General features: G+C 72.1%; 51 protein-coding genes, 1 tRNA gene and 15 pseudogenes (2 of these 67 cut by a window edge). 26 read left to right on the plus strand and 41 right to left on the minus strand.

The window, feature by feature from the left end:
* Positions 1 to 1,012, minus strand: a pseudogene (gene otsA / locus ACZ8AI_RS04020) (alpha,alpha-trehalose-phosphate synthase (UDP-forming)) (it extends 582 nt beyond the left edge of the window).
* Between the two features lie 193 nt (positions 1,013 to 1,205).
* Here otsA and ACZ8AI_RS04025 point away from each other — a divergent pair.
* Complete coding sequence (locus ACZ8AI_RS04025) at positions 1,206 to 2,171, plus strand: magnesium transporter CorA family protein (protein ID WP_464856691.1); 966 nt, start codon at positions 1,206 to 1,208, stop codon at positions 2,169 to 2,171.
* Between the two features lie 19 nt (positions 2,172 to 2,190).
* On the opposite strand, the gene ACZ8AI_RS04030 is transcribed toward ACZ8AI_RS04025, so the two are convergent.
* A complete protein-coding gene (locus ACZ8AI_RS04030) occupies positions 2,191 to 3,099 on the minus strand; it encodes an SLC13 family permease (RefSeq protein ID WP_464856693.1) in 909 nt (302 codons plus the stop codon).
* Between ACZ8AI_RS04030 and ACZ8AI_RS04035 the strand changes: the two genes are divergently transcribed.
* Entirely contained in the window at positions 3,080 to 3,628 is a 549-nt protein-coding gene (locus ACZ8AI_RS04035; protein WP_464856695.1) for a hypothetical protein, read from the plus strand. The two genes, ACZ8AI_RS04030 and ACZ8AI_RS04035, sit on opposite strands and share 20 nt — an antisense overlap.
* A 102-nt stretch (positions 3,629 to 3,730) precedes the next feature.
* Here ACZ8AI_RS04035 and ACZ8AI_RS04040 read toward each other — a convergent pair whose 3' ends face one another.
* The 5 genes from ACZ8AI_RS04040 to ACZ8AI_RS04060 form a co-directional block, all read right to left on the minus strand.
* A complete protein-coding gene (locus tag ACZ8AI_RS04040) occupies positions 3,731 to 4,723 on the minus strand; it encodes a mechanosensitive ion channel family protein (RefSeq protein WP_464856697.1) in 993 nt (330 codons plus the stop codon).
* Complete coding sequence (locus ACZ8AI_RS04045; RefSeq protein ID WP_464856699.1) at positions 4,639 to 4,899, minus strand: hypothetical protein; 261 nt, start codon at positions 4,897 to 4,899, stop codon at positions 4,639 to 4,641. Before ACZ8AI_RS04045 ends, ACZ8AI_RS04040 begins: the two co-directional genes overlap by 85 nt.
* 128 nt (positions 4,900 to 5,027) lie before the next feature.
* The gene (locus ACZ8AI_RS04050) at positions 5,028 to 5,804 is read right to left on the minus strand and encodes a glycine betaine ABC transporter substrate-binding protein (RefSeq protein WP_464856701.1); all 777 of its coding nucleotides are present in this window, start codon (positions 5,802 to 5,804) and stop codon (positions 5,028 to 5,030) included.
* Positions 5,805 to 5,995: 191 nt separating this feature from the next.
* Positions 5,996 to 6,988 carry an ABC transporter permease gene (locus ACZ8AI_RS04055; RefSeq protein ID WP_464856703.1) on the minus strand — a complete coding sequence of 331 codons (993 nt, stop codon included), beginning with the start codon at positions 6,986 to 6,988 and terminating at the stop codon, positions 5,996 to 5,998.
* A complete protein-coding gene (locus ACZ8AI_RS04060) occupies positions 6,985 to 8,376 on the minus strand; it encodes a quaternary amine ABC transporter ATP-binding protein (protein WP_464856866.1) in 1,392 nt (463 codons plus the stop codon). The genes ACZ8AI_RS04055 and ACZ8AI_RS04060 overlap by 4 nt, the downstream gene beginning before the upstream one ends.
* Positions 8,377 to 8,840: 464 nt before the next feature.
* Between ACZ8AI_RS04060 and ACZ8AI_RS04065 the strand changes: the two are divergent.
* Both ACZ8AI_RS04065 and ACZ8AI_RS04070 read left to right on the plus strand, forming a co-directional pair.
* Positions 8,841 to 10,389, plus strand: a pseudogene (locus ACZ8AI_RS04065) (amino acid permease).
* A 118-nt stretch (positions 10,390 to 10,507) separates the two neighbouring features.
* A complete protein-coding gene (locus ACZ8AI_RS04070) occupies positions 10,508 to 10,813 on the plus strand; it encodes a hypothetical protein (RefSeq protein WP_464856705.1) in 306 nt (101 codons plus the stop codon).
* A 19-nt stretch (positions 10,814 to 10,832) separates the two neighbouring features.
* On the opposite strand, the gene ACZ8AI_RS04075 is transcribed toward ACZ8AI_RS04070, so the two are convergent.
* The 8 genes and pseudogenes from ACZ8AI_RS04075 to ACZ8AI_RS04110 form a co-directional block, all read right to left on the minus strand.
* A complete protein-coding gene (locus tag ACZ8AI_RS04075) occupies positions 10,833 to 11,570 on the minus strand; it encodes a VOC family protein (RefSeq protein WP_464856707.1) in 738 nt (245 codons plus the stop codon).
* A gap of 198 nt (positions 11,571 to 11,768) precedes the next feature.
* Positions 11,769 to 12,413 (minus strand): PepSY domain-containing protein, encoded by a 645-nt coding sequence (locus ACZ8AI_RS04080; RefSeq protein ID WP_464856709.1) that lies wholly within the window; start codon positions 12,411 to 12,413, stop codon positions 11,769 to 11,771.
* 49 nt (positions 12,414 to 12,462) lie between these two features.
* The gene (locus ACZ8AI_RS04085) at positions 12,463 to 13,809 is read right to left on the minus strand and encodes a sensor histidine kinase (RefSeq protein ID WP_464856868.1); all 1,347 of its coding nucleotides are present in this window, start codon (positions 13,807 to 13,809) and stop codon (positions 12,463 to 12,465) included.
* Between the two features lie 4 nt (positions 13,810 to 13,813).
* Positions 13,814 to 14,490, minus strand: a pseudogene (locus ACZ8AI_RS04090) (response regulator transcription factor).
* 168 nt (positions 14,491 to 14,658) lie between these two features.
* Positions 14,659 to 14,871: an SCO4848 family membrane protein gene (locus ACZ8AI_RS04095; RefSeq protein ID WP_464856711.1), complete on the minus strand. Its 213-nt coding sequence runs from the start codon at positions 14,869 to 14,871 to the stop codon at positions 14,659 to 14,661.
* Between the two features lie 157 nt (positions 14,872 to 15,028).
* On the minus strand, positions 15,029 to 16,189 hold the full coding sequence (locus ACZ8AI_RS04100) for a hypothetical protein (protein ID WP_464856713.1): 1,161 nt from the start codon (positions 16,187 to 16,189) through the stop codon (positions 15,029 to 15,031).
* Positions 16,186 to 16,443 carry a hypothetical protein gene (locus ACZ8AI_RS04105; RefSeq protein WP_464856715.1) on the minus strand — a complete coding sequence of 86 codons (258 nt, stop codon included), beginning with the start codon at positions 16,441 to 16,443 and terminating at the stop codon, positions 16,186 to 16,188. The genes ACZ8AI_RS04100 and ACZ8AI_RS04105 overlap by 4 nt, the downstream gene beginning before the upstream one ends.
* Positions 16,440 to 16,880 (minus strand): hypothetical protein, encoded by a 441-nt coding sequence (locus ACZ8AI_RS04110; protein WP_071292001.1) that lies wholly within the window; start codon positions 16,878 to 16,880, stop codon positions 16,440 to 16,442. The genes ACZ8AI_RS04105 and ACZ8AI_RS04110 overlap by 4 nt, the downstream gene beginning before the upstream one ends.
* A gap of 82 nt (positions 16,881 to 16,962) precedes the next feature.
* On the opposite strand from ACZ8AI_RS04110, the gene ACZ8AI_RS04115 reads away from it, so the two are divergent.
* On the plus strand, positions 16,963 to 17,466 hold the full coding sequence (locus tag ACZ8AI_RS04115; RefSeq protein ID WP_464856717.1) for an IMPACT family protein: 504 nt from the start codon (positions 16,963 to 16,965) through the stop codon (positions 17,464 to 17,466).
* Positions 17,384 to 17,761, plus strand: a complete 378-nt coding sequence (locus ACZ8AI_RS04120; protein WP_464856870.1) for a DUF1949 domain-containing protein — start codon at positions 17,384 to 17,386, stop codon at positions 17,759 to 17,761. The genes ACZ8AI_RS04115 and ACZ8AI_RS04120 overlap by 83 nt, the downstream gene beginning before the upstream one ends.
* On the opposite strand, the gene ACZ8AI_RS04125 is transcribed toward ACZ8AI_RS04120, so the two are convergent.
* Positions 17,719 to 17,795, minus strand: a tRNA-Lys gene (locus ACZ8AI_RS04125). The two genes, ACZ8AI_RS04120 and ACZ8AI_RS04125, sit on opposite strands and share 43 nt — an antisense overlap.
* A gap of 92 nt (positions 17,796 to 17,887) precedes the next feature.
* Between ACZ8AI_RS04125 and ACZ8AI_RS04130 the strand changes: the two genes are divergently transcribed.
* Positions 17,888 to 18,439, plus strand: a complete 552-nt coding sequence (locus ACZ8AI_RS04130; protein WP_464856719.1) for a peroxiredoxin — start codon at positions 17,888 to 17,890, stop codon at positions 18,437 to 18,439.
* 50 nt (positions 18,440 to 18,489) lie between these two features.
* On the opposite strand, the gene ACZ8AI_RS04135 is transcribed toward ACZ8AI_RS04130, so the two are convergent.
* Positions 18,490 to 18,912 (minus strand): hypothetical protein, encoded by a 423-nt coding sequence (locus tag ACZ8AI_RS04135; RefSeq protein WP_464856721.1) that lies wholly within the window; start codon positions 18,910 to 18,912, stop codon positions 18,490 to 18,492.
* A 259-nt stretch (positions 18,913 to 19,171) separates the two neighbouring features.
* Here ACZ8AI_RS04135 and ACZ8AI_RS04140 point away from each other — a divergent pair, with 259 nt between their 5' ends.
* Positions 19,172 to 19,420, plus strand: coding sequence for a WhiB family transcriptional regulator (locus tag ACZ8AI_RS04140; protein ID WP_022904217.1), 249 nt, complete (start codon positions 19,172 to 19,174; stop codon positions 19,418 to 19,420).
* A gap of 258 nt (positions 19,421 to 19,678) precedes the next feature.
* Here ACZ8AI_RS04140 and ACZ8AI_RS04145 read toward each other — a convergent pair.
* Positions 19,679 to 21,181: pseudogene (locus ACZ8AI_RS04145) on the minus strand (sensor histidine kinase).
* 72 nt (positions 21,182 to 21,253) lie between these two features.
* Between ACZ8AI_RS04145 and ACZ8AI_RS04150 the strand changes: the two are divergent.
* Together ACZ8AI_RS04150 and ACZ8AI_RS04155 are read left to right on the plus strand one after the other, a co-directional pair.
* A pseudogene (locus tag ACZ8AI_RS04150) lies at positions 21,254 to 21,439 on the plus strand (hypothetical protein); the annotation flags it as partial.
* 49 nt (positions 21,440 to 21,488) lie between these two features.
* On the plus strand, positions 21,489 to 21,710 hold the full coding sequence (locus ACZ8AI_RS04155; RefSeq protein WP_464856725.1) for an Rv3235 family protein: 222 nt from the start codon (positions 21,489 to 21,491) through the stop codon (positions 21,708 to 21,710).
* A gap of 90 nt (positions 21,711 to 21,800) precedes the next feature.
* Here ACZ8AI_RS04155 and secA read toward each other — a convergent pair.
* The 7 genes and pseudogenes from secA to mtrA all read right to left on the minus strand — a co-directional run.
* Positions 21,801 to 24,575, minus strand: a pseudogene (gene secA, locus ACZ8AI_RS04160) (preprotein translocase subunit SecA).
* Positions 24,576 to 24,733: 158 nt separating this feature from the next.
* Entirely contained in the window at positions 24,734 to 24,940 is a 207-nt protein-coding gene (locus ACZ8AI_RS04165; RefSeq protein ID WP_464856727.1) for a sigma 54 modulation/S30EA ribosomal C-terminal domain-containing protein, read from the minus strand.
* A gap of 10 nt (positions 24,941 to 24,950) precedes the next feature.
* On the minus strand, positions 24,951 to 25,244 hold the full coding sequence (locus ACZ8AI_RS04170; protein ID WP_464856729.1) for a hypothetical protein: 294 nt from the start codon (positions 25,242 to 25,244) through the stop codon (positions 24,951 to 24,953).
* A 289-nt stretch (positions 25,245 to 25,533) separates the two neighbouring features.
* Positions 25,534 to 26,070, minus strand: a complete 537-nt coding sequence (locus ACZ8AI_RS04175; protein ID WP_464856731.1) for a phosphoribosyltransferase family protein — start codon at positions 26,068 to 26,070, stop codon at positions 25,534 to 25,536.
* A 275-nt stretch (positions 26,071 to 26,345) separates the two neighbouring features.
* Positions 26,346 to 26,900, minus strand: a complete 555-nt coding sequence (locus ACZ8AI_RS04180) for an LpqB family beta-propeller domain-containing protein (protein WP_464856733.1) — start codon at positions 26,898 to 26,900, stop codon at positions 26,346 to 26,348.
* Entirely contained in the window at positions 26,809 to 29,742 is a 2,934-nt protein-coding gene (locus tag ACZ8AI_RS04185; RefSeq protein ID WP_464856736.1) for an ATP-binding protein, read from the minus strand. The genes ACZ8AI_RS04180 and ACZ8AI_RS04185 overlap by 92 nt, the downstream gene beginning before the upstream one ends.
* 130 nt (positions 29,743 to 29,872) lie before the next feature.
* Positions 29,873 to 30,532: pseudogene (mtrA, locus tag ACZ8AI_RS04190) on the minus strand (MtrAB system response regulator MtrA); the annotation flags it as partial.
* An 800-nt stretch (positions 30,533 to 31,332) separates the two neighbouring features.
* Here mtrA and ACZ8AI_RS04195 point away from each other — a divergent pair.
* The 7 genes and pseudogenes from ACZ8AI_RS04195 (at position 31,333) to ACZ8AI_RS04225 (ending at position 36,645) form a co-directional block, all read left to right on the plus strand.
* A complete protein-coding gene (locus tag ACZ8AI_RS04195; protein WP_464856738.1) occupies positions 31,333 to 31,572 on the plus strand; it encodes a glycerophosphoryl diester phosphodiesterase membrane domain-containing protein in 240 nt (79 codons plus the stop codon).
* 548 nt (positions 31,573 to 32,120) lie between these two features.
* Positions 32,121 to 32,579, plus strand: coding sequence for a hypothetical protein (locus ACZ8AI_RS04200; RefSeq protein ID WP_464856740.1), 459 nt, complete (start codon positions 32,121 to 32,123; stop codon positions 32,577 to 32,579).
* Between the two features lie 110 nt (positions 32,580 to 32,689).
* On the plus strand, positions 32,690 to 33,343 hold the full coding sequence (locus ACZ8AI_RS04205; protein ID WP_464856742.1) for a DUF4350 domain-containing protein: 654 nt from the start codon (positions 32,690 to 32,692) through the stop codon (positions 33,341 to 33,343).
* Positions 33,344 to 33,553: 210 nt separating this feature from the next.
* Entirely contained in the window at positions 33,554 to 33,952 is a 399-nt protein-coding gene (locus tag ACZ8AI_RS04210; protein WP_464856744.1) for a hypothetical protein, read from the plus strand.
* 123 nt (positions 33,953 to 34,075) lie between these two features.
* Positions 34,076 to 34,883, plus strand: a pseudogene (locus tag ACZ8AI_RS04215) (AAA family ATPase).
* Between the two features lie 60 nt (positions 34,884 to 34,943).
* Positions 34,944 to 35,612, plus strand: coding sequence for a hypothetical protein (locus tag ACZ8AI_RS04220; protein ID WP_464856746.1), 669 nt, complete (start codon positions 34,944 to 34,946; stop codon positions 35,610 to 35,612).
* Positions 35,515 to 36,645, plus strand: a complete 1,131-nt coding sequence (locus ACZ8AI_RS04225) for a DUF58 domain-containing protein (RefSeq protein ID WP_464856872.1) — start codon at positions 35,515 to 35,517, stop codon at positions 36,643 to 36,645. The genes ACZ8AI_RS04220 and ACZ8AI_RS04225 overlap by 98 nt, the downstream gene beginning before the upstream one ends.
* Here ACZ8AI_RS04225 and ACZ8AI_RS04230 read toward each other — a convergent pair.
* Positions 36,531 to 36,788: pseudogene (locus ACZ8AI_RS04230) on the minus strand (stage II sporulation protein M); the annotation flags it as partial. The gene ACZ8AI_RS04225 and the pseudogene ACZ8AI_RS04230 sit on opposite strands and share 115 nt — an antisense overlap.
* A 196-nt stretch (positions 36,789 to 36,984) precedes the next feature.
* Positions 36,985 to 37,299, minus strand: coding sequence for a hypothetical protein (locus ACZ8AI_RS04235; RefSeq protein ID WP_464856748.1), 315 nt, complete (start codon positions 37,297 to 37,299; stop codon positions 36,985 to 36,987).
* Positions 37,300 to 37,626: 327 nt separating this feature from the next.
* On the opposite strand from ACZ8AI_RS04235, the gene ACZ8AI_RS04240 reads away from it, so the two are divergent.
* The gene (locus ACZ8AI_RS04240; RefSeq protein WP_464856750.1) at positions 37,627 to 38,271 is read left to right on the plus strand and encodes an RDD family protein; all 645 of its coding nucleotides are present in this window, start codon (positions 37,627 to 37,629) and stop codon (positions 38,269 to 38,271) included.
* A 516-nt stretch (positions 38,272 to 38,787) separates the two neighbouring features.
* Here ACZ8AI_RS04240 and ahcY read toward each other — a convergent pair.
* A pseudogene (ahcY, locus tag ACZ8AI_RS04245) lies at positions 38,788 to 40,247 on the minus strand (adenosylhomocysteinase); the annotation flags it as partial.
* A 134-nt stretch (positions 40,248 to 40,381) separates the two neighbouring features.
* Positions 40,382 to 40,450: pseudogene (locus tag ACZ8AI_RS04250) on the minus strand (hypothetical protein); the annotation flags it as partial.
* Between the two features lie 441 nt (positions 40,451 to 40,891).
* On the opposite strand from ACZ8AI_RS04250, the gene ACZ8AI_RS04255 reads away from it, so the two are divergent.
* Complete coding sequence (locus tag ACZ8AI_RS04255) at positions 40,892 to 41,122, plus strand: hypothetical protein (RefSeq protein ID WP_464856752.1); 231 nt, start codon at positions 40,892 to 40,894, stop codon at positions 41,120 to 41,122.
* On the opposite strand, the pseudogene ACZ8AI_RS04260 reads toward ACZ8AI_RS04255, so the two are convergent.
* The 3 pseudogenes from ACZ8AI_RS04260 to ACZ8AI_RS04270 form a co-directional block, all read right to left on the minus strand.
* Positions 41,107 to 41,916 (minus strand): annotated as a pseudogene (locus ACZ8AI_RS04260) (hypothetical protein); the annotation flags it as partial. The gene ACZ8AI_RS04255 and the pseudogene ACZ8AI_RS04260 overlap by 16 nt on opposite strands.
* 73 nt (positions 41,917 to 41,989) lie before the next feature.
* Positions 41,990 to 42,043, minus strand: a pseudogene (locus ACZ8AI_RS04265) (hypothetical protein); the annotation flags it as partial.
* Positions 42,044 to 42,090: 47 nt separating this feature from the next.
* Positions 42,091 to 42,348, minus strand: a pseudogene (locus tag ACZ8AI_RS04270) (DUF5719 family protein); the annotation flags it as partial.
* Positions 42,349 to 42,656: 308 nt separating this feature from the next.
* On the opposite strand from ACZ8AI_RS04270, the gene ACZ8AI_RS04275 reads away from it, so the two are divergent.
* The gene (locus ACZ8AI_RS04275) at positions 42,657 to 42,806 is read left to right on the plus strand and encodes a hypothetical protein (protein WP_464856754.1); all 150 of its coding nucleotides are present in this window, start codon (positions 42,657 to 42,659) and stop codon (positions 42,804 to 42,806) included.
* 338 nt (positions 42,807 to 43,144) lie between these two features.
* On the opposite strand, the gene ACZ8AI_RS04280 is transcribed toward ACZ8AI_RS04275, so the two are convergent.
* From ACZ8AI_RS04280 to manA, 7 genes and pseudogenes are all read right to left on the minus strand, one after another.
* Positions 43,145 to 43,615 carry a hypothetical protein gene (locus ACZ8AI_RS04280; protein WP_464856756.1) on the minus strand — a complete coding sequence of 157 codons (471 nt, stop codon included), beginning with the start codon at positions 43,613 to 43,615 and terminating at the stop codon, positions 43,145 to 43,147.
* Positions 43,616 to 43,679: 64 nt separating this feature from the next.
* A complete protein-coding gene (locus ACZ8AI_RS04285) occupies positions 43,680 to 43,985 on the minus strand; it encodes a hypothetical protein (RefSeq protein ID WP_464856758.1) in 306 nt (101 codons plus the stop codon).
* Positions 43,986 to 44,066: 81 nt separating this feature from the next.
* Positions 44,067 to 44,777 carry a hypothetical protein gene (locus ACZ8AI_RS04290; protein ID WP_464856760.1) on the minus strand — a complete coding sequence of 237 codons (711 nt, stop codon included), beginning with the start codon at positions 44,775 to 44,777 and terminating at the stop codon, positions 44,067 to 44,069.
* Positions 44,756 to 45,559, minus strand: a complete 804-nt coding sequence (locus ACZ8AI_RS04295) for a glycosyltransferase family 2 protein (protein WP_464856762.1) — start codon at positions 45,557 to 45,559, stop codon at positions 44,756 to 44,758. Before ACZ8AI_RS04295 ends, ACZ8AI_RS04290 begins: the two co-directional genes overlap by 22 nt.
* A 118-nt stretch (positions 45,560 to 45,677) precedes the next feature.
* Positions 45,678 to 46,011 (minus strand): annotated as a pseudogene (locus ACZ8AI_RS04300) (WhiB family transcriptional regulator).
* 200 nt (positions 46,012 to 46,211) lie between these two features.
* Positions 46,212 to 47,174, minus strand: a complete 963-nt coding sequence (gene galE, locus ACZ8AI_RS04305) for a UDP-glucose 4-epimerase GalE (RefSeq protein WP_464856764.1) — start codon at positions 47,172 to 47,174, stop codon at positions 46,212 to 46,214.
* Between the two features lie 53 nt (positions 47,175 to 47,227).
* Entirely contained in the window at positions 47,228 to 48,436 is a 1,209-nt protein-coding gene (gene manA, locus ACZ8AI_RS04310) for a mannose-6-phosphate isomerase, class I (RefSeq protein ID WP_464856766.1), read from the minus strand.
* A gap of 89 nt (positions 48,437 to 48,525) precedes the next feature.
* On the opposite strand from manA, the gene ACZ8AI_RS04315 reads away from it, so the two are divergent.
* From ACZ8AI_RS04315 to ACZ8AI_RS04330, 4 genes are read left to right on the plus strand one after another with little or no spacing between them, the layout of a single operon-like run.
* Complete coding sequence (locus ACZ8AI_RS04315; RefSeq protein ID WP_464856768.1) at positions 48,526 to 49,257, plus strand: acyltransferase family protein; 732 nt, start codon at positions 48,526 to 48,528, stop codon at positions 49,255 to 49,257.
* Positions 49,161 to 50,657 (plus strand): acyltransferase family protein, encoded by a 1,497-nt coding sequence (locus ACZ8AI_RS04320; protein WP_464856874.1) that lies wholly within the window; start codon positions 49,161 to 49,163, stop codon positions 50,655 to 50,657. Before ACZ8AI_RS04315 ends, ACZ8AI_RS04320 begins: the two co-directional genes overlap by 97 nt.
* Positions 50,658 to 50,687: 30 nt before the next feature.
* Complete coding sequence (locus ACZ8AI_RS04325; RefSeq protein WP_464856770.1) at positions 50,688 to 51,692, plus strand: hypothetical protein; 1,005 nt, start codon at positions 50,688 to 50,690, stop codon at positions 51,690 to 51,692.
* A complete protein-coding gene (locus ACZ8AI_RS04330) occupies positions 51,587 to 52,066 on the plus strand; it encodes an O-antigen ligase family protein (RefSeq protein ID WP_464856772.1) in 480 nt (159 codons plus the stop codon). The genes ACZ8AI_RS04325 and ACZ8AI_RS04330 overlap by 106 nt, the downstream gene beginning before the upstream one ends.
* 182 nt (positions 52,067 to 52,248) lie before the next feature.
* On the opposite strand, the gene ACZ8AI_RS04335 is transcribed toward ACZ8AI_RS04330, so the two are convergent.
* Positions 52,249 to 52,749, minus strand: coding sequence for a hypothetical protein (locus tag ACZ8AI_RS04335; RefSeq protein WP_464856774.1), 501 nt, complete (start codon positions 52,747 to 52,749; stop codon positions 52,249 to 52,251).
* A complete protein-coding gene (locus tag ACZ8AI_RS04340) occupies positions 52,721 to 53,638 on the minus strand; it encodes a hypothetical protein (RefSeq protein WP_464856776.1) in 918 nt (305 codons plus the stop codon). The genes ACZ8AI_RS04335 and ACZ8AI_RS04340 overlap by 29 nt, the downstream gene beginning before the upstream one ends.
* Positions 53,639 to 53,760: 122 nt before the next feature.
* Between ACZ8AI_RS04340 and ACZ8AI_RS04345 the strand changes: the two genes are divergently transcribed.
* Both ACZ8AI_RS04345 and ACZ8AI_RS04350 read left to right on the plus strand, forming a co-directional pair.
* Positions 53,761 to 55,062 carry an O-antigen ligase family protein gene (locus ACZ8AI_RS04345; RefSeq protein WP_464856778.1) on the plus strand — a complete coding sequence of 434 codons (1,302 nt, stop codon included), beginning with the start codon at positions 53,761 to 53,763 and terminating at the stop codon, positions 55,060 to 55,062.
* Positions 55,063 to 55,232: 170 nt separating this feature from the next.
* On the plus strand, positions 55,233 to 55,812 hold the 5' portion of the coding sequence (locus ACZ8AI_RS04350; protein ID WP_464856780.1) for a hypothetical protein. The gene runs 32 nt beyond the window's last position; only the first 580 of its 612 coding nucleotides appear in the window; the start codon lies at positions 55,233 to 55,235; its stop codon lies off the right edge, out of view.

The following is a 55,812-nucleotide window of genomic DNA, read 5'->3' on the forward strand; positions in this document are numbered from 1 at the left end:
CGCGTAGGTGTCGACGCGTTCACGGCTCGGGCTGGCCACCTGGACGAGCGTGGCGTCCTCCACCGCGATGCGGCCGTCCTCGACGAGTTCGCCGAACGCCTTGATGCGGTGCCGGATGCCCTTCGTGTAGTCGAGCCGGTCAACGCCGAGCAGCACGGTCTTCGGGTTGCCGAGGCTCGCCCGGATCTCGCGGGCGCGTTCCTGCACCTCGGGCCGGTGGGCGATCTCCTCGAAGCCGGCGGCGTCGATCGAGATCGGGAAGTGCCGGGCCTCGACGTGGCGGACCGTGATGCCCTTGCGGCTGCGCGGTGCAGCCGGGTCGTCGACCGGGACGTCGATCGTCGAGCCCTTGGTCGTGTAGCCCTTGATGTGCCGGACGGCGCGGAGGAAGTCGCTCGCGTCGTCGTGGCGCTGGAAGCCGATGACGTCGGCCCCGAGCAGCCCGTCGAGGATCTGCGCGCGCCACGGCAGCTGCGCGTAGATGCCGACCGGCGGGAACGGGATGTGGTTGAAGAACCCGATGGTGAGGTCGGGGCGGCGCTCCCGCAGCAGCGCCGGCACGAGCTGCAGCTGGTAGTCCTGCACCCAGACGATGCCGTCCTGCTCGACGATCTCGGCGATCTGGTCGGCGAAGCGCTCGTTCACCTGCTGGTACGCGTTCCACCAGTCGCGGTGGTAGCTCGGGTGCTCGATGACGTCGTGGTAGAGCGGCCAGAGCGTGTCGTTGCTGAAGCCCTCGTAGTAGTCCTCGACGTCGGACGCGCTGAGCGGGACCGGGACGATGTGGATGCCCTCGTTGTCGAACGGCGCGACCTCGACGTCGGGCTGCCCGACCCAGCCGACCCAGGCCCCGTCGTTCGCGCGCATCACCGGCTCGAGCGCGGTCACCAGGCCACCGGGCGAGGTGCCGCCAGCCCTCGTTGCCGTCCTCGTCGACGATCCGGTCCACCGGCAGGCGGTTGGAGGCGACGACGAAGGAGTACCGGGTCTGTTCGGTGCGCGGTGATGCCATGGGGTAGTGGGGTCTCCGTTCCGCCCGGCTCGTGCACCGGGTCCAGCCGTAAGTTACCAGCGCACCGACAGCGGATTCACGGTGGTTCGGCGGGTTGCCGCCGCTCGCTGACGATCCGGACAGCCTCGGTGCCCCGGGGCGACCGGGTGCCGTGGGCCCTGCCGCCCGCTCACCAGGGCTCGTCGGCATGGTCGTGACACGTGCGTGGCGGAACGGGACGGCGGCGGAACGGGACTTCCCGGTCGAGCGGGTCTCCGACCTCATCGGTGCCGACGACACCTTCGTCTGGGTCGACTACACCGACCCCCGCGCCGCCGATCTCGAGCAGGTCGAGGAAGAGCTCGGCATCCACGCGCTCGCCGTCGAGGACGCCGTCGAACGCGGGCAGCGGCCGAAGCTCGACCGGTACCGCGACAGCCTCTTCCTGGTCGTCTACGACGTGGACGGGCTCGACGCCGACGGTGAGCTCGTCACCCACGAGGTGAAGGCGTTCGTCACACGGCAGGCGCTCGTCACGATCCACGGCGCCGACGTCGACACCGCCGCGATCGGACGACGGCTCGACGCGAACGCCGACATCGCCGACCACGGGGTGCCGTGGCTCGTGTGGGGGCTGCTCGACGCGGTCACCGACCACGCCACGAGCACGGTCGAGGACATCGAGCGCCGGATCGACGAGCTCGAGGACGACCTGTTCGAGCACGGCGACCCCCGCGAACAGCAGATCCAGCGCCGGTCGTTCCGGCTCCGGAAGGCGCTCGGGGTCCTCCGCCGCCAGGTCGTCCCCACCCGCGACAGCGTCGCGTCACTGCTGCACGGGGACGCCGAGACGATCTCGGACGGGATCCGACCGTACTTCCGTGACGTCGAGGACCACCTGCAGTCGATCGCCGACTCGGTCGACCAGCTGCGGGACGCGGTGTCGAGCGTGCTGGACACGAACCTCAACCTCGCGTCGAACCGCCAGAACACGGTGATGAAGAAGGTGACGAGCTGGGCGGCGATCATCGCGATCCCGACCGCCATCACGGGGTTCTTCGGTCAGAACGTGACGTTCCCGGGCGAAGGACAGTGGGGCGGGCTGTTCGCGTCGCTGGCACTCATCGTGGCGTCGTCGCTCGTGCTCTACCGGGTGTTCAAGGCGAAGGACTGGCTCTAGCGAGCGCCCCGGCGGACCGCTACAGGCGGAGCGCCAGCACGCCCGCGACGACGGTCAGCGGTGCGACCACGCAGCCGAGCGCCATGTACTTCCCCCACGACAGGTGCACGCCCTCGGCCGAGAGCCGAGCGTGCCAGAGCAGCGTCGCCAGCGAGGCCCACGGCGTGATGAGGCACCCCGCGTTCACCCCGACCAGGAGCGCCGCGTAGCGCAGCGCCTCGTGTCCGGCGGCCGGCTCGAGCACCAGGTAGGCGGGCAGGTTGTCGATCGCGTTCGCCGCGAGCGCGCCAGCCCCGCCGAGGGCGAGCAGCGAGCCGGTCCCCGTGCCGCCGGACAGCGCCTGCACGATCGGGTCGGTGAGCCCGGTGGTGTGCAGGGTCTCGACCACGACGAACAACCCGGCCGCGAACACCAGCGTCGACCACGGCACCCGTGACGGCTTGAGCTCCGACGGGGCTCGGAACGCCGCGACCGCGACGAGCAGCACGGCCGCGGCGATCGCGGCGATCCACACGGTGACGCCGGCGGTGAGGGCGACGACGAGGGCGACGAGCACCCCGGACGCCGACCAGAAGAACACGGGGTCGGTCGCCTGGCGCACGGAGACCGGCGTGTAGCGACCGAAGAGCTTGCCGCGGAACACCACGAGGAGGACCGCGCAGGGAACGACCACCCCGGCGAGCGCCGCCCAGACCATGAGCCCGGCGAACGGGATCGGACCGTCGAGCCCGATCCGGTCGACGGCGAGCAGGTTCGTCAGGTTCGACACCGGCAGCAGCAGGGACGCCGTGTTCGCGAGCCACACCGTCGTCAGCGCGAACGGCATCGGCGGCAGTCCGACGCGGCGGGCGAGCGTGATGACGATCGGCGTGAGGAGCACCGCGGTCGTGTCGATCGACAGGAAGACGGTGCACACGACGGCGAGCACGACGACCGCGCCCCCAGAGTCCGAGCGTGCGGCCGCCGCCGACCCGGGCGGCGAGATCCGCGAGCCGGTCGAACACCCCGGCGTCCGCCGCCAGCTCGGCGACGATCGTGAGTCCGAGCACGAACGCCAGCACCGGGACGACCCGGTCGGCGAGGGTGGCGAGGTCGGACAGGGGCAACAGGCCGAGGGCGACGCAGACCGCGCCGACCACGAGCAGGGCTGCCCCGATGACGGCCTGACGCAACGGCGGCTCCTCGGGACGTGCACCGGCAGGGCGACCGGCGGCGCTCCAATGTACTGGCCGGTAGCGTGGACGGGACGACGACAGGAGGAACCCGTGCGGAAGTTCATGTTCAACGGTGCCGTGTGGAGCTCGATCATCAGTGGCTACAGCGTGGTGCAGACGACGCGGCAGGGCCCCCGCGACTGGCGCCTGGCGCTGACGTGGGTGGCGTGGCTCGCGACGACCATCGTCGCGATCGGCACGGTCGTCGAGGACGACCGCGCCGTGAAGGCGCGGCAGCCCTAGGGAGCAGCGCAGCGGTCGTGGACGCGACCGGGTGACGCACTGGAGGCACGTGGCGGTTTCGCCATGTGCCTCCCGTGCGTCACGGGGCCGGGCTCCGTGCGCTCAGCGTTCCGACCGCGGGATGTCGGAGGTCTGGATCGGCCCGGTGAAGAGCGCGCCGTCCTGCTGGTCCGGGCTGAACAGCGCCGAGGCGGACGCCGTCGACGCGGTGCGCCGCGACGACCGCGGCTCGGCCACGGCGTCGACCATGAGCACGCGCTGCACCGGCTGCGCGTCCGGGTGGGTGCGCTGGATCCAGGCGACGAGTTCCTCGCGGACGTAGCAGCGCAGGTCGAAGAGCGACGGGGCGTCGTGGGCGGTGACGAGCACCCGGACGTGCACGAACCCCTGCACGGCGTCCGTCACCTGCAGGACCTGCACGCGACGGTCCCACAGCTCGGTGCGCTCGAGGATGTGCTCGAGCTCGGCGCGCATCTCCCCCGGCCGGACCCGCCAGTCGAGATCGAACTCGACGGCGCCGAGCAGTTCGCTGTTGGTCCGCGTCCAGTTCTCGAACGGCGTGCTCGTGAAGTACGTCGACGGGAGCACGAAGCGCCGGTCGTCCCAGAGGTGCACGACGACGTAGGTGAGGGTGATCTCCTCGATGCGCCCCCACTGCTGCTCGACCACCACGACGTCGTCCACGCGGATCGACCCCGAGAAGGCGAGCTGCATGCCCGCGAAGACGTTGCCGAGCGTGGACTGCGCCGCGAGACCGGCGATGACCGAGATGAGCCCCGCCGACGCGAGGACGCTCGCGCCCGCCGCCTCGACCCCGGGGAAGGTCAGCAGGATCGCGCCGACGCCGATGATCACGAGCACGGCGACGGTCAACCGGCGGAGCACGAGGACCTGCGTCCGGATCCGTCGGGCGACCCGGTTGTCCGGCACGTCGACGCGGTAGCGGTGCAGGCCGAGGCTCTCCAGGAAGATCGCGATCTCGCACGCCAACCACGTGCCGACGCCGATCGTCACGATGAGGAAGGTGTGCGAGACCTCGTCGCGCCACGGGTACGCCGCGGCGTCGCGCGGATGCTCGTCGAGAACGCCGCCCACACGAGGGCGACCAGGAGGATGGTCCGGGCAGGGTGCTTCGTGCGCCGGGAGAGCACGGCGGCCCAGCGCTTCCGCCGGGCGACCGCGCGGAACACCAGGTGCAGGACGACGGCGGCGACGGCGGTGACGAGGAGCGCGAAACCGATCGCCACGAGGAGTCGGAGGAGGATGTCCATCCCTCCATCGAAGCAACCGACGACGGACGTCGTCCAGGGAGGCGACCGGTCGGACGTCGGACGCGACCAGGCAGACGACAGGAGGCGCGGTGCCGGACCGGCACCGCGCCTCCTGGCAGGGAGAGTCGTTACTTCGACGTGAGGGAGTCCACGTAGTCCTCGTGCTCGCCGACCCACTTCTTCACGATCGACTGGTACTCGGACTGGTCGGCCCCGCTGTTCACCAGCGCGTCCTCCAACGAGTACAGCGTGTCGGAGTCCATCTCGAACGACTGCAGCCACTTCTGCGCCTGCGGGAAGTCGTCACCGAAGTCCTCGTTCACGATGGTGTGGATGCTCTCGTTCTTGCCGAGCGCGCCCTTCGGGTCCTCGAGGTCCTTCACGTCGAAGGCGTTGTACGCCCAGTGCGGACGCCAGAGGGTGACGACGATGTCGCTGCCGTCCTTCTCGGACTTCTTCAGCTCGGAGAGCATGGCCGGCGTCGAACTCGTCACCAGGTCCCAGTCCTCCAGGCCGTAGGCCTTCATGACCTTGTCCTTCACCAGGGCGGTCTCGCCGGCACCCGGCTCGATGCCGACGATCCGGCCACCGAAGTCGTCCTTGTGCGCGGCGAGGTCGGCGAGGGAGTCGATCGGTGCGTCGGCGTTCACCGTGAGCTCGAGCGACGCCTGGTCGTTCCACGCGCCGAGGTCCTCGAGCGTCTCGCCGTACTTGTCCATGTACTGCTTGTGGGTGTTCGGCAGCCAGGTGTCGAGCACGGCGTCGTAGTCGCCCTGCGCGAGTCCCTGGTACGCCGGCGCGGGGTCGGCGTAGTCGAGCTCGACGTCGTAGCCCTTCTGCTCGAGCACGTACTTCCACAGCTCGCTGGCCGCGGTGTCCTCGTCCCAGCCGTTGAAGACGACCATCTTCATCGACTTCTGGTCGCCGTTCTCGACGGTGCCGGAGGCGCTGCCCGACCCGGGGGGGCGAGCAGGCGCTGAGGGCGAGGGCGGCGACGGCTCCGAGGCCGAGCGCGGACAGGATCTTCGTGCGGTTCTTCATGGGTTCCTTCCTGGTTCGACGCGCGGACCGGGCGTGCCGGTGCCGCTCGTCGTCGTCACGACGTGCTGCCGTCGTGCGGTCGGGGGTCGTGCTGGGGGGCGTCGGTCAGACGGTCGCCGGGACCGGCTTGCTCGTCGCGGACCGCCTCGGGCTCCGTGGCGTCGCGTTCGCTCGCCGACGGGGCGGGGCGCTTCGCCGGCCGACGCCGCTCGGGGCGCTCGGCGCCGAAGGCGGCGGTGACCCGGTCGAGGACGATCGCGAGCATGACGACCGAGATGCCGGCTTCGGCACCGAGGCCGACGTCGATGCGGTTCAGGGCGTTCACGATCTGTCCGCCGAGCCCGCCGGCGCCGACCATGCCGGCGATGACCACCATCGACAGGGAGAGCATGATGACCTGGTTGATCCCGGCCATGATGCTCGGACGGGCGAGCGGGAGCTGGATCTGGCGCAGGATCCGCCAGGGGCTGGAACCGAACGCGGCACCGGCCTCGACGACCTCGCTGCTGACCCCGCGGATGCCGAGCTCGGTCAGTCGGACGCCGGGGGCGATGGCGAACACGATCGTGGCGATGATGCCGGGGACGGGGCCGATCCCGAAGAGGATGAGCGCGGGGATCAGGTAGACGAAGGCGGGCGTCGTCTGCATGAAGTCGAGCACGGGCTTGATGACCCGGCTCGCTGCGTCCGAGCGCGCTGCCCAGATGCCGAGCGGGACGCTCAGCACGACGGCGATGCCGGCGGCGACGAGCACGAGCGCGAGCGACTGCATCGCGTACGTCCACATGCCGATCGAGACGACGAGCGCGAGCCCGACGAGGGTCCCGACGGCGAGCTTCCAGCCCTTGGCCCAGAACGCGATCGCACCGAGGACGACCATCACCGCCCAGAACGGTGGAGCGGTGGTGAAGTACTCGATCCACTCGTAGAAGAACGTGAAGATCGCCGCGATGACGTCGAAGAGGCCGCCGAGGGCGGTGGTGATCCAGTCGACGATCGCGTCGACGGCGTCGCCCAGCGGGAGTCGGAATCCGAAGAGGCCGCTCATGCGTCTGCTCCGTTCTGGTCGGTCGTCGCGAGCGTCTGGTCGGTCGTCGCGAGCGTCTGGTCGGTCGTCGCGAGCGTCTGGTCGGTCGTCGCGAGCGTCGCGTCGAGGTCGGAGTCGGAGATGCGGGTGACCGGCTCGAGCACCGGGATCGGCATCGTCGAGGTCGGTACGTTGCCGAGCGCGGCGAGGAGCGTCACACGCGGGACGACCCCGAGCAGGCGATCCTCGTCGTCCACGACGGCGATCGGCAGCGGTGACTCGACGGCGAGCTCGAACAGGTCGGTGAGCGCCGTGTCCGGGGCGACACGGGCGTACTCGGTGTTCACGATGGCGTCGAGGTTCGTGTCCCCGGCCTTCACCTGCCGCATCACGTGCCGGTCGCGCACCCAGCCCTCGAGCTTCCGGCCGCGACCCGTGACGAACACGGCGGCGGTCTGCAGGTCGCGCATCGTGCGGAGCGCACCGCGCGGGCCGACCGTCAGCGGCACCACGGCCCGAGCGGGCTCCATGACGCTCGCGGCGGTGAGCACGCGGGCCCGGTCGACGTCCTGCACGAACTGGGCGACGTAGTCGTTCGCCGGGTCGGTGAGGATGTCCTCCGGCGACCCGATCTGGACGATCCGGCCGTCGCGCATCACGGCGATCCGGTCCCCCAGGAACATCGCCTCGTTGAGGTCGTGGGTGATGAAGACGATCGTCTTGCCGAGCCGCTGCTGCAGGTCGACGAGCTGCTCCTGCATCTCGCGGCGGATGAGCGGGTCGAGCGCGCTGAACGCCTCGTCCATGAGCAGGACGTCGGTCTCGGCGGCGAGCGCACGGGCGATGCCGACGCGCTGCTGCATGCCGCCGGAGAGCTCGTCCGGCTTGGCGTCCGCCCAGACGTCGAGGCCGACGAGGTCGATGACCTCGCGGGCCTTGGCGAGGCGGGTGGTCTTGTCGATGCCCTTCACCTCGAGGCCGAAGGCGACGTTCTCGAGCACGGTGCGGTGCGGCATGAGCGCGAAGTGCTGGAACACCATTGAGACGCTCGTGCGCCGGATCTCGCGGACCTCCTTCGGCGGCGCCTTCGTGACGGTCCGGCCGCCGATCTCGACGGTGCCGGCGGTCGGCTCGAGCAGCCCGTTCAGCATCCGGATGAGCGTCGACTTACCGGAGCCGGAGAGGCCCATGACGACGAAGATCTCGCCGGGGCGCACGTCGAAGGACGCGTCGATGACGGCGGCGGAACCGAGGTCGCGGACCTCGTCACGGGACGCGCCGGCAGCCAGACGGCGGACCGCCTCGCCGGGGCGTCGGCCGAACACCTTGTAGGCGCCGTGGACGCGCACGGCCGGCGCGCCGTTCGGGTCGTCCGGCGTGGTGGCACGCCGGTCCTGGGGTGGTGCGATGGTCAACGGTGCTCCTCGCGCGACCGTGGCGCGGGGAGGCGCACGGCGATCGCGGTGTGGTTGCGGACGGGTCGTCCGGCACCGTGTTCGGCGGCACCGCATCGAGCCCGCGCACCGGTTCTGCTTCACCGGTCAGGCGCAGGGCGAGCGATCACGCACGCGGGGGTCGTACTCGGGACGACCCCGGTCCGGCCGACCGTACGGTCACCTCGAGCGCTGCATGGTCGGCAGTGCTCAGAATGGACGCGTCCTGATCGTCGGTGTCCCTGAAGGGACGTTCAAGGCTATCCACGGGTGTCCCCCGTCGCGAATCGAGGTCCGCCGGAATCCCGGCAACGGTGTACCCCGAACACGGCGTGTCGCCCGCGCTGCTGCTGATCGAGATCGTGATCGGGTCGTTACAGTTCAGCCGACTCACATCGCCGTGTGCCGCCCCGCTCCACTCCACCTGTAGCGTGACGCGCATGACAGCGCAGAACGACACCGGCGTGAACCGTGCGCCCGCGAACGACTTCTCGCACGAGCAGGAGGGCTACCAGCACGGGCTGAAGCCCCGGCAACTGCAGATGATCGCCATCGGCGGCGCCATCGGCACCGGCCTCTTCCTCGGAGCCGGCGGTCGCCTGCACACCGCGGGCCCCGCGCTCGCGCTGACCTACCTGATCGCCGGGATCTTCGCGTTCTTCATCCTCCGGGCGCTCGGCGAGCTCGTGCTGCACCGCCCGTCGTCAGGGTCGTTCATCTCGTACGCCCGCGAGTTCTACGGCGAGAAGTTCGCCTACGCCGCCGGCTGGATGTACTTCCTGAACTGGGCGATGACGTCGATCGTGGACACCACCGCGGTCGCCATCTACCTGCAGTACTGGTCGGCGTTCACCGCGGCACCGCAGTGGCTGCTCGCGCTCATCGCCCTGGTCGTCGTGCTCGCCGCCAACATGGTCGCGGTCAAGGTCTTCGGCGAACTCGAGTTCTGGTTCGCCCTCATCAAGGTCGCGGCGCTCGTGACCTTCCTGGTCGTCGCGATCATCTGGCTCGTCTTCGCGTTCCCGGTCGAGGCCGGCAGCGAAGCGGTCCGCACCGGGTTCTCGATCTGGGGCGACAACGGCGGGCTCTTCCCGAACGGCGTGCTCCCGGCCGTCATCGTGATCCAGGGCGTCGTGTTCGCGTACGCGGCCATCGAGCTCGTCGGGACGGCATCGGGTGAGACCCAGGACACCGAGAAGGTCATCCCCCGCGCCATCAACTCCGTCGTCTTCCGCATCGCGGTCTTCTACGTCGGGTCGATCGTGCTGCTCTCGCTGCTCCTGCCGTACACCGCGTACAAGGAGGGTGAGAGCCCCTTCGTGACGTTCTTCTCGTCGCTCGGCAACCCGCAGGTCGGCTCGATCGTCGGCGGCATCATGAACTTCGTCGTGCTCACCGCCGCGCTGTCGTCGCTCAACGCGGGGCTCTACTCGACCGGTCGCGCCCTGCACTCGATGGGCATGAACGGATCGGCTCCGGAAGTGGACCACCAAGATGTCGAAGGGCGGCGTGCCGTACGCCGGCATCCTGCTCACCGCGGCCTTCACCGTCGCCGGCGTCGTGCTCAACTACTTCGTGCCGAGCCAGGCCTTCGAGATCGCGCTGAACATCGCGAGCCTCGGGATCATCACGGCGTGGGGCACGATCATCCTCTGCCAGATGCGCCTGCGGCAGTGGGCGAAGCAGGGGCTCGCGAAGGAGCCGACGTTCCGCCTGCCCGGTGCCCCGGTGACCGCCTGGCTGACGCTGGCGTTCCTGGCGTCGGTCATCGTGCTGATGGCGATCGACTACCCGGTCGGCACCTACACGATCGCCTCGCTGGTGATCGTGATCCCGCTGCTCATCGTCGGCTGGTTCCTGCAGCGCGACCGGATCCTCCGCATCGCCGCCCTCCGCGAGGGCGTCACCGGGCCGTACCCGATCACCGGACGCGACCCCGCCAACCAGGTGCGCCGCGGTCCCGACGGGGACGGCGACGGCACCGACTGAGGTCGCTCGGCGGACCGTGCGCGGCGGACGGCGGTCCGCAGACACGTCGCTGTCCGCATAGCGACACGAGCCGTCCTCGGATGGCGGAGGGTCCGGCACCCGTCGGTACGATCGGCGGGTGCCGGACACTTCTGCCTCCCCCACGCTCGATCTCCAGCTGACCTGGCGAGGCACGTTCGGCCGTGTCCGGGTCTTCGACGACCGGGTGACCGCGGAGACGAGCTACGACCGCGACGGCCTGACGGCGGTGCCGATGGACGAGGTCCGGGGATGGCGACTCGGGCCGTGCGACTTCGACGCGGTGTGCGTCGAGTTCGTCGCACCGGACGAGACGTACCGCGTGCTGCTCGACACCTCCGACGAGCGGCTGGCCGAGCTGGCGCTCCGCCGGGTGCTCGGCACGCCCCTGCCGCAGGAGTCCTGAGCCCGGTCGGTCGGCCCGCTCAGTGGTCGTCCGGCGCGAACTGCGAGACGCGGAAGGTCGCTCCCTGTGGGTCCTGGAGCTCGACCGCACGCGTCCAGTACCCGTCCCAGGTGTCGAGCACGCGTCCGCCGAGCCGTTCGGCCCGCGCCGCGGCGTCGTCGCGGTCGGCCACGCGGAACGACACGTGCCAGTCGTCCGGTCCGCCGTCGGTGCCCTCGATCGCGGCGACGACGTCCGCGAAGCCCCCTGGCGCAGCGGCCTGCCGTTCGTGGATGGCCGGGTCCGACGTCGCTGCCAGGGTGCTCGCCGTAGCCGGGCAGGCAGACCATCGTGCTCGGTCCTTCGTGGACGTCCGACACCTGCCACCCGAACAGCCGCTCGTAGAACGAGATCGCCTGCTCGGGCTCGCGAGCGCGGAGATCGCTGAACACCCAGCCGCCCGGCGCGTTGACGTGCTGCGCACCGAGCCGCTCGCGCGCCTGCCAGAGCGCGAACGCGGCGCCCCGTGGATCGGTGCAGTCGACACCGCGACCGGCGGAACCCCGGGTCCGGCGTCGGCGGGTTCGGCGGCGGTCCCGCCGAGTTCGACCACGCGGGCGGCGGTCGCGTCGGCGTCGTCCACCGCGATGTACGTGGTCCACGTCGCGGCGTCGTCGCTCGAGGTGATCGCCCCGACGTCGCGCCCGTCGACGCTCACGATGCGGTAGGAGCCGGGCGCGCCCGGTGGCACGCGTTCCTCGGCGTCCCACCCGAACACGCCGGCGTAGAAGGCCAGTGCGGCGTCCGGATCGGGGGTGTCGGGCCTCGATCCAGCTCGGCACGCCCTGCGGGTACGAGCGAGGGGTCTCGTCGGTCATGGTGCCTCCTTGCGTCGGCCGGCGATCCACCGGATGCCCCTGGTCTACCCCGGACCGCCGACGCCGGGGCGCGCTGCCAGGGACGGTGCCGACCGGGCTCAGTCGTCGGTGTCGACCTCGTCCGTGACGACCGAGCCGGAGCCGGCATCGATCCGGACGCTGTGCTTCGTGCCGGACGAGTCGCGGACGTCACCCTCCCAGACGACCTTCCCGAGGTGGTCGTCGAGACCGAGCTCGGTGATCGTGCCGGCGTGCAGGTCCTCGAACTTCCGGACGGCGTCGCTGACGTCGAGGTCGGCCGCGGCGACGAAGCGCTCGTTCTCGGCCCTGTCGTCCGCGTCGGACTGCTCGGTGCGGGGCGACCCGTCCACCGCGGTGCCCTCGGCGTCGGTGCGCACCTCGTGCTCGTCGCCGTCGCCGGTCACCACGAGGACCTCGTACGCGGCGGCGTTCTGCTCCTGCTCGACCGAGAGCACGGTGCTGGACTCGACGGCCTTCCGGGCGGTCTCGACGGCGGCGAGCAGCGACTCGTTCGACGCGGCGTCGGCCGTGCTGCCCGAGGCGCCTCCGGTCGCCGCGCTGCTGCTGCCCGAGCCGGACCCGGCGTCGGCGGCGTCCGAGTCGTCGGAGGCGCACCCGACGAGGGCGAGGGAGGCGACGAGCGGCAGCGCGGCGAGTCCGGCGAGGCGGCGCGCGGTGCGGCTGGTGGTGGTGCGGACGGTGTCGTTCTGGAGAGCGTTCATGCCGGCAAGACTGCCGACCGGGTGCTGAAGCAGACCTGAAGCGCCCTGGTCAGCCACCGAGTGCGATGCGCACCTCGAACCGCGCCCCACCCGTCGGAGCGTCGGTCACCCGGACGGTGCCACCGTGCGCCCGGACGGCGTCGTGCACGATCGCGAGGCCGAGCCCGGCGCCGCCCGCATCGCGGCTCCGGGCCTCGTCGAGCCGGACGAACCGCTCGAACACCCGGTCGCGCTCCCCCGGCGGCACCCCGGTGCCGTCGTCGTCCACGGTCAGCACGGCGTCCCCGTCGACCTCGGCGAGGGCGACCGAGACTCGGGCGGTGGCGTGGCGGACCGCGTTGTCGACGAGGTTGCGGACGACGCCGGCGAGCACGCGGTCGTTGCCGAGCACCCGCGCCGGGCCGATCCCGGAGCCGTCGACCACCACGCCGCGCCCGCCCGGGTCCGCGCCGTCGGTACGCGCCCGCGCCCGGGCGACAGCGTCCAACGCGAGGTCGTCGAGGTCCACCGACTTCGCGGCACCGATCCCGCCCTCGTCGAGTCGCGAGAGCTCGAGCAGCGCGGACACGAGGTCCTGCAGCCGGAGCGCCTCCGACCGCACCACGCCGGAGAGCTCCCCGACGTCGACACGGTCCGGGTGCGCGACGGCGACCTCGGCGTGCTGCCGGATCGTCGCGATCGGCGAGCGGAGCTCGTGCGAGGCGTCGGACACGAACCGGCGCTGCGCCTCGGCAGAGCGGTCGAGTCGCTCGAGCATGGCGTTCATCGTCGTCGCGAGCCGGGCGATCTCGTCGCCCGTGTCCGGTACGTCGACCCGGGCGTCGGGACGGGCCGTGCGGATCGTGTCGACCTCGTCGCGCATCCGGTCGACCGGACGGAGCGAGCGACCGGTGACGACCCACGTCACGAGCCCCATCAGGAGCACCAGGACGGGGACGCCGACCGCCAGCAGCCCGATCGCGGCGCGCAGGGCGGTGTCGGACTGCTCGAGCGAGGCCCCGTAGACGAGCGTCGCCTCGCCGCCGCCGGGCAGGTCGACGTCGTCGGCGACGAGCAGCCACCGCTCACCGTCGTGGTCCCAGCGGGACTCGTCGGCGGTCGGCAGGGCGGGCGGGTCGGCGTCGTCGCCGTGGGCGAGCACCGAACCGTCCTCGGCGACGACCTGCACGAGGACGTCCTCGTAGCCGCTCACCGCCGCGGCGCCGTCGGCCTCCACGCGCGAGGACGCCTGCTCGAGCCCGGCCTCCGCCGAGGTCCGCACGCCGTCGAGCAGCACGAGCCGGAGCACCACGACGAACGCCGCGGCACCGACGAGGAGCGCCGCGAGCACGACCGCCACGGCCCCGAGCGTGGTGCGCGCGCGGACCGACCGGAATCGTCGACGGCCGGGCGACACACGGTCAGCCACCGTCCGCCGCCAACCGGTAGCCAGCGCCGCGGACGGTCTCGAGCGCCGTCCGTCCGAACGGCCGGTCGAGCTTCCGGCGGAGGTGTCCGACGTAGACCTCGACGATGTTCGGGTCCCCTCGAAGTCGACGTCCCAGACGTTGTCGATGACGTCCCGTTTCGAGCAGACCTGTCCGGCCCGCCGCGCGAGGAACTCGAGCACCGCGAACTCCCGGCTGGTCAGCTCGACGGGCGTTCCGGCGCGGGACACCGTGCGCGCGGCCGGGTCGACGACGAGGTCGCCGAGCGTCAGCATCGCCGGACGCTCGCGAGCGCCGCGACGGACCAGGGCACGGAGCCGTGCGACGAGCACGGGGTGCGAGAACGGCTTCGTCACGTAGTCGTCGGCACCGGCGTCCAGCGCCTCGACCTGGTCCCACTCGCCGTCCTTCGCCGTGAGCATGAGGACGGGGGTCCAGTCGCCGTCGGCACGCAGCTGGGCGCAGACCGCCCAGCCGCTGAGGCTCGGCATCATCAGGTCGAGCACGATCGCGTCGTACGTGAACTCACGGGCGTGCCACAGGCCGTCGACGCCGTCGTGCGCGACGTCGACCGCCCAGCCCTCGGCCTCGAGGCCGCGGCGCACGCCGTCGGCGAGCCGCACTTCGTCGTCGACCACCAGCACACGCATGGGTCGATCCTCCCGGGTCCCGCTGAAGCGCGCCTGAAGCGGGGTGGACGGGACCGGGCACCGGACTGGAGGCGCGGTGCGGGCCCGCCACGCGCCTCCAGGCCGTCAGCCGGTCGCGTCAGCCGGTCGCGTCAGCCGGTCGCGTCAGCCGGTCGCGTCGGCCGCCGCTCAGACGAGCAGGAGGATCCCGGCGACCACGGCGGCGACGGCGATCGCCAGGGCGATGAGGAGCAGCACGAGGTGCACCGTGTGGAAGGTCGTCGGCTTGCCGGCGGCGTCCCGCGCCCGGCTGTCCTTCGCGACGCGCTGGAAGAAGCGCGGCCAGGTGACGACGTTGAAGACGGCACCGATGAACAGGACGAGGGCTGCGAAGACGGTCACCCGACGATTCTAGAGCCGGGGGCGGTGGTGCTCGGCCGCCCCCAACGCGGCCGAGACCCACCCCGGCGGCCACACGATGTGTAGCACCTGCTACAAACCCTACACGGCACCCTCGGCGGAGTCGAGCCATCCAGTGGGATCGGTGTCCCGCTGTCGGCTACGCCGTCTCGAGGGCCGACTCGGCGTCGGACAGCGCGGTGCGCTCGGCCTCGCTGAGGGGTCGGCGCGCCTGCCGCGCGCCGTCGTTGATCTCGACGATGAGCCGGCTGAGCCGGGTGGCCGGGTCGACCGACTCCGGGTAGGCGTTGTCGATCCCGACGCGCTCGTGCAGGGGCGCGAGCCGGTGCAGTGCGACCTCGACCCGGCGCGACCGCCGACGGCGCGACACCTGGTGACCGATGACGAGCAGGAGCATCCCCGACGAGACGCAGATCACCGCCCCCGGCGTCGTGACGTCGTACGGCAGTGCCAGCGCGTGCGTGGTGTCGAGGTCGCCGAGCACGTGCGCCAGGTCCATCACCACGACGACCACCATCCGGACGACGCCGAGCACGCCGCCGAGCACGAGCACCCACAGCCCGACGAGGTCCGTCGTGGTGCGGGCCTCCCGGAGGCGCAGGACGCAGATGAGCCCCGTCGCACCCAGAGCCACCCCGAGGTAGACCGTCTGCGCGATCGAGTACACCGAGGCTGCCGGGTGCTGCCCAGCGTCGAGCATGAACGTCGTCGTGGTCGGCGGCTTGTCGAGCACCGTGAACGCCACGACGACCACGACCACCACGACGGCGCAGGTGACGACGATCGCGTTCCGCAGCCAGGGCCGCGCCGCCCCGACCGCCTTCGCCACGCCCCACAGCAGCGTGCTCGTGCCGGCGACCATGAGGCAGTCGCTGATCACCGTGACGACGTTGAACCCGCCGAGCAGCGGATCGAGCCAGCGGTACAACGGGTCGACGTTCGTGACGATCGTCGCCGCGAAGAGCAGGAAGGTGACCGCGAGGGTCCGGTCCTGCCGACGCTGCAGCACGAGCAGCGTCACGGTGCCCGCGATGAGGAGGAGCGCCTCGACGACGGAGACGATCACCCTGAAGACCCCGCGGAAGGCACTCGGACGGTCGCGGTGGTCGCGGATGAGCCCGGCCAGCCGGTCGGCGAAGACCTCGGCCTCGTGCTCGTACTCGTTCGAGAACAGTCCGCGGACGAGCGCCCGCTCGACCTTGTACTCCGGCAGGTCCGGGATGACGTCGCGGATGTACGCCGCCTGGGGTGCATGGTCCTGGTGCCGGTGCAGGATGTGCCCCAGCTCGTGCCCGATCACGAACGACCGGAAGGTCCGGCGACGGCCGTCGGCGAGATCATGATGAGGTGCTGGCGCTCGAGCGTCGCGACGAACCCGCAGACCGGCTCCGCCGCGAGGAACGCCTCTTCGCGCACCACGATGGGCTTGCCGACCACGGCGGCCGCGGCGGACACGGCCTGGTCGACGTCCGACCAGCCCTCGGCGGCGCCAAGCGCCCAGAACTCCGCGACGAAGTCGGCCCGGTCGGCTCCGGCGGTCTGGTCCCGCGTCATACGACGCTCCCCCGCTCGGACTCCTCCTCGAGGACCTCGGCGATCCGGCGGAGCGCCTCGGGCGAGAGCTCGCCGGGGAACGTGCGGGCCGCGAACCCGCTGACCCGCGCCGACCGGAGGGACCGGACGAGCGCCAGCTGCGCACCGATGCGCTCGGGGACGTCGCTGTCCTCGAGCAGGAACCGTTCGTCGACCTCGAAGTACCCGGCGAGCAGCCGCAGGAGCCCGGTGTCACGGTTCCGCCGACCGTCGCCGGACAGCATGTAGGTCCACTTGGCGCGGGACAGCGAACCGCCCTGCTCGGCGACGTACTCCTCGATCGCGGCGAACGGCACGGGCGACCCGCGCTGGGCCTCCTCGAAGTCGAGCAGGAGGTTCAACCGGCGCGCGAGTTCGGCGGCGTCGAGGACGCCGCCCTTCGGATCTGCTGTCGCCATGTCGATCGGACTCCTCCCCAGCCGCACGTCGTGCAGGACATGCTAGCGCGGCGCGCTCCGGCGGCGCGGCTACCCTCGGAGGGTGCCCGCCGCCTACCCGACCACGATCGCGGAGCCGGTCGAGCACGAGATCGTGATCACGAAGTCGCGCTTCATCACCACCGTCGCGCCGGTCGCCGACGTGGCGGACGCGGACCGCGTCATCGCCGAGGTCCGGCGCCGCCGGTGGGACGCCGGGCACAACTGCACCGCGATGGTGACCGGGGTCCTCGGGGACCAGGCGCGCTCGTCCGACGACGGCGAACCCTCCGGCACCGCCGGGGTGCCGATGCTCGAGGTGCTCCGGCGGCGGGACCTGACCGACGTGGTCGCCGTCGTCACCCGGTACTTCGGCGGGGGTGAAGCTCGGGGCCGGCGGCCTCGTCCGCGCCTACTCGACCTCGGTGTCGGAAGCGCTCGACCGGACCGCCCTCGTCCGGCGGCAGGCGCTCACCCGGGTCACGGTGGACGCACCGCACGCCGACGCCGGACGGATCGACAACGTCCTGCGCGACTGGGTCCGGCACCACGGCGCCACGCTGGGTGACCCGGTCTACGCCGCGACCGCGACCTTCGAGCTGTGGGTCCCGCGCGACGCCCTCGACCCGCTCCGCGCGGACCTCGCCGCGGCCTCGGCCGGCGTGCTCCAGCCGGTCGTCGGCGAGGAGCGCGTGGTCGACGTCCCGCGGGCTGAGCGCCGACGAGATCGCAGCCGAGCAGCACGTCGGGCGTGTCTCGCCGGAGTGCCTATCCGGTCCGGGAACGACGAAGGCCCCGACTCGATGAGCCGGGGCCTTGCTGGTGCACCCCCCTCGGACTTGAACCGAGAACCCACTGATTAAGAGTCAGTTGCTCTGCCAATTGAGCTAGAGGTGCATGTTGCGCTTCGCTGCTGCAACGGGAAACAACAATAGCATGGGTTTCGCGTGCTCTTGACCACTCGGGGCACCGAACCGAACAGGAGCACCATGACCGACCGTCTCGCCGCCGGCGACAACGCCCCCGACTTCACCCTGCCCGACCAGGACGGCACCGAGCACCTCGCTCGCCGCACTGCGCGGCAAGAAGGTCATCGTGTACTTCTACCCGGCGGCGTCGACCCCGGCTGCACCACCGAGGCGTGCGACTTCCGCGACAACATGTCGTCCCTGCAGGCGGCCGGCTACGAGGTGCTCGGCATCTCGAAGGACGACCTGCCGGCGCTCAAGGAGTTCCAGCACGAGCAGGGCCTGACCTTCCCCCTGCTGAGCGACCCGGACCTCGCCGTGCACAAGGCGTACGCGGCCTGGGGCGAGAAGAACAACTACGGGAAGATCGTCACCGGCACGATCCGGTCGACGATCGTGGTCGACGAGGACGGCACCGTGCAGCTGCCGCTCTACAACGTGAAGGCCACCGGGCACGTGGCGAGCCTGCGGAAGAAGCTCGGCCTGGCCTGGAGGACCGACCACGGCACGGACTGGCGCGCCCGCTCAGCGGTGACGCGCCAGCGTCACGCGGGGCGCGCCGACCGAGCCTGAGAGGAGGTGCCAGCCGGCAACCGCGCCTCCAGTCCGTCGGTCGGAAGCGTCTACTCGGCCGGACGGGCGAGCGCCTCCGTCACCGGGCGGGACAGCACCAGCGTGATCCCGAGGAGCGCCGGGATGAGCAGCAGCCAGCCGACGGCGGGCACGCGGAAGACACCCTGGAACGCGCCGATCGCGAGCGCTCCCTGCAGGACCTGCCAGACGATGATCCCGGAGCGGACCCACGGCCGACGGTTCCGCAGGCCGATGAACAGCGAGCCGAGCCAGAGCGCGGCGATGGCGGACAGGACGGTCAGCGCGATCCCGGAGGCGATGCTCGTCGCCGGCGCGAGGACCAGCTCGACGATCAGGACGACGGTGACGACGACGAGGGCGGCGAACTCCACGCCGACGACCACGAGGAGCGCCACGAGCGCGGGAGACCTCCGCTCGGCGGGCTCGGACTCGTTCGGTGTGGTGTCGGGCACAGCATTCCTCCAGCGTCGGAACCCTTGATTTGGCCTTACCAGTATGGAACGATATTGGAGGTCGTTTGGACGGCACGATGTGGTGTGCGTCTCCCGTGGTTCGACGCTCCTCCCCCGAGCGTTCGCGGGCGTCAGACTCGCTTCCAGCGGATTCCTCCCCCACGGGTGTCCCCTCGTGCCTCGCGCATGCTCAGCGTTCCGATCCCCGAACCGCGGCCCCGGCCTGCCGTTCGAGCATCGATTTCAAGGAGCACCACACATGGACTGGCGTGACCAGGCAGCCTGCCTCACCGCGGACCCCGAGCTCTTCTTCCCCGTCGGGAACACCGGACCGGCCGTCGACCAGATCGAGAAGGCCAAGTCGGTCTGCGCTCGCTGCACGGTCACCGAGATGTGCCTGCAGTACGCACTCGAGAACAACCAGGACTCCGGGGTCTGGGGTGGCCTCAGCGAGGACGAGCGTCGTGCGCTGAAGCGCCGCGCCGCGCGTGCCCGTCGCGCCTCCTGACGCACGCGTCCTGACGCACTGACGCCCGCCGTCCCCTCGGGGCGGCGGGCGTCGTCGTGTTCGGGGGGTGCGGGGGTGCGGGTCGCGTCTGCGGACGCCGATGCGTGCCCGTGTGCGTGCCCGTGCCCGTGCCGTGCGCGTGCGCGCGCTTTGCACCCGCGTACGAACATCGCGCCCTCGCACACCCGGGCGCAATGTCCGTGGCGGGGTGCAACAGGGTCGGGGCACGCCGGCGCCGCCGGCGTGCGGCGGGCGCGGCTATGCGGCGGCGGTGAGCCAGCGGAACGGGATGGTGATCGTCACCTCGGTGCCGCTGCCGGTCAGGGTGTGCCAGTCGATGGTGCCGCCGAGCTCGCCCTGGATGAGCGTGCGCACGATCTGCGTCCCGAGGCCCGAACCGACCTTGCCCTCCGGCAGACCCCGGCCGTTGTCGCGGACCTGGATGTCGAGGTGGTCGTCGAAGCGCTCCGCCACGATCTCGACCTCGCCGTCGCGGCCGTCGAGCCCGTGTTCGACGGCGTTCGTGACGGAGCTCGGTGGAGCCCGAGCGCGAGCGGCGTCGCAGCCTCGGACGGCAGGACGCCGAACTCACCGGTCTTCTTCGGGTGTGCGGTCGTGTTGTGCGACGCGGCGACCTCGGTGACGAGCTTGAGGACGGAGTCGAAGACCTCGTCGAAGTCGACCGTCTGGCTGAGGCCGCTCGACAGCGTGTCGTGCACGACGGCGATCGCGGCGACGCGCCGCATCGCGTTCTGCAGTGAGGTGCGTGCCTCGTCGGAGTGCGTCCGCCGAGCCTGGATCCGGAGCAGCGACGCGACGGTCTGCAGGTTGTTCTTGACGCGGTGGTGGATCTCGCGGATCGTCGCGTCCTTCGTGATGAGCTCGCGCTCCTGGTGCCGCAGCTCGGTGACGTCGCGGCACAGCACGATCGCGCCGATGCGGTCGCCGTGGTCGCGGAGCGGGATCGACCGGAGCGAGACGGTGACGCCCTTCGATTCGACGTCGGCCCGCCACGGTGCACGGCCGGTGACGACGAGCGGCAGGGACTCGTCGACGTCGAGCTGCGAGCCGATGAGCTCGGTGGTGACCTCGGCGAGGGACTTCCGCTCGAGCTCGCCCTCGAAGCCCATCCGGTTGAACGCGCTGAGGCCGTTCGGGCTCGCGAAGGTGACGATGCCGTTCGTGTCGAGTCGGAGCAGTCCGTCGCTCGCGCGCGGCGCACCACGACGGGGGTCCGGCCGGGGCGCCGATGTCCGGGAAGTCACCGGTGGAGATCATGCCGAACAGGTCGTTCGCACTCGCCGTGAAGTTCAGCTCCTGCCGGCTCGGCGTCCGCATCTCGTCCTGGTTGGAGTGCCGCGTGACCACGGCGATGGGGCGCTCGGTGGTCTCGGCGCTGTTCGCGCTGAGTCGGCGGAGCACCGGGATCGCCCGCACGCGCGTCGGGGTGTCCTCGTACCAGTCCGGCTCGGCCGAGTCGACGACCTTGGCTCCGGCGAAGCACTCCGTGACCTGCTCGCGCCACTCCTCGCGGATCTCCTGCCCGACGATGTCGCGGTAGAAGAGCGTCGCGGCGGAACTCGGACGGGCGTGGGCCACGGCCACGAACGAGCCGTCCTCGGCCGTCGGGACCCACAGGACCATGTCGGCGAAGGACAGGTCGGCGAGCAGCTGCCAGTCACCGACGAGCAGGTGGAGCCATTCGACGTCGGCTTCGGATGAACGGCCTTGTGCGAGGACGAGGTCACTGAGGGTCGACACTCCGTCAGTCTAGGTGCGCACCGCTGTGGACAACGTCGCTCTGTCCACAGCCCCATCGCTGTCATATTTCTCATGTTGTACTCGCCCTACGCTCGCCCCGACGAAAGGGGCAGAGTGGCCGAGGAAGCACGCCGCATCGACGAGGTGGGGGCGACGGCGGAGACGACGCGGCTCACAGCCGTCCCACCACCGACCGACGTGCACGACACGGCGCGGGCCCTCGGGCTCTGCGTGGCCGAGATCCTGACCGGCGCGCGTGAGGTCGACAGCATCGCCCGCTGGATCACCGACGACGTGCACCGACACCTTGCAGCAGCGCTCGGCCGTGGCCGCGCGGTCGCGGCAGCTCGGCGGCCGGTCGCGAGCCCGGGCGCTCCTGCGCGTCGGGAGCGTGATCGTCTGCTGCCCGGCGGACGGCGTCGCCGAGGCGACGATCGTCGTGCACACCCGCAGCCACGCCCGGGCGGTCGCGATGCGGCTCGAGGAGCGGCAGGGACGGTGGCGGGCGACAGCGGTGGGGGTCCTGTGACGGAGCGCGGGTGCCGTGGACGTGCGCCACCGACGACGGGAGGCGCGGTGCCAGCCGGCACCGCGCCTCCTGTTCGGCAGTGTGGTCGCGTCAGCCCTTCTTGGCGGCCTGACGACGCTCGGCGCGGTTGCTCGCCGCGGCCTGGCCCGATGCCGTGGCGGCGTTGCCGAACGCGGAGCCCTGCTCCGGCCCGGCGGCTGCCTCGGCTTCAGCCTGCGCCTTCTGCGCGCGAGCCGTCGCGGCCTGCTCGAGGCGGCCGCGCTCGTCGCGGACCTCGACCTCGCCGTCGATGGACGGTGCCGAGTACTCGAGCCCGGAGACCTCGTCCTCGCCGAGACCCTTCGCCTCGATGACGGCGTTCTCGCCGTCGGACTGCACCTGGACCTCGAGGTTGAACAGGTAGCCGACCGACTCTTCGCGGATCTGCCCCATCATGCTCTGGAACAGGGCGTAGCCCTCACGCTGGTACTCGACCAGCGGGTCGCGCTGCGCCATCGCGCGGAGGCCGATGCCGTCCTTGAGGTAGTCCATCTCGTAGAGGTGGTCACGCCAGCGGCGGTCGATCACCGACAGGACGACACGGCGCTCGAGCTCACGCATCGCCTCTTCGCCGAGGAGTTCCTCACGCGTGGTGTAGGCGAGCTTGGCGTCGGAGAGGATCTCACGGCCGAGGAACTCGCGCGAGGCCTTGCCCTTCGACCCGGCCTCGGTGATGACCTCGTCGATGGAGATCGAGATCGGGTAGAGCGTGCCGAGCTCGGTCCACATGGCGTCGAGGTCCCAGTCGTCCGGGGAGCCCTCACCGGTGTGGGTGTCGATGACGTCGTCGACGACGCTCTTCAGGAACGACTGCGCACGGTCGTGGATGTCGTCGCCCTCGAGGATGTGACGGCGGTCGCTGTAGATCGCCTCGCGCTGGCGGTTCAGGACGTCGTCGTACTTCAGGACGTTCTTGCGGATCTCGGCGTTGTGGCCCTCGACCTGCGCCTGCGCGGAGCGGATCGCCCGGCCGACGAGCTTGTTCTCGATCGCCAGATCGTCCGGCACGTTCGAGCGGCCCATCAGGCTCTCGGCGGCACCGGAGTTGAACAGGCGCATGAGGTCGTCGGTCAGCGACAGGTAGAACCGGCCTCTCACCCGGGTCGCCCTGACGACCGGAACGACCACGCAGCTGGTTGTCGATGCGGCGGGACTCGTGGCGCTCGGTACCGAGGACGTAGAGACCGCCGGCCTCGCGGACCTTGTCGCCCTCTTCCTTGATCTCGGCCTTGACGCGCGCGAACACGTCGTCCCACGCGGCTTCGTACTCCTCCGGCGTCTCCGTCGGGAGAGGCCCCTCGCGTGCATCTCCTGCACGGCGAGGAACTCCGAGTTGCCGCCGAGCATGATGTCGGTACCACGGCCTCGGCCATGTTCGTCGCGACGGTCACGGCGCCGAGGCGACCCGCCTGGGCGACGATCGCGGCCTCACGCGCGTGGTTCTTCGCGTTGAGGACCTCGTGCTTCACGCCCTTCTTGGCGAGGAGCTTCGACAGGTACTCGGACTTCTCGACGCTCGTGGTGCCGACGAGGACGGGCTGGCCCTTCTCGTGGCGCTCCGCGATGTCCTCGGCGACCTGCTCGAACTTGGCCTTCTCGTTCTTGTAGACGAGGTCGGTCTGGTCGATGCGCTGCATCGGCCGGTTCGTCGGGATGATGACCACGCCGAGCTTGTACGTCGACATGAACTCGGCGGCCTCGGTCTCGGCGGTACCGGTCATGCCGGACAGCTTCTGGTAGAGGCGGAAGTAGTTCTGCAGGGTGACCGTGGCGAGGGTCTGGTTCTCGGCCTTGACCTCGACGCCCTCCTTCGCCTCGATCGCCTGGTGGATGCCCTCGTTGTAGCGACGGCCCATCAGGATGCGGCCGGTGTGCTCGTCGACGATGAGCACCTCGCCGTTCATGACGACGTAGTCCTTGTCCTTCTTGAACAGGGCGACGGCCTTGATGGAGTTGTTGCAGGAACGAGATCAGCGGCGTGTTCGCCGACTCGTACCAGGTTGTCGATGCCGAGGTAGTCCTCGACCTTCTCGATGCCGGGCTCGAGCACGCCGACGGTGCGCTTCTTCTCGTCGACCTCGTAGTCCTCGCCCGGGGTCAGGCGGGTGGCGATGGACGCGAACTCGGTGAACCAGCGGTTCGCCCCGCCCGAGGACGGGCCGGAGATGATGAGCGGCGTGCGGGCCTCGTCGATGAGGATCGAGTCGACCTCGTCCACAACGGCGAAGTAGTGGCCACGCTGCACCATGTCGGAGGACTGCCACGCCATGTTGTCGCGCAGGTAGTCGAAGCCGAACTCGTTGTTCGTGCCGTAGGTGATGTCGGCGGCGTACTGCTCGCGACGCTCGGCCGGCGACTGGTTCGCGATGATGCAGCCGGTCGTCATGCCGAGGGCACGGAACACGCGGCCCATGATCTCGGACTGGTACGACGCGAGGAAGTCGTTGACGGTGATGACGTGCACGCCGCGCGACGGGATGGCGTTGAGGTACGCCGCGGTCGTCGCGACGAGGGTCTTGCCCTCACCGGTCTTCATCTCGGCGATGTTGCCGAGGTGGAGCGTCGCACCGCCCATGAGCTGCACGTCGAAGTGCCGCATGCCGAGGGTGCGCTTCGCTGCTTCCCGCACGGCGGCGAACGCCTCGGGCAGGAGGTCGTCGAGGGTCTCGCCGTTGGCGTACTCGCTCGCGGGCTCCTTCGTCTCGTCCTGGAGTTCCTCGTCGGTGAGACTCGCGAAGTCGTCCTCGAGGTCGTTGATCGCCGAGGCACGCCTTCCAGCCGGCGGAGGGTGCGTCCTTCACCGATGCGGAGGACCTTCTCCAGCACTGTTTGCCACGTGAGCTCCTTACGAGATCGTCACGCGCGACCTGCGCGATGTGAACAGCCAGTCATGCTAGCAACCGGATCGAACGGGGTGCTGGGAGCGGCGGGTGTGCGCGGCCCGCGAACGGACCGCGCACACCCGGGACTGCCGGTCGCCAGCGTCAGGCGATCGCCGACGCCGGTTCGCTCTCCGCCCCGGACAGGGCCGCCGACGAGCCGCCCGCGGTCTGGTTATCGATGCCGATGACGCCGTAGTCCCAGCCCTTCCGGCGGTAGACCACGCTCGGCCGGCGCGTCTCTGCGTCGACGAACAGGTAGAAGTCGTGTCCGACGAGCTCCATGAAGTAGAGCGCGTCGTCGACCGTCATCGGCGCGGCCTCAGAAGACCTTGTGCCGGATCACGACGGGGCTGTACACCTCGTCCTCGTCCTCACCCTGGTCGCTGACGACGGGCACGGCACCGGTGGCGACGTCCTCGATGAGCTTGCCGTCGGCGGGCACGATGCCCATGCGCTCGAACGCGGTGCCCGAGGCCTCGGCCACCGAGGTCGGAGCGTGCCGTCCGCGGTGCACCTTGCGGCGGTCGCGTGCCCGGCGCAGGCGCTCCATGATCCGGGCGAAGGCGAGGTCGAACGCGGCGTATTTGTCCGACGCCGCGGACTCCGCCCGCACGAGGGGGCCGGGGCCGATCAGTGTGAGCTCGACGCGGTCCTCGCCCTGGAACCGCCCGCCTTCTCGTGGTGGCGGCTGATGCGCACCTCGAGGCGAGGGCGCGGTCGGCGAGCACGTCGATCTTCTCGGACTTCTGTTCGACGTAGGTGCAGATCGGTCGGTGACCCCGATGTTCCGGGCCCGTGATCGTCACGTCCATGTGGCGGCTCCCATCCAGACTCAGCGCGTCGCCTCCATCCGGCGATCCTGAACGCCTTGTCGCGAGGCTAGACCCGGAGCCACCACCGCGTCACGCGATCGCGGTGAGTCGTGGAGACACCCACCGGACACCCAGCGGCCACCGAGCGTTCACCCGTCGACGCTCGCCACCGCGACGCAGCGCACCACGCGACCGGCCAGCGGCACGCACCGCCCGCACCGCCTCGGCCATGGTGACGCCGGTGGTCACGACGTCGTCGACGACCACGACGTCCTTCCCGGCGACGCCGTCGGCGCGCAGCGTGCCGACGGTCGCCGCGACCCGTTCGACCGCGCTGCGCTCCTTCTGCCCGTGCCCCGGACGGTGCGCCGAGACGATGCGCCGGGCCTCCGCGCGCCGGACGACGCGGCGACGCGGGAGTCGCCGGAGCGTCGTCCGTGGGCGGCCGCCCGTGCCGGAACGGCGGCGGCCGACGCACGCGCCGGAGCGCCCTCTCGGTCGACGCACTCCCCCGCGTGCCAGGAGCAGCACCACGGGGTCGAACCCCCGGCGCCGGGCTCCTGCCGGGACGGCGGCACCCGGAGCAGAAGGTCCCGCCGCCTGGGCCTCGGCGAGCGCCGCCCGCACGAGCGCACCGAACCGAGGTGCCGAGCGGTCGTGCGAGGTCCACGCGCCCGCGGAGTTTGGGTTCGAGCAGGAGCGTCCGGATCAGTCCACACCGTACTCGAACCCCGTCGCCGGCCGCACCCCGGCCACGAGGCTGCACGGCGGGTTCGGGGTTCGCGGCTGCGGCAGGCGGAGCACAGGGCACGGTCGGGCGCGCCGCACCCCGCGCAGGCGATCGGCAGGACGAGCCCGAGCACCGCGAGGACCGCGTCCTCGCCATGGCCTGTCGGTCGTCGTCACGTCCACCAGGGTGGCGGTGACCGGACGGCGGGCAGGAGGCCGTCCCGAGACCGTGGATCGGCCTCCAGGCTGGACGCCTTGTGGAGGAGGACCGGACCCGCTCCGTCGCGCTGGATGCCGAGCACGTCCGCGGTGACGCCCGTCGCCTCCCAGCCACCGCCGGTGGACTGCCGCACCGAGCCGTCGGACATCCGCAGCAGCATCGAACCGGCGCTGCCCACGGCGATCGCGGTCGCCCGGCCGTCCGGCTTCTGCAGGGTGCTCGACTGACCGCCGACGGTCGTCCGCACGATCTCGGGACTCGTTCGCGGTCTGGCCGAGCGACGCGATGTCGGAGTCGTTGATCCACGCGGCTCCCACGGCGTCACCGCTGGCCGCCCGCACACGGACCGGCGGGCCGAGGGCCGTCGGGAGTGGTCCGGCGCCCGCACGATCGCCATCACGTAGAGGCTCGGTCCGTCACCGCTCTCGATGAGCGCGAGCGCGCGCGTCGAGTCGCGGGAGACCTGGAACGACACCATCGTGCCCTTCGGCAGGGTCGTGCTGACCACTTGGGGATCGCCGCGCAGGCCGTAGGCGGTGACCTTCCGGGTTTCCGACGAAGGCCGCGACCCAGGCGAAACCGAGATCGTCGACGGACGGCGGGACGAGGTCGTCGGTCAGCGTCCACGCGCTCGCAGCCGTGACTGGGGCGGACCACGAAGACGCCGTCCTCGTTGCCCACCACCGCGGCCGTGCCGGACTGCGCGGAGATCGCGAACGAGGACGGTCGAGACTGAAGCCCACCTCGGCCCCGATGCCGTTGCCGAGCTCGGCGATCTTGTCGGAGGACGGCGACGCGTAGCCGACCGAGCCGTCGCGCTCGACCAGCGGTCGGGCGTCGACGTCGGGGTTCACCTGGGCGTTGAGCCTGGTCGTGTCGGGGACCGAGAACGAGGGCACCCTCCACGGTGATCGACAACAGGAGGACACGGTGGCCACCGACGCGAGCGACCGGCGGAGCTGGTCGCGCATCTGGGCGCGCTCCTGGCTGCTGGCGCTGAGGGCGTCGCTCGAGAGGTCGACGAGGGCCTTCCCGCTGTCGATCGTCACGGCGTTCAGGGAGAGCTGCGTCCCCGCGGGGAACGAGGTACATTTGACGACGGCGTCCCTAGCCAGTCGTCCGGACCGGCGAGCAGCGCACTGGCGATCCTCGTGCTCGTCGAGGAGCGGGCGAGGAACCAGCCCCTCGTCGGGCACCAGGAGACTCATGCACGTCGGGTCGAAGAAGTAGAGCGCGTGCTGCTGGAACACCGAGTCGAAGTTGACCTGGGACAGGATGATCCCGTCCGGGGCGTAGGCGATGCGCCACTCCCCGTCCTCCCGCGTGAACTGGAAGGTCAGCGGGTGCCGAGGTCGGCCGGACGGCCTGGGTGTACTGGCCTTCGCGGCGTCGACGGTGGCGCTCGCGGTGAGGGTGTAGCTCAGCTCGCGGTCATCACCGACGCGCTTTCGACCAGTGGGGTTGTCCTCGCGGATGGTGACGCCGCGGCGGGGGTTCCACGTCTCGGCGTACCCCGACGCCAGGAACTGCCGTGCCACCGCGTAGTCGTCCTGCGCACCCCGTGCCGGCGGCGATGAACCCGCGGAGGATCGCCGTCTGGTCGGACCCGGCCACGGGCTTGAACGGCCGGTAGTCGAGACTCGGACACCCGACTGTCCTTGATCGTCTGGCCGGACCCGGCGGACCGGACCGTCGGTGGGGATCGCGGCGCAGGCGGAGACCGCGACCACGGTCGCCGCGGCGAGCGCGACAGGCGATGAGGTGTCGGAAGCGGGTGCGCATCGTTCTTCCTTCTCGCGCCGGCCCGGGGGCCGTCGTAGGACTCGTCGAGGTCGGGCAGCGGGATGGCCGAGGTCAGTGACTCGCGACGCGCTCGCTGCGGGGCAGGGTGAGGACGAACGTGGACCCCTCGCCGGGGCGGGACCAGACGTCGATCCGTCCGCCGTGCAGGTTCGCGTCACCGAGGGAGATCGCGAGCCCGAGGCCGGTCCCGCCGATGGTGTTTTCCGGCTCGGGTCGGCACGCCAGAACCGGTCGAACACGCGGGCGGCGTCCTCCGGCGGCATGCCGATGCCGTGGTCGCGGACGGCGATCGCGACGGTGCGGGCGTCGCTGTCGACGATCACCTGGACGGGCTTCGCGTCGCCGTGCTCGATCGCGTTGCCGACGAGGTTGCGGAGGATGCGCCGGCGGACGCGCTTGGCGTCGAGCTGCATCGTGGTGTGTCCGCCGGGGGTGACCAGCTGCAGGTCGATGCCCGCGCGTTCAGCCAGCGGACGGAACTCGTCGACGATGTCGGTCGCGAGGGCGGCGGGGATGACGGGCTCCGGGTCGAGCTGCACGGCCTGCGCGTCGAACCGGGAGATCTCGAGCAGGTCGGCGAGGAGCAGCTCGAAGCGCTCCACCTGCGTGTGCAGGAGCTCGGCGGAGCGGCCGACCGACGGTTCGAAGGCGTGCCGGGAGTCGTAGAGCATGTCGCCGGCGAGCCGGATGGTCGTCAACGGCGTCCGGAGTTCGTGCGACACGTCGGAGACGAACCGCTGCTGGACGCGGGAGAGCTCGGCCAGCTGGGTGATCTGCCGGCTCACGGCCTCGGCCATGCCGTTGAAGCTGCGCGCCAGGGTGGCGATGTCGTCGTTGCCCCGCACCGGGATGCGTTCGTCGAGCCGACCGACGTGATCTTGCGGCTGGTCTCGGCCGCGCCGCGGATCGGCACGATCACGAGCCGGACCACCAGGGACGTCACGAGCGCGATGAGCACCATCAGCGCCACCCCGCCGATGGACAGCGTCTGGGACACGAAGTCGAGGGTCTGCTGTGCGTCCGACAGGTCGTAGACCAGGTAGAGCTCGTACTCGCCCGGCGCTGAAGGATCTGCAGCGTCGACCCGGACCGCGGGCCGGGTCGGCTCCGGCCGTCGACCTCGAGCCGCACCGGCTGCAGGCTGACCTTGCCGGTGTCCTTGCCGACCTCTCTCCGGAGGGGTCGCTGATCGCCCGGTCGGGGAAGTCCGGGCTGGCGACGGTCTGCAGCGACTGCGGCGCCGTCTGGTCGGGGCTGCGCTCGGATCCGCGAGGCTGGTGCCTCCGGGGCTCGTCGTTTCGACAGGATCGCCTGCTGCGCCTCGTTCTGCAGCGTCTCGAGCTCGGTCTGGTTGGTGATCCCCGCCCGCCGTCGCGGCGTCGAAGATGCCCTGCGCGACGACGGTGGCACGCGCCGACTCGGCCTCGATCTGGTCGCGACGCTGCAGAGTAGACGTTGTTCGAGATGCTGATCATCACGGCGGTGCCGATGATCGCGATCGCCAGGCCGGTCGGGGTCATCACCGTGATCGCGACCGACCGGATCATCAGGGAACTGCGCCACAGGTACGCGACCGGACGCCACCCGCGACGGAGCCACCGTCGGACCCGTCGGCCCACGCGGCCCGGCGCGCTGCGACCGGACGGCACGGTGACCGGTGAGGCGGTCAGGCCCTCGGCTGCGGTACCCGACGCCGCGGACCGTGGTGACGATCTTCGGGTTGTCGGGGTCGTGCTCGATCTTCGCGGAGGCGCTGCACGTGGACGTTCACCAGACGGGTGTCGGCCTTGTAGTGGTAGCCCCACACCTGTTCGAGGAGCACTCTCCCGCGTGAACACCTGGTTCGGCTTCTCGGACAGGGCCGAGCAGGTCGAACTCGAGCGGCGTCAGCGCGATCACGGCCTCGCCCCGGCGGACCTCGTGCCCGGCGACGTCGACCGTGAGGTCCCCGACGTGCAGGATGGTCGCGTCCGCCGCGGACGGCCGCAGCCGGGTGCGGATCCGGGCGACGAGCTCCTTCGGGTTGAACGGCTTCACGACGTAGTCGTCGGCGCCGTTCTCGAGGCCGGCGACGACGTCGGCGGTGTCGCCGCGTGCGGTCAGCATGATGATCGGCGGCTCCCGCTCGGCGCGGATCCGCTTGCACACCTCGATGCCGTCGATGCCGGGGAGCATGACGTCGAGGAGCACCAGGTCGGGCTTCGTGCTGTGGAACGCGTCGACGGCGTCGTTGCCGTCGGCGCTGAACTCCGGCTCGTAGCCCTCGGAACGGAGGACGATGCCGATCATCTCGGCGAGGGCCCGGTCGTCGTCGACGACGAGGATGCGCGGTGTCATGTGATGCGGACTCCGTGGGACGTGCGGTGGTGCCGGGTCGCACCTGCCCCCTCAGATAGCCGAGGCCCCGTCGGGTGGCGTTTTCCGACAGGATGGGCGTCGACCGTGCTTCCGCTGCGCGGTCGAGGGCGACGAGGGGGCGGCGATGTCGGATTGGCAGGTACCGGGTGGGTCCGGTGGGCCAGGCGTGCTCTCGGGTCCGGTGGGCCTGGGTCCTGGCCTGAGGCGCTGCTGTCCGGCGGTCAGCAGTCGTCCGGCTCGCGGCGGCCACAGCCTACACCCGCACCGCCGGTCGGGTCGCGTCCGGTCACTCCCCGCTGCGCCCGCTCGGCCTCGGCGACGTGCTCGGCGGCGCGTTCACGGTGTTCCGGCGCAACGCCTCGTGTGCTCCTCCTCTGGAGCGTCCCGCTGAGCGGCGTCCTGGCTGCTCTCGACGTGCTCGTCAGCACGTTCGGCCAGCGTGCCGTGCAGTCGCGGATGCTCTCCGCGGTGGACGCGCGCAGCGGCACCGAGTCGATCATCGCGGATCCGTCACCCGTGGCTCCTCCTGTCCGCCGGTCTGCCCTTCCTGGCGTTCCTCGCGCGCGGCTTCCCGTCGCGCCGGTCGCCGCGGACGTCGGGCAGCGGTCCTCGGGCGCCGCGGACCTTCCGCGGTATCTGGGCACTCCTCGCCGGACGCCGGTGGCCGGTCGTCGCCTGGATCCTCCTGGGCAGCTGGCGGCCGGGCTCGTGATCGGGATCGTGTTCGTCCTGCTGCTGATCGGCTTCATCGCCGCGCTCGCCGCCGGCCGGTCGAACGCGTGGGGGTTCGTGTCGCGATCCTCGGGCTGTTCGCCGGGTTCGGCGTGGTGGTGGTCTGGCTCGGCACCCGGTTCGCCTTCACCGTCCCGACGATCGCGGCCGAGGGCCGGAGCGTCTTCGCCGCCGCCGCCCAGTCGTGGCGACTCACCCGCGGGGCGTTCTGGCGCATCAGTTCGGCATCCTGCTGCTCGTGCAGGCGATGTTCGGCTTCGCGGCGGTCGATCGCGTCCTTCCCCTGACCATCGCCGTGCTCATCGAGGAACGTTCGACCTGCTCGGGCAGACCGACGTGTCGAGCGGCGCCGGCGTGGTTGCCGTCGCGATCGTGGTCGGCAGCCTGCTCGGGATCGCCGTGCAGTGCATCACCGACGTGCTGGAGCGCGTCCGTCACGATCTTCCTGGCGATCGACCGCGGATCCGGACGAGGCGCTCGACCAGCGCATCGCGTCCCACCTCGAGACGGGGCAGCCCACCGACCTGCTCGCGCTCAAGTGCCGCAGGTCGTCCGGCCGCCGTGGTCCGACAGCAGTGGTCCGGACAGCAGCCGTGGTCCGACAGCAGCCGTGGCCCGGGCAGCAGCAGTGGCCGGGGCAGCAGCAGTGGGCTGGGCAGTGCAGCCGGCGTACGGCCAGCAGCCTGGGTACGCGCAGCAGCCTGGGTACGGGCAGCAGCCTGGGTACGGGCAGTGCCGTGGCTGCCGCAGTGCAGGCGCAGCCGCAGGGACCGCCGGCGCAGGCCGCAGCCGCCGCGGTAGTGCGCACCGACCGCTTCCCGCCGGACGACCGCGCGTGACGGTCGACCCGGACGAGGCCCGCCGCCTGCTCGAACGCGAACTCGAGCGGTCCGAGTACGACGTGCCCTACTGCGACCTGGTGGGACCGTGCCTCCCGGTCGTTCCTCGACTGGCTCGGCTCGTTCCGCGCGGACGGCGTCGGCCTGCCCGTCGCGCACACCCTGCTCTGGATCGCCGTCGTGGTGCTCGTCGCGGTCGTGGTCCTGGTGGTCGTCGCCCGCGGATTCCCCCGCCGACGTGCCCGTCTCGCCGGTACTCGACACTGGCGGCGTGTTCGACGACGACGACCTCCGCCCCGCCCGCGCGATCGCCGACGACGCCCGCACCGCCCTCCGTTCCGGGGACTGGTCACGCGGTGCTCGACGGCTACCGCGCCCTCGCCCGCGGCCTGGGCGAACGCGACCCGTACCGGACGCGCCACGGCCCGGGCCACGCCGTCGCGCCGCGGTCGTAGCCTCGGCCGAGGCGACCCGGCCGACCGCGCCGCCGCGGCCTTCGACGCCGTCCGGTACTCCGGGGTGGCCACCGAGGCCGCAGCGCGACGTCCTCGACACCGAACACGCCGTGCGCACCGCGCGCCCGGCCCGCACGACCCCGGCGGTGCCCGCGACCGCGACGACGACCGCACCGGCCGAGCGCGCAGCGCCCCGGCGGGAGGGACGCCGCTCCCGCCTCGTGTTCTGGGTCGCGATCGTGCTCGTCGGCCTGTTCCTCGCCGCACTCACCGCGGTCGTCCAGAGCGCCGACGGCCCCGCGAGCGCCGAGCTCGACCCGACGTCCACCACCGCGAGCGGGTCGAAGGCGCTCGTCCGGGTGCTCGAACAGCAGGGCACCGACGTCCAGCCAGTCGACCGTGCCGACGGCATCACCGGCGGCACGGTGTTCGTCGACGACGCGCGGGGCGCGCTCGCCGTCGCACGCCGTCTCGCGCGGAAGGCCTCCCACGTGGTGCTCGTCTTCGACCGGCGCCGCACCGCTCGACGCCTTCGGGCTCGACGTCGAGCCGGCCGCACGGGTCGGCGGGAATCGAGACGGCGTCGACGCGGACCCGCGACATCCCGGCCGCCTCGACGTGCGCTCGACGGTCTTCGACGGCAGGTCGCGTACCGGGTGCCCGAGGGCGACCCGGTCCCCGCCGGCACGACGCTGTGCGCCCCGAGCGGCAGCGGCGACGAGCGTGCCGGCCCGTGCGGACCGCGACGCGCGGCGGCGACGTGACCCTGGTCGGCACGACCGCGGCGTTCCGGAACGACATCGATCACCACCGCCGGCAACGCGGCGCTCGCCCTCGGCCTGCTCGGCGGCGACGACTCGCTCACCTGGTACACGCCGACCCCGCACCCCCGACGCGGCACCGACGCTCGGCTCCCTGCACCGCAGTGGGTCCTGAGCGCCCAGCGCTGCTCGCCCTCGTCGCGGCCGCCGCCGGTGTCTGGCGCGGACGACGACTCGGGCCGCTGGTCGTCGAGTGGATGCCGGTCGCCGTCCGCGCGGCGGAGACGACCGAGGGACGGGCCCGCCTCGCCGCCCGCACCCGCGATCGACGCAACGCCCTCGACACCCTGCGCATCGCTGCCGTCCACCGGATCGGCCGCCGACTCGGGCTGCCCCGGCTCGGCGCACGTCGACGACGTCGCCCGCGCAGCGGCCCGCGCCACCGGGATCCCGGACACCCGGGTCGGCGCCGTGCTCGTGGGCGGCACCACCCCGGACGACCGTGCGCTCGTCGCCGGGGCGGCCGCGCTCGACGAGCTCGAACGCGCCGTCACCACCGCGACAGCCGGCGGCCCACCGACCGACCACGACCGACGAGGAGCACGACCGTGACCGATCCGTCCCCCACCCAGACCCCGCAGCCGCAGGCGACGGCCGATCCGCTCCGGGACGCCCGGCAGGCTCCGCGCCGAGGTCGGCAAGGCCGTCGTCGGACAGGAGGGCGCGGTGTCCGGCATGATCGCCGGCATCCTGGCCCAGGGGCACGTCCTGCTCGAGGGCGTCCCCGGTGTCGCGAAGACCCTGCTGGTCCGGAGCCTCGCCGCCGCGATGTCGCTCGACACCAAGCGCATCCAGTTCACCCTGACCCTCATGCCCGGCGACGTCACCGGGTCGCTCGTGTACGACGCCTCGACGGGACCTTCTCCTACCCGCGAGGGGCCGGTGTTCACGAACGTGCTCCTCGCCGACGAGGTGAACCGGACGCCCCCGAAGACGCAGTCCGCACTGCTCGAGGCGATGGAGGAGCGACAGGTCAGCGTCGACGGTGACGCCCGCCTCCGACCCGTTCTTCGTCGCCGCGACGATGAACCTGATCGAGTTCGAGGGCACTTACACCCTCCCCGAGGCCCAGCTCGACCGCTTCCTGATGAAGCTCACGCTCGACGTGCCGCCCCGCGACGTCGAGTGGCAGGTGTGCTTTCCGTCGGCACGCGGACGGCTTCGTGCCGCGCGACGTGCGGTCCGCCGGCATCGTCCCCGTGGTCGGCGTCGACGAGGGGTCCTCGCAGCGCAGCGCGCCGTCCGCGCGGTCGGTGCGCGCGCGACGTGCTGGCGTACATCGTCGATCCTCGCCCGTGCGACCCGGCAGGCGCCGTCCGTCCGGGTCGGTGTGAGCCCGCGTGGTGCGACCGCGCTGCTGCCGCCGCGAAGGCCTGGGCGTGGCTCACCGGATACGAGGCGATCACCCCGGACCACTGCAGGCCATGCTCCTGCCGGTCTGGCGGCACCGACTCCGGGTCGCCGCGGACGCCGAGCTCGATGAGGGCGTCGGCGCGGACGGCGTCCTGCAGCAGGTGCTCGAGCAGGTCCGGGTGCCGATCTAGTGGCGATCTCCGGCCGGTTCGTCGCGCTGCTCGCCGTCGATCGTGCCCACCGTGCTGCTCGGCAGCGGTGTGGGCCGGCGCGGCGTGGGCGGGGCGTGGTCGTCCTCGCCGCGGTGCTCGACGTGGTGCTCGCCGACCTCGGGCGGGTCCGGGTGGAGCGGCGCCTGGCACGCCGCGACACCACCGCCGACGGCACGCTCGTCCTGGCCAACGACGGCTCCCGCACGCTGCGGGGCGTCGTCCGGGACATGTGGGAGCCCTCGGCCGGGCACGAACCCCGCCGAACCCGACTGCACGTCCCCGCCGGCGAACGGCGGACCGCCCGGATGCGGTTCGCGCCGTTCCGCCGTGGGCGCCGGTCAGCGCCGGCGTCGCCGTCCGCGCCTTCGGTCCGCTCGGCCTCGCCGCACGGCAGCGCGTCCTGCACGTGCCGGCCGAATCCCGTCGTGACGCCGCCGTTCCGATCCCGGCGACACCTGCCCTCGCGACTCGCACGGCTCCGGGAGCTCGACGGCGAGACGACCCTGCAGCTCCGGACACGGCACCGAGTTCGACCCGCTGCGGGACTACGTGGGCGACGACGTCCGTCAGATCGACTGGCGGGCAACCGCCCGACGCCAGGACCTCGTCGTCCGGACCTGGCGACCCGAACGGGACCGGCGCGGTGATCGTCGTCGTGGACGCCGGCCGTGCCGGTGCCGGCCGGGTCGACGACGAACCCCGTCTCGACACCTTCATCGAGTCCGCGCTGCCGCTCGGCGCGCTCGCGGCCGCCGCGGCGACCGCGTCGACCTGGCCCTGCTCGACGACGCCGTCCGTGGTCGCGTGCACGGGGCGACCTGGAACGGACGTCGTCCAGCGCTTCGGCGAGACCCTGGCGCTCGCGGAATCCCGACTCGCCGCCACCGACTGGTCCGCGGTGCCGGGCCTCGTCGACTTCGATCACCACGTCCCGCGCGTTCGTCGCTCGTTCCCGAGCCTCGACTCGGTCGGCGCGTCCGGCGACCTCCTCGCGGTGCTCCCGCGGTTTCCCCGTCGGCACGCCGTGCTCGTGACGTCCGTCACCCGACCCCACCGTCGAGCGGATGGCACGCGGGGAGGCGAGCGCGGACCCGGTGCCGGCCACACGGCAGCGCGGGCGGCGGGGGCGGGCGCACGCCGTCCCTCCCGGCCCGTGCGGAGCGCGACGTACCGGCGGGCCGCCGCGGAACGCACCCTGCCCGACGCCGACGGGATCGCCGACGTCGCCCGCCGCGCCGGAGCGGGAGGTCGTCCGGGCGACGCCGGAGCAGGTGCCACCGCTCGTCGCCGATGCCTACATCCGGGCCGAGTTGGCAGACCGGCCGACTGTGGCCGGCCGGCGTCAGCCGGCGACGAGCGAGGTGCTGCCGCGCTCGAACTCCTCGAGGTCGCCGCGCTCCCCCGCAGCGGGTGCGCCCGGCCGCCGAGCACCCACTGGTACCAGAGCACCGCCGCGAGCGCCACCGTGCCGATGGCGCGATCTTCACCGGCCACGGCCAGTCCTGCCGCGTCACCGTGCCCTCGACGATGCCGGAGAGCAGCAGCGTGAGGGCGAGGCCGACCGCGATCGTGATGAGGGCTCGGCCGTCCTCGGCCAGCGCCTGCGCGCGGGTGCGGGCGCCGGGGGCGATCCACGACCAGAAGATCAGGCCGGCGGCGGCAGCGAGGAACACCGAGTAGAGCTCCAGCGCCCGTGCGCGATGTAGAGGAAGAATGCCGAGCCGTCCCTCGGAGTGCATGATCGTGGCCGAGACGCCCAGGCTGATGGCGTTCTGCCCGATCGAGAACGGGACGAAGAGGCCGGTGATGCCGAAGGCCACCATCGTCGCCGCGATGTAGGCGTTGTTCGTCCACACCTGCGCCGCTGGTCGTCCCGAGCCCGTGGTCGGAGTAGTAGGCCTGGAAGTCCTGCGTCGCGTACTCCTCGCCGGAGCGCCTCGGGCGTTCCGAAGGTGGCCGTCGCACCGGGGGTCGTGCTGATCCAGACGGCGACGATCGCGGCGATCGCCGCCGTCGCGATCAGCGACCCAGATCGTCACCCAGCTGGATCCGGTACAGGGCGGCCGGCAGTTGCAGGACGAAGAAGGCCGTGATCGCCGTGATCGGGTCGACCGGGGTGCCGGTGAAGCTGAGACGGCATGGAACAGGGTGAGCGACAGCCGGTCGCCGACGGCCGTGCGGGGTGCGGCGCGGCTGATGCGGGCGAGGTCGGTCGCTGCCTCCTGGTAGCCGGAGACGAGGCGGTCGGACGTCTGCGCCGGACTGGTGCCGCGCGCGGGCGAGCTGGTCGAGTTCCTGCCACCGCTCGCGGTGCACCTCGCTGTAGGCGTCCAAGTCCAGCGCGTCCCCCGCTCGTCGTGCTCGTCGTGCTCGTGCGTCGGCTCGCCGTGCCGGGGCCGTCCTGGGCGACCGGCGACGGTCTCCGCCATGATGATCCCATGCCGAAGACCCGCGCGCCGCGTGACCTCGCCGATCCTCGGTTCGTCCGCGCCTTCGACGATCCGGGCGACGAGCTCGTCGTCGGCGAGGCGGTGGCGCTCGACGTCCAGCCCGCCGGCATCGCCCTGCGCCTCGCGTCGGCACTCCTCGACGCGGTGTGTGTGCTCGCGCTGTACCTCATGCTCCTGGCCGGGCTGTCCCGCGTCTGGCCGAGCGACCTGGATGACGCGGGCCGCCGCGCTCGATATCGGGGTACTCGTGGGCGTCCTCGTGCTGGTGCCCGCCGCGGTCGAGACCGTCACGCGCGGCAAGAGCGTCGGCCGGTACGCGACCGGCACCCGGGTGGTGCGGCTCGACGGCGGGGCGATCGGGTTCCGGCACGCGTTCACCCGAGCCCTCGTCGGGGTGTTCGAACTCCGGATGACGCTCGGCTCGGTGGCCCTCCCTCGTCGCGTTGTTCGGCGCCCGCCCGCGGCGGCTCGGGGACCTGCTCGCCGGCACCTTCGTGCAGCACGAGCGGGCCGCGAAGCACCGCGACCCCGAGGTGCTCCTGCCCGTCGAACTCGTGCAGTGGGCCGGGGTGGCCGATGTGTCGGCGCTCCCCCAGCAACTCGAGAACCGGCTCGGTGCGTTCTTCCGCGGAGCGGCGGACCTACGTCCCGAAGTGCGGGAGGTGACGGCGCGGACCCTCGCCGCGGCGGTCGCGGAGTACGCGCACCCGGTGCCGCCCGTGCACCCGGAATTCTTCCTCGCCGGGGTCGTCGCGCTGCGGCGGTCGCGGGATGTCCGGGCGCTGCGCCCCCGGGCCGAGGTGCTCGACCGCGCTGCAGAGTCGGCGACGGCGCGCCCCCGGGCTTCCCGCGCTGAGGCGCTGCTGCGCGGCGCGGCCAGCGCTTCGGGTCGCGGCATCCGCTCCGACCGATCGCACGCCCGCGGGGAACGTCGCGCCCCGGTGTGCGGGTGCGCGTCCGTGCAGGGGTGCATCGCCGTGCGCGGGCCGGTGGGCGCTGCGTCGCACCCCCCCGCGCGATCGTCGCGCCCCGGTGTGCGTGGGCGCGATGTCCGTGCAGGGGTGTATCGCGTTACGTGCGCGGCCAGTGGGCTGCCGCGTCGCACCCCCGCGCGAGCGTCGCGCCCCGGTGTGCGTGGGCGCCGATGTCCGTGCAGGGGGTGCATCGCCGTGCTCGGCCGGCGGCCGGCGCGCGGCCGGTGCGCGGCCGGTGCACGGCCGACACGCGGCCGCGCACCGCGCAGCCGCGCGCCGCGCGACGCTGCCCCGGCGCCCCGGCGCCCCGCACAACGCAAGTCACCTCTGAACCACGCGATGACGTGGTTCGGGGTGACTTATGTTGTGCGGAACGGCGACGAGCCCGCCTGCCCGGCTCAGTAGCGGTAGTGCTCCGGCTTGTACGGGCCCTCGACCGGCACGCCGATGTACGCCGCCTGCTCCGGACGCAGCGCGGTCAGCTGCACGCCGAGTGCGTCGAGGTGCAGGCGCGCGACCTTCTCGTCGAGGTGCTTGGGCAGCACGTACACGCCCGTCGGGTACTCCTCGCGACGGGTGTGCAGCTCGATCTGCGCGAGGACCTGGTTCGTGAACGAGTTGCTCATCACGAACGACGGGTGCCCGGTCGCGTTGCCGAGGTTCATCAGCCGACCCTCGGACAGCACCAGGATCGATCGGCCGGTCGGCAGGCGCCACTCGTGCATCTGCGGCTTGATCTCGACCTTCTCGACCCCGGGCAGTGCCTCGAGCCCGGCCATGTCGATCTCGTTGTCGAAGTGCTCCTGACGTTTCGCCACGATCGCCAGGTGCTTCAGCGCGAGCATCTCGTCGACGCCGATGACGCCGAGGTTGCCCGTGCACGTGATCACCATGTCGACCTGGTCGGCGACGTCGGCCAGTCGTGCCACCTGGTAGCCGTCCATCGCGGCCTTGCAGTAGCAGATCGGGTCGACCTCGGACACGATGACGCGGGCGCCCTTGCCGCGCAGCGCCTCGGCCGCGCCCTTGCCGACGTCGCCGTAGTCGACGACGAACGCGACCTTGCCGCCGATGAGGACGTCGGTCGCACGGTTGAGGCCGTCGGGCAGGGAGTGCCGGATGCCGTACTTGTTGTCGAACTTCGACTTCGTGACGGAGTCGTTGACGTTGATCTGCCGGGAACTTCCGCTCGCCGGAGCGGGCGAGCTCGTACAGGCGGTGGACGCCCGTGGTGGTCTCTTCGGTGACGCCCTCGATCTCCGCGGCGATGCGGGTCCAGCGGTCGCTCGACTCCTTGCAGCGACGCCGCGACGGTGTCGAGGACGATCTTCCACTCGGCGCTCGCGTCGGCGCCGGCGTCGGGCACACGGCCTGCTGCCTCGGCGTCGGCACCGGTGTGCACGAGCATCGTCGCGTCACCGCCGTCGTCGAGGATGAGGTTCGGGCCAGCTCCAGTCGGCACCGGCCTCGGCTGCTTCGGCGGTCCAGTCGAAGATGCGGCTGGTGCACCACCAGTACTCCTCGAGCGTCTCGCCTTCTTCAGGGCGGTAATCGCCGCACGCCGGCCGGTGACTCCGGGTGCTGGTCGGGCCGACGGCGACCGCCGCCGCGGCTTCGTCCTGCGTGGAGAAGATGTTGCAGCTGGCCCAGCGGACCAGCGCGCCGAGCGCGACCAGGGTCTCGATCAGCACGGCCGTCTGCACCGTCATGTGCAGCGACCCGGCGATGCGCGCACCGGCCAGCGGCCGCGACGTCTCCGAACTCCTCGCGCAGGGACATCAGCCCGGGCATCTTGTTCTCGGCGAGACGGATTCTGTGTCGGCCCTGCCTCGGCGAGCGAGAGGTCGGCGACGCGGAACGCAGTACTGCGGTATGGGCTTCGGTGGGCATGCCCATCAGTCTTCCACGCCGGGAGGCGCGGGTCGTCAGCCGACGTCGGTCACGGTCGTGCCGTCCAGTCCGCTGCCCTGTGGAGGACTGGACCAGACGAGTCGGGGCCGTCAGTCGGCGTCGCGGGCGGCGGAGCGGCTCCCGCCGCACCACCTGCCAGCCACGGGGCACCCGCAGGGTGGCGGCGTGCCGTGCGCAGAGGTCGTAGCCATGTGGTTCGACTCCGCGTCGAGAGGGGGTCGACGACAACCATCGAGTCGCCGAAGTCGTACGTCAGCGTCGACGCAGCGCTCGCGCCGCAGGCGACCTTGCTAGTAGATCCTCACGTCCATACCGACCCCTGACCCTTATCGGAGTGCGGCCGCCAGGCACCGCGCGCGTACGATGTGGGGATGCGTCGCAGGACTCCCCCGTCATCCCCGGCGGACCGTGGCCGAGGCCGCTCCCGGCACGGTCGGGGCGGACGCTCGGAGCGTCACCGGACCGGGACCTCGCACCCGTCATCACGCGCGCCGAGACCTTCGACCGGATCGCCGGCGACACGGCGCACTACCTGATCGGGCTCTGAAGCCGGACGAGCTCGACGGCGGGTCGTCGGTCCAGGTGGTCGACGTGCCCACCGACTCAAGCGACGCCCGACCACATGCCGCGGTGGCGCGTCGACCGCGAGGCCCGACGCGTCACCGTCTTCCGATCCCCGTCGAACGGGTCACGCGGGAGCTCCCCGAGAAGGACGACACCGACAAGCGGGTCATCATCGAGACGGCGGTGTTCCGTGCGGTCGGCGAGCTGATCGACAAGGACCTGTGGGACCTGGCGCCGGACCGCTACCGGCACTGGTGAGCCTGAGCCGCGCACCCGGGACACAGCGCCCGCAGCCGGACCTGGCGCCTGACCGCTACCGACACTGGTGAGCTGAGCCGCGCGAAGCGCCCCCCGAGGGCGACCGCCGGGGCCACGCCTCCTCCCGGGGTCAGGGTAGACGCGCACCGGCGTCGGCCAGCCTCGGTGGCCGCACGCAACGGGAACCCGGCGATGCCCGAGCTGCCCATGTACGTCACCCCGGCGACCAAGCCCTTCGCCTGCCAGGTGTGAGCGTGAGCTCGCTTCGACAGGGGCACGATGACCGTGCTCGTACCGCCGGCGACCACGTCGACCCGCTGCTCCTCGTCACCGGTGCGGATCGTCACTCGTAGTGTCCGAGCGTCGGGTTCACCATCGTCAGCCGCTGGTTGTCCCCCGGCGCGAGCGCGGTGATCGTCGACCGCCTCGAGCGGCTCGGCGGACGCGAACCAGCTGAGGTCGGTGCGACCGTCCTCGGTGGGCGTCGCGGTGCGGGCCCCGGCCACGATCGGCTCGGTCGACGTGACCGTGAACGAGAAGCGGCTGTTCGGGAAGTCGTCGAGGGCGACGCCGGTCACGACGCCGGGCTCGGCGGTGGCGTTCACGGTCGAGCCGCCGCCGTCCGAGGTGGTGATGCCGAGGGTGACGCGAGCCGCCTGGACCCGGGGGACGAACAGCCTGACGATCGGCGCGGCGTCGGCGGTGTCGTCGCCGCGCTGCGCCTCCTGGGCGCCCTGCAGCACGACACCGGGGATGATCTGCGTCCGCGCCGGTGCGGCCCCGCCGGAGACGACGTCGAAGCCACCCGGGGTGAGAAGTCCGGACGATCGACTCCTGCATGTGCGCGACGATCTGACCGCCGGAGGACTCGACGTGCACGATGGTGGAGCCCTGGTCGGACACGAAGCCCGACAGCGGCACGACCTTCTGCGTGTTCGGCGCGACGATCGATCTCCGGTGGTGCCGGGCGCGCTGACCGTGCCCGAGTCGTCGAAGATCGACAGGTCGACGGTGGCGTTCACGTCGGTCGGGTTGGAGAGCGTGACGAGACTGGTGCGCCCGGTCTCGGTCGAGCCGCCGACCAGCCACGTGGACTGGCTCGGGTCGTCGCACGACGCGGCGCCCACACCGACCAGGTCGCCGCTGGACACGCTCTGGTAGCTGCTGCCCGCGACTTGCGGTGTGGTGTCGCCGGCCGGGGCGGTGAGGAGGCGCGGTTCGCTGCCGCCGGTCGTCGACGCGCCGAGCGAGGACCGCTCGACGGTCGACCCGGTGGTGGCCGTCGCGACCGTGGCGGAGCCACGGTGCTCGCCTTCGTGGCGTCGTTGCCGGCGTCGTCGGACAGGCGGAGCGCGCTACCGGCGCACACGCGCTCGGCGTCCGCCGGCACCGGCACGACCGTCTTGCCGGCGGGCCGGCCCGGCTCGGACTCGGTGCCGAGGGCGTGCGCCGCGGTGACGGCTCCGGCGGCGACGACCACGGCGATCGCGGTGGCGGTCCCGCGGACGATCGGAAGCGGCGCACGGAGGCGGGGGTGGTGCCCATCTCGTCGCGCTCCTCGTCGAAGGTGGTGGCGGGTTCCTCGGCCTCGATGACGTTCGAGGTGGCACGGCGACGGCGGGGCGCGGTGGGGACGGCGAGCAGGGCCGCCGCACCGAAGACCACGCCGAGCACGATGAGGTAGAGCACGTGCGCGGCGTGCGCACCCCGGCCGACCCGGTGGAGGTCCGGTCGACGTCGCCCTCGTAGTGGAACAGCTGCCCGCTCGTGGTCTCGCCGATGCCTACCGTAGAAGAGCGCGTTCTGCCCGATCGCCCCGGCGGCGCGGTCGTGCACGCCCTGCGCGGCGGAGCCACTCGACTCCGCGGGAGTCGTCCGAGGTGTGCGCGACGGGTCCGAGACGTCGTCGAGCAGCACGAAGCTCACGCCGAGCTCACGGGAGCGCCGGCTCGGGGTCGTACTCGCTGCGGCTCGCGAGGTTGCCGGCCAGGGTCGCCAGCTGCGCCCCGGAGCGACTCAGCGTCAGCGCGGTCGAGTCGAGCGTGGACTGGTCGTCGAGCGTCGAACCCTGCTCGCGCTCGAGCGCCACCGCGAGGGAGCCGTCGGTCTGCAGTTCGACCACGAGGGTGCCGACGTCGGGGTTGGCCTGCGCTCTCGGCGTTGACGTACGCGCTGAGGACCTCGACCCGTGGTGGGCTTGATCACGGCGTTGCCGAGGTAGAACGCCGCGAAGGCGGGCGCGACCGCGACACCGGCGAGCACCGTCGCGACGAGACCGGTGACCGGAGCGAGGCGGGGCAGCACGTCGATCCCGATGCACGCCGCCGCGATGATGGCGAGCCAGTAGACGGACAGCCCGCTGCCCGGCCAGATGATCGTGGTGGTCGACCCGACGCCCGTGACGGTCACGTGGGTGGCGGCGAACGCGGTGGCGAAGCCGAGCAGGGCGACGACCAGGCAGACACCCGCCACCGCCCAGCGGTGTCCGAGCATCGCGCCGATGGCGGCGGCGGCGATCGCAGGGCGAGGACGGCCATCAGCACGGGCAGGATCGCGGTCAGCGTGCCCATGCCGGCCGTGGTCGGGAGCCAGCCACTCCAGTCCGGCACCGGCTGGCCGATGGCGAGCTGGAAGGCGGACGGGGCGCGGTGGCCGAGGGCACACCGGGGTCGGCGAAGACCGGCAGCACGTTGCCGCGCGTGACCTGGGCGAGCACGAGGGGCAGGAACAGCACCGCGGCGGGCACCGGGATGAACACCCGACGGTGCGCACGGCGCCAGCCCACGACGAGGGAGACCAGCCAGGCGACGAGGAGCACCGGCAGCAGCGACGGCGCAGAGGCAGCGACGACGGCGAACAGCAACGAGGCGCCGGACGCCCACGCCCAGGAGCGGTGCGCCTTCGAGCACGGCGAGGAACAGCCAGGGCAGGAGCACGTGCGCGATCACGGCGCCGAGGTGCCCGCTCGTGACGGCCCCGACGAGCGTCGGCGCGATCGTGTAGAGCGCCGCGCCGATCGCGGGGACCCAGGTCCGTGTGGTGACCTTGCGGATCGCGAACCACGAGCCGAGCGCGCCACCGGGAACGCGACGAGCATGACCAGGACGACCGAGGTCGACGGCGACCAGAACGTGATCGACCCGAGGACGGCCACGATCGCGGCGAACGGGTCGGACGGACCGGTGAACCCGGTGCCGATCGAGTGCCAGCCGTAGCCGACGTTCTGCCAGAGCCGTGCGACGTCGGTGCTCAGCGGAGCAGCCCCCCGCCGGTCAGTGCCGGCGAGCCGAGCAGCGGGTAGAGCGTGACGACGCTGAGGACGGCCGCGGCCAGGACGACCCAGATCCCGCCGTCGCCGAGGAACGAGGCCCGGCGATCGGGGCGTCCTCGACGCGCGTGCGAGTTCGACGTCGCGCGAGGTCGTCCGGTGTTCGTGCACCCGTCGCCAGCTCACGCGGAGCGGCTCGACGGACGCCCACCCCAGCTTCTTGTTCCGGGCGAGCACCCGGCGGGCGCGTCCGACACCGCCGCCGAACGCGACCGCGAAGGCCGCGGCGAGCTCGGCGCTGACGGCCGCGGGGTGCTTCGCGACGAGGGTCCGGATCGCACGTCCGACGGCGAACGGCACGAGGGTCAGCCAGTGGATCCAGAGCACCCCGACCGGCGCGAGTCATCCCGACGTGAGCAGGCTGCGCCACGGTGCATCCGCACGCGGCGCCCCTCGGAGACACGCCTGCGGCCGAACTCCTCGATCGGACCGGCCGTGGTCACGCGGGCTTCCGGCACGACCGGCGACGCGGTGCCCGGCCAGGCGGACGCGGACGCAGTAGTCGAGCGCGGCGTCGACGTTCGGGAGCGCCGGGTCGCCGCCGAGTTCGTTCCAGACCGACCGACGGACGAGCATGCCGCCCGCGGCGACGCCGAGCACGTCGGTGTGCCGGTCGGGCCCCGGTCGAGTTCGTCCTGCACGAGGGCGATGGAGCGGCCGAAGCGGGTCATGCTCTCGCCGAACGCGCGGATCACCGACGGGTCAGTCGACCGACACGAGCTTCGCGACCGGCCACGACGACCGACGGCGCGACTCTCCACGGCGGACAGCAGGTCGGCGAGCGCGGTCGGCGACGGCGCGTTGTCGTGTCCGAGCAGCCACAGCCACTCGTCGACCGGCTCGTCCGCGACGGTGGGCGGCGCTTCGCGTTCCTCGCGGGCGACGGCCTCGCCGAAAGGGCGACCGGCGGGCAGGCGGAGGAGCCCGGCGGAGCCGCCGAAGGAGAGGTCGGCGGTCGAGCCGTCGGTCGACCCGACATCGACGACGACCAGGTTCTCCGGGTGGCGGGTCTGGGCGGCGAGGGCGTCCAGGGTCCGGTCGAGGTGGTCCGCCCCGTTGGCGGCGACGAGGATCGCGGTGACCCGGGGCTGAGCGGAACTGGGCTGCATGACGGGCGTCACTCTACGGTCTGGAGGCGCGGTGACGGTCGCGCAGGTCGGCGCGCCGTGAACCTGTGGGCGCGCTCACCGCACGGTGCGCCGGACGTGCGGCGCGCCTCCAGGGCGGCTACGCGCGTTTGCGCAGCTTGCGTCGTTCACGCTCGGACAGGCCGCCCCAGATGCCGAAGGGCTCGTCGTTCTCGAGTGCGTACTCGAGGCACCGCGACCGGACCTCGCACGAGGTGCAGATCTTCCTTGGCCTCGCGCGTCGAGCCGCCCTTCTCGGGGAAGAACGCCTCCGGGTCGGTCTGCGCGCACAGCGAGTCCACCTGCCACGCGAGCGGGTTCTCCTCGTCGTCGGTCTCCGGCCGTCGGACACCCGGGACGCCGAGCGCGACGGGGTCGACGTGCCAGTCCTCCGGTACTCCGGCGTGGAAGTCGGAACCGTTCACCCTGATCACCCCTGACGTCTCGATAACGGGACCACAACAATTGCTGTCGTGCCTGTAATTACAGCGGTGTCATTCGCGAGAGTCAAGTCGCGGATCATAGAAGGTGCTGCCGGTTCCGGCGTGTCATGTCCCCCGTACGGGCGTGTCGCGCCCGGTCTGTCCGGGCTTCGGGGGACTCCGGACCGGTGGCTTCCGCGGCGTCCGGGGCGTCAGCCGATGCGGCGGCGGGCCTCCCACGCGCTGGTGACCATCTCGTCGAGCGTGTGCCGCATCGCCCAGTCGAGGTCGCGCGCCGCGGCCTCGCCGGTGGCGACGATCCGCGCCGGGTCCCCGGGGCGACGCGGGGCGACCTCCGGTTCGAAGGCGATGCCCGTGCCCGTCGCCATCGCGTCCATGATCTGCCGGACGCTGACGCCGTCGCCGCTGCCGAGATTGTAGGCACGCTCGAGGGTCTCCCCCGCCTCGAGCTTCTGCGCGGCCACGGCGTGCGAGCGCGCGAGGTCGGCGACGTGGATGTAGTCGCGCACGCAGGTGCCGTCTGGTGTGTCGTAGTCGTCGCCGTTGATCCGCGGCGTGCGGCCGGCCAGCAGCGCCTCGAACACGAGCGGGAAGAGGTTGTGCGGGCTGGCGTCGTATAGGTCCGGCTCCCCCGAGCCGACCACGTTGAAGTAGCGGAGCGACGTCGTGGTGAAGCCGGCCGCCACCTCCATGTCGCGGAGCAGCCACTCGCCGATGAGCTTCGACTCGCCGTACGGCGACTCGGGGGCCTTCGGGGTCTCCTCGACGACGGTCTCGACGTCCGGGGTGCCGTAGACGGCGGCGCTCGACGAGAACACGGCCTTCGTGACGCCGTTCTCCGCCATTGCACGGAGCAGGGTCACCATGCCGGTGACGTTCTGCTCGTAGGTGTGCAGCGGCCGCTCGACCGAGACCCCGGCGTACTTGAAGCCGGCGACGTGCACGACGCCGGTGACGTGGTGGTCGCGCAGGGTCCGCGCCACGAGGTCCCCGTCGAGGATCGACCCCTCGACGAACGGCACGTCCTCGGGCACGAACGCCCGGAACCCACTGGACAGGTCGTCCAGTGCGACGGTGTCGATGCCCGCCGCGCGCAGCGCTCGGACGACGTGGGACCCGATGTACCCGGCACCGCCGGTGACCAGCCAACTCATGCTGGCCACGCTATCGGAACGGATCACCCAGCGCTTCGCCGCGGCGTGCGGCTTCACGCACCGGTTGCGATGAACACCGTCGACGTGATGCCGTCGGTCGAGTCGGCCTCGACCGTGACGTCGCCCTCGTCCGGCGTGATGAAGCAGGACTCGCCCTGGCGCAGGAGCGTCGCCGAGGTCGCACCGACCAGGGTGACCACCCCGGCGGTGCAGATCGCGATGGACGGCCCGGTCAGCGGCGCGACGCCGCCCGAACCCAGACCGACCGGGCGACCGTCGCCGGTGACGCGCAGCAGGGCGAAGCCGACGCCCTCGGGCGCGAAGCGGTCGACGCCCGGTCCCGCCACCACCGGCTCGAGGACCGGCGCGGGGTATGCGGTGAAGTCGAGGACGTGCAGGAGCTCCGCCACGTCGACGTGCTTCGGCGTGAGTCCACCGCGGAGCACGTTGTCCGAGGGTGCCATCAGCTCGATGCCGAGGCCGTCGAGGTAGGCGTGGATGTTGCCGGCGGGCAGGTACATCGCCTCGCCCGCGGACAGGGTGACGCGGTGCATGAGGAGCGACACCACGACGCCGGGGTCTCCGGGGTACGCATCGGCGAGGTCACGGACGGTCGCGGTGTTCGGCGTCTGCGCGTCGTCCGGCAGCGCGGCGGCGAGGTCGCTCGCGGCCTGCACGACCGCCAGGGCCGAGGCGTCGGCGGTCTCGAGCCAGCGCACGGTGTCCTCGAGCCCGTGCTGCAGGTGCACGTGCAGCGGCCCGAGGCGGCCGGTGCCGGCGTCCAGCAGGTCGACCTCGGCCAGGGTCTCCTCGACGGGACGGAAACCGCTCAGCGCCTCGAACCGCTCGCTCAGGGCGACGACGAGCTCGGGCTTCGGGAACGGGTCCTTGTAGTTCCGCGCCGGGTCGTCGATCGGGATGCCGGCGGCCTCCTCGCGCTCGAACCCCTCGCGCGCCTGCTCGGGCGTCGGGTGGGCCTGCAACGAGAGCGGGGCCGCGGCGGCGAGCACCTTGAGGAGGAAGGGCAGCCCCGTCCGGTCGGCGCCGAGGGCGGTCTCCGGCTCGGCGGCGATCCAGTCGAGGAGCGTGTCGGCACCACCCACCATCGCGGGGTTCACGACGACGCTCGGGCTGCCCGGGTGCGCACCGAGCCAGAGCTCGGCCTGCGGTGCGCCGGTGACGGTGCGGCCGAGGAGCTCGGGGATCGCGGTGACGGAGCCCCAGGCGTAGTCGCGGGGCGTGTTCGTGATGCCGAGGAACATGGGCCGAGCCTACCGGCGCTGCCGTCCGCGTCCGAGTCGCGCCCGCCGACACCCGCGTCGGACCGAGCCCCGACACTAGGATCGCCTCGATGGCTGCAAGCACGGTGGAGTCGCCCACCAGACGATCCCTCCGCTCTGCATCCCCCCGGTCGTCGGACCCGACCCGGTGGGACATCCAGGGGCTGCGGGCCTTCGCGGTGCTCTCCGTCGTCCTCTACCACCTGTGGCCGCACCGGCTGCCCGGCGGCTTCGTCGGCGTCGACGTGTTCTTCGTGATCTCCGGGTTCCTCATCACCGGCCACCTGCTCCGCGAGGTCGCCGCCACGGGCCGGATCGGACTCGCAGGCTTCTGGTCGCGACGGGCGAAGCGACTGCTGCCGGGGGCGTTCCTCACGATCCTGGCGACCGGCACGGCCGTGCTCGTCTGGGTGCCGAGCGCGCTGTGGGGGCAGTACGGGCGCGAGCTCATCGCCTCGACCGTCTACGTGCAGAACTGGCAGCTGGCCGCCGACTCCGTCGACTACCTGGCGCAGGGCAACCAGCCGTCGCCGTTCCAGCACTTCTGGTCGCTGTCGGTCGAGGAGCAGTTCTACATCGCCCTCCCGCTCGTGCTGCTCGCAGCGCTCTGGGCCGCGCGCCGCGCCGGCGGACCGGTGCGTCCCCCGTCGCCGTCGCGCAGGTGGTGCTCGGCGCCGTGGTCGTGCTCTCCCTCGCCTGGAGCATCGTGCAGACCACGACCGCGCCGGGCGTCGCCTACTTCTCGACGGCGACCCGGGCGTGGGAGTTCGCGCTCGGCGGGCTCGCCGCGACGATCCCGCTGACGGCGCCACGCACGACGCCGGCCCGGACGGTGCGGGTCGTCGGTGCCTGGCTCGGGGTCGCCGGGCTGCTCGCCTCGCTCGTCGTGATCACGGGCAGCACGCCGTTCCCGGGCATCGCGGCCGCCCTGCCGGTCGTCTCCGCCGGGCTCGTCGTGCTGTTCGGGGCGCACTCCGGTCTGCAGCGGGTCGGACGGATCGCGCCGATCGGGTTCCTCGGTCGGATCTCCTACGCGGTGTACCTCTGGCACTGGCCGGCCGTCGTCATCCTGCCGATCGCGCTCCGGCACGAACTGACGATCAAGGACAAGGTCGCGATCCTCGTCGGCGCGGTGGTCATCGCCTCGGTCACCACGCTGTTCATCGAGGAGCCGCTCCGCTTCTCCGGGTGGGTGAAGGCGCTCAAGCCGCGACGCGTCGCCCTCTACGGCGCACTGAGCACCCTCGTCGTCATCGCGCTCGGGGCCGCGTCGCTGACGGCGCTGCACGTCCAGCAGGTGCAGGCGGCCGAGTTCGCCGCGAAGCTCAGCAGCGGCGACGTGCGGTGCTTCGGTGCCGCGGCTCGGATCGCGTCGGCCGATCCGTGCGTCAACCCGGCGCTCGCGGACGTCCGGGTCCCCGCCGCCGCGAACGCCGTGGACGACGACGCGAACCGGGACGCCTGCTGGTCGAGCACCTCGAGCGCCTTCAACGTCTGCTCGCTCGGTCCGAGGACCGGGTACACGGAGCACCTCATCGCGATCGGTGACTCGCACAACAACGTGCTGGTGGACGCCTACGAGCGCATCGCCAAGGAGCGGAACTGGCGGATCGACGTCGCCGGCCACCAGAGCTGCTACCTGACGACCGCCCACCAGCCGGCGAGCACCGACCAGCAGCGGGTCTGGTGCGAGGACTGGAAGCGGGAGGCGATGACCTACCTCCGCACGCACCCGGACCTCGACGGGGTGATCGCCACGCACTCGACCGGCAACATGCCCGTGCAGCCCGGACCCGGGCAGACTGCGGACGACGCGGTCGTCGACGGCTTGGTGCAGGCGTGGGGCGCCGCCGCTGACGCGGGCATCCCCGTGCTGGCGCTCCGCGACAACCCGACCGCGCGCCCCGACGTGGTCGCCTGCGTGGCGCAGATGACCGGCCCGACCACCGCGGACTGCGACTCCAGCCGTTCGGTCGGCCTCGGACTGTTCGACGGTTCGGCCGAGGCGGTCGCGCGGATGCCGGGTGCGGCGCGCCTCCTCGACCTGACCGACTCGTACTGCACCGCGAGCCGCTGCCCCGCGGTGATCGGCGGGGTCCTCGTGCACCGGGACCGCACGCACCTGACGAACACCTTCGCGAAGACGCTCGCGCCGTACCTCGGCGACGAGATCGCCGGCGCGCTCCGGTCGTTCCGGAAGTAGCGTCCGTCGTTGAACACGTACCCTGGCTCCGTGACGAACACCTGGCCGATCTCGCGCGGCACCGTACCCGAGCGCGAGGCGTTCGCCTTCGGCGCCACGATGCTGTTCGTGCTCTTCGCCGGCGACGCCGTCCCCAACTCGCTGACCTGGGTGGGCGCCGGCATCCTCTGGGCGCTCGTCGCGGCCTGGGGCGTGACGATCCTCGTCCGGGCACGGCCACCGATCACGCGGACGCCGCGGTCCCTCTGGTTCTTCCTGGCCTGGTGCCTGGTCTCCGTCGTCTGGTCGAACTGGCGGCAGGCGACGATCCCGAGCATCACGGTGCAGGTGATCTGCGCCGCGATGGCCTTCACGGTCGCCTCGACGCTGACCTGGCGCCGCATCCTCGACGCGCTCAGCCTCGCGTTCCGCTGGGTGCTCATGCTGTCGCTCGTGTTCGAGGCCGTCGTCGCCGTGGTCGTCCGGCACCCGATCGTGCCGATCTGGACCGACTACGGCGACCGGGACATCCCGGACGCCTTCTACTTCTCGCGTGCCGAGCTCTTCACCGGTGGTCGCATCCAGGGACTGCCGGGCAACGCGAACCTGCTGGCGATGGTCGCGCTGCTCGCCGCGATCGCCGTGGCGGTGCAGTTCGCCGAGGGGCGGATCAGCCGGAACCGGACGATCGGCTGGCTCGTCGTCGCCGGGGTCGTCCTCGCCCTGACGCGGTCGTCGACCGTCCTCGCGGCGACCCTCGTCGTCGTGGTCGCACTCGTCGTCGCCCTCTGGATCCGCCGCGTGCCGACCGAGCGGCGGACCCCGCGGTACCTCGTCGTCCTGGTCGGCGCAGTGGTCGTCGCGGTCGTGGGCTTCCTCGCGCGCGGACCGTCTCGGAGCTGCTCGGCAAGGGCGCGGACGCGACCGGCCGCGGCGAGATCTGGGAGCGCGTGCTCGGGCTCGTCGACCAGCACCCCGTCATCGGCTGGGGCTGGATCGGGTACTGGTGGCCGAGCATCCCGACCCTGGCGGACCTGGCGCACCGCAAGGGCGTGACCTACCTGCAGGCGCACGACGCGTACCTCGACGTGTGGATGCAGACCGGGATCATCGGGCTCCTGCTGTTCGCGCTCTACGTCCTCACGACGCTGAACCGTTCGTGGTCGTCGGCGACCCGCATCGGCTACGACGCGTCCCTGGCGCCGCGGCCGTTCGACCCGGTGTCGCTCCTGCCGCTGCTGGTCGTCGTCGCGCTGCTCGTGCAGTCCGTCGCCGAGTCCCGCCTGCTGTACCAGGGGAACTGGGTGCTGTTCGCGCTCATCGCGATCAAGTCCCGCATCGTCCTGGTCGGCGACGAGCCGCTGTCCACGGGCGACGGGCCGCGCACGCCGCCCGCTCGCCGCGAGTTCCGCCAGGCCACCACGCGCTGACCCGCCCCGGGGTCGGCCGCCGGTCGCCGGTCGCCGGTCGCCGAGTCTCGCGGCCAGGGCCAGCGCGCACGCGCCCAGCGCCAGCGCGCACACGGCGCCAGTGCGCACACGGCGCCAGCGCCCACGCGGGCCGGAGCACACGCCCGCCGGCGCGCGTGCGGGGCCAGCGCCAGCCCCGCTCCTCAGGGCCCGAGCAGCTTCGCGCACGGCACCTGCGCCGTCCACGGCGCCTTCCGGACCTCGACCGTCCGCGCGGGGTCGCCCTCGCACGCCGCCACCGCCGCCGGGATCTGCGTCGCCCACACCGGCCCGTCGCTGCGCCGCGTCGGACCGGGCGCGACGTTGCCGACCGTCGCGACGACCACCACGGCGACCACGCACCAGCCGGCGGCCGATGCGAGGAGGCGAGCCGCGCCTCCAGGCCGGTGCCCGTCCGCCCTGCCGGGGGCGCCGACGAGCACGCTCGCCGCGACCACCGCGGCGGTGAGGACCAACAGGCCGGACGCCGCGGCGTAGCGCAACGGCGGGACGGCCGCGAGCCCGACCACCGGGTGTGCCCACGCCTGCGCCGCGCCGCCGTTGGCGAGGAGCGCCGCCCACCACACCGCTCCCGACGCCGCGGCGAACGCCACGATGATCCAGCGCGCACGCCGATCACCGACCACGACGGCGGCGACCAGCACGGCGACGAGGAGGACGGCGGGGACCAGCGCTGCAGCCCAGCCGTGCGCGACGACGGTCCGGACCGGCGCGCCCACGTCCGGGTTCCAGAGCGCCGCGAAGGGTTGCAGCACCCAGCCGGCGACCACGTCGGGGAACGACGGCGACCCGGGCACCGAGGTCCGGCGGTCGGTGAACGCGGTGACCACCTGTGCGGCCACTCCGGCGAGCGCGACGACCGTCACCGGGGCGACTCGCGCCCGCGCCGGCCCACCTCGTCCCGCCGCGTCGGCCGTGTCGGGACGGACCGGGAACCACGCGAGCAGCAGGAGCGGCAGGAACAGCACCGTCAGCAGCTCGCTCAGCACGACGAACGCCGTGACGACCGCCACCGCACCGGGAGGCCCACCAGGACCGCGGGCGGTACGCGAACAGCCACGGCGTCGCCGCGAGCGCGAACCAGTGCAGGTTGGCGGCGTTCCCGCTGATCTCGTACGGCGCGAGCGGCAGCAGGGCCGGGAGGAGGGCGAGCAGCACGCGGAACGGCCACGCCGGCACGACGTCGCGGGCGCAGACGAAGACCACTCCGGCGAGGATCCCGACGACGATGCACGCCCCGCCGGACAGCACGAGCGCGTAGTCGGCGACGGGCAGCGCCCAGCCGAGGTCGACCAGCAGCCGCGGCAGGAGGTGCAGGTAGCCGGCGTACGGGTGCAGCAGCGAGTCGACGGGTCCGAGGGCGATCCGCTCGCGGAGGAAGATGCCGCCGTCCTCCGCCCAGACGGTCCCGCGCGCCTCCGGGCCGAGCCGCCACCACGCGATCACGACCGACGCGAGTCCGACGAGGACGGCTGCGCCGGCCGCGCCGAACGTCCGGATCCTGCCCGAGGCCGTGCGCGTGGTGCGCTCCATGGTGACCCGACGGTAGTCGACATATGCCGTATCTGCAATATCGACGCTCCGCTATCGACGGAACCGTCCCCAGCATGGGTCGCGATGGTCCCGCACCGAGGTCCGTACGCCAAGATGGACGGGTGACGGACGGACGGCTGACGAAGCGCATGCTCGCCAGGCGCTACCTCTCCGCCTGGATCGGGTTCTCCGCCGGCGGGCGGTTCAGTCAGGCGCTCGCCACCGTCATCGTGTTGTTCGCCTTCGGCCAGCCCACCGTCGCCGCGCTCGTCGGTCGCGCCGGGGTCTGGGCCGTGCTCGTCACGCTCTTCGTCCTGGCCGGGCTGAGCCTGCTCGGCCAGCGCTACCGGATCGAGCGGCACGGGGTCCTCCCCCTGTCCCTCATGGCGTTCGTCGGGTACTGCGCGCTGAGCGTCCTCTGGAGCGAGTACTCCTGGGTGGCGCTCCGCGGACTCGTCGGCACGGTCTGCTTCATCGGGCTCGGGCTCTACCTCGCGCTCGGACGCGACCTGGTGCAGGTGATCCGCGCCTCCGGCGACGCGTTCCGGATCCTGCTCGTCACCGCGCTCGGCCTCGAGGTCCTGTCCGGCCTCGTCCTGGACACCCCGATCCCGGCGTTCGGCATCCAGGGGAACATCGCGTACGGCGGGCCGATCCAGGGCATCGGCGGCACCCGCAACTTCATGGGCTTCATCGCCGCGATGGCGCTCGTCACCTTCGTGGTGGAGTTCCTCACCCGCTCGGTGACGATGTGGCGCGCCATCGGCTCGACCGCCCTGGCCGTCATCGCGCTGATGCTCGTGCAGTCCCCCATCACCGGACTGGCGATGATCGCCCTCGCGATCACCGCGCTGGCGCTGTGGTCACTCCGGCACGCGCGTCCCACGACGCGGCCCGTCGTGAACGGTGTGCTCGGCGGGGCCGTGCTCCTGATGATCGTCGTCGGTGTGATCGGCCGGCACCGGGTGCTCGCCGAGATCGGTGCGGCCGGCGGCACCGCCACCCGGCTCGACCTCTGGTCGCAGATCCGGGTCTTCGTCGCGCAGTTCCCGATCCAGGGCTGGGGGTGGGTCGGTACCTGGCCGCACGAGCCCGTCGTGCCCTACGTCACCTTCATCGACCCCGATGGTCGGCCCTTCACGTCCGGCCTCAACGCGTTCGTGGACGCCTGGCTGCAGATCGGGCTCGCCGGCACGATCCTCCTCGGGGTCACCGCGCTCCTCGCGTTCGCCCGTGCCTGGGTCACCGCGACGACGTTCCCCGGGGTCGCCTACGTTTGGCCAGCCGCCGTCCTGGTGCTCCTCGGCGTCACGAGCACCGCGGAGAGCTACCTGCTGCACGGCGCCGGGTTGATGGTCTTCGTGGCCGTGCTCGTCATCGCCGCCCGACGTCGGTCGTGGCGACGGCACCCGCCACGCACCTGACCCGGCCTGGAGGCGCGGCGCACCCCCGCCACGCCCGCCACCACCCGACGGATCCGCCGCCGACGTGTGTCCGCGGACGTACATCCGCTCAGGTTCCGTCCGGCGTCGTCGGCTCCCCCTAGACTGCCAGCGGTCGTCAGGGGGACGGCCCACGCACGAGAAGGACCTCCATGCGCCTGGCCCAACGGTTCGCGATCATCCTCTCCGTCGTGGCGGTGGCCGTCGGGGCCGTCGTCGTCGGCCCGGTCACCGCCGCCGAGGCCGCAGCACCCGCGACCGGACGCTTCACGCCGCTCGACACGGTCCGCTCGTGGACCGGCACCGGCCGGACGACCCCGACCACCGTGCAGCTCGGCGGCCGGACGGGCGTGCCGGCCTCCGCGACGGCGATCGTCGTGAACGTCGAGGTCGAGGAAGCCCACCGCCGCCGGGACCGCCCGCGTGACCCCGGCCGGTGTCGGCACGGCGGTGACGTCGCAGGCGTTCCGCAGGGGCCAGACCGTGTCCGCACCCGCAGACGGTCCGGCTGGTCGGCGGCAAGGTGCAGGTCCAGCTGTCGGCCGGCACGGCGACGGTCTACCTCGACGTGTCCGGCTACTACGCGAACGGCTCCGGGGCGACCTTCACGCCGCTCAACGCCGCGCGCGTCTTCAACAAGCGGGTCGGCACGACACCGACCAAGGTGCCCCTCGCCGGGCACGCCGGCATCCCCTCGAACGCGACCGCCGTGGCACTCAACACCGAGGTCGG

The organism is Curtobacterium sp. AC273 (assembly GCF_979253735.1).

What these genes read in the sequence shown, in the direction of transcription:
- ACZ8AI_RS04295 (WP_464856762.1), bottom strand. Translation starts at nt 45,559, where the DNA reads ATGCAGCCCAGTTCCGCTCAGCCCCGGGTCACCGCGATCCTCGTCGCC.
- ACZ8AI_RS04185 (WP_464856736.1), bottom strand. Translation starts at nt 29,742, where the DNA reads ATGATCCGGTCGGTCGCGATCACGGTGATGACCCCGACCGGCCTGGCG.
- ACZ8AI_RS04140 (WP_022904217.1), top strand. Translation starts at nt 19,172, where the DNA reads ATGGACTGGCGTGACCAGGCAGCCTGCCTCACCGCGGACCCCGAGCTC.
- ACZ8AI_RS04045 (WP_464856699.1), bottom strand. Translation starts at nt 4,899, where the DNA reads ATGGACATCCTCCTCCGACTCCTCGTGGCGATCGGTTTCGCGCTCCTC.
- galE (WP_464856764.1), bottom strand. Translation starts at nt 47,174, where the DNA reads ATGAGTTGGCTGGTCACCGGCGGTGCCGGGTACATCGGGTCCCACGTC.
- ACZ8AI_RS04105 (WP_464856715.1), bottom strand. Translation starts at nt 16,443, where the DNA reads ATGACGCGGGACCAGACCGCCGGAGCCGACCGGGCCGACTTCGTCGCG.
- ACZ8AI_RS04130 (WP_464856719.1), top strand. Translation starts at nt 17,888, where the DNA reads ATGACCGACCGTCTCGCCGCCGGCGACAACGCCCCCGACTTCACCCTG.
- ACZ8AI_RS04110 (WP_071292001.1), bottom strand. Translation starts at nt 16,880, where the DNA reads ATGGCGACAGCAGATCCGAAGGGCGGCGTCCTCGACGCCGCCGAACTC.
- ACZ8AI_RS04315 (WP_464856768.1), top strand. Translation starts at nt 48,526, where the DNA reads ATGGCTGCAAGCACGGTGGAGTCGCCCACCAGACGATCCCTCCGCTCT.
- ACZ8AI_RS04050 (WP_464856701.1), bottom strand. Translation starts at nt 5,804, where the DNA reads ATGGTCGTCTTCAACGGCTGGGACGAGGACACCGCGGCCAGCGAGCTG.
- ACZ8AI_RS04280 (WP_464856756.1), bottom strand. Translation starts at nt 43,615, where the DNA reads ATGCTCGGACACCGCTGGGCGGTGGCGGGTGTCTGCCTGGTCGTCGCC.
- ACZ8AI_RS04055 (WP_464856703.1), bottom strand. Translation starts at nt 6,988, where the DNA reads ATGAGCGGCCTCTTCGGATTCCGACTCCCGCTGGGCGACGCCGTCGAC.
- manA (WP_464856766.1), bottom strand. Translation starts at nt 48,436, where the DNA reads ATGTTCCTCGGCATCACGAACACGCCCCGCGACTACGCCTGGGGCTCC.
- ACZ8AI_RS04340 (WP_464856776.1), bottom strand. Translation starts at nt 53,638, where the DNA reads ATGGAGCGCACCACGCGCACGGCCTCGGGCAGGATCCGGACGTTCGGC.
- ACZ8AI_RS04165 (WP_464856727.1), bottom strand. Translation starts at nt 24,940, where the DNA reads ATGACGGTCGACGACGCGCTCTACTTCATGGAGCTCGTCGGACACGAC.
- ACZ8AI_RS04240 (WP_464856750.1), top strand. Translation starts at nt 37,627, where the DNA reads ATGACGCGGGCCGCCGCGCTCGATATCGGGGTACTCGTGGGCGTCCTC.
- ACZ8AI_RS04080 (WP_464856709.1), bottom strand. Translation starts at nt 12,413, where the DNA reads ATGAACGCTCTCCAGAACGACACCGTCCGCACCACCACCAGCCGCACC.